General features: G+C 44.0%; 62 protein-coding genes, 1 tRNA gene, 1 other RNA gene and 1 riboswitch (2 of these 65 cut by a window edge). Of the genes, 1 reads left to right on the top strand and 63 read right to left on the bottom strand.

Annotated elements, in window-relative coordinates; translation table 11 throughout:
• From yabN to metG, 35 genes are all read right to left on the bottom strand, one after another.
• Positions 1–830: the 5' portion of a bifunctional methyltransferase/pyrophosphohydrolase YabN gene (gene yabN / locus J2Z37_RS12080; RefSeq protein ID WP_209810510.1), read on the bottom strand. It extends 640 nt beyond the left edge of the window; only the first 830 of its 1470 coding nucleotides appear in the window; its start codon is at positions 828–830; its stop codon lies off the left edge, out of view.
• 14 nt (positions 831–844) lie between these two features.
• Complete coding sequence (locus J2Z37_RS12075) at positions 845–2476, bottom strand: putative polysaccharide biosynthesis protein (protein WP_209810509.1); 1632 nt, start codon at positions 2474–2476, stop codon at positions 845–847.
• Positions 2477–2835: 359 nt separating this feature from the next.
• On the bottom strand, positions 2836–4110 hold the full coding sequence (locus J2Z37_RS12070) for a TRAP transporter large permease (protein ID WP_209810508.1): 1275 nt from the start codon (positions 4108–4110) through the stop codon (positions 2836–2838).
• On the bottom strand, positions 4107–4607 hold the full coding sequence (locus J2Z37_RS12065) for a TRAP transporter small permease (protein ID WP_209810507.1): 501 nt from the start codon (positions 4605–4607) through the stop codon (positions 4107–4109). Before J2Z37_RS12065 ends, J2Z37_RS12070 begins: the two co-directional genes overlap by 4 nt.
• A 261-nt stretch (positions 4608–4868) precedes the next feature.
• The gene (locus J2Z37_RS12060; protein ID WP_209810506.1) at positions 4869–6143 is read right to left on the bottom strand and encodes a TRAP transporter large permease; all 1275 of its coding nucleotides are present in this window, start codon (positions 6141–6143) and stop codon (positions 4869–4871) included.
• A complete protein-coding gene (locus J2Z37_RS12055) occupies positions 6140–6640 on the bottom strand; it encodes a TRAP transporter small permease (RefSeq protein WP_209810505.1) in 501 nt (166 codons plus the stop codon). Before J2Z37_RS12055 ends, J2Z37_RS12060 begins: the two co-directional genes overlap by 4 nt.
• Before the next feature lie 118 nt (positions 6641–6758).
• Complete coding sequence (locus J2Z37_RS12050) at positions 6759–7817, bottom strand: TRAP transporter substrate-binding protein (RefSeq protein WP_209810504.1); 1059 nt, start codon at positions 7815–7817, stop codon at positions 6759–6761.
• Between the two features lie 303 nt (positions 7818–8120).
• Positions 8121–8660, bottom strand: coding sequence for a stage V sporulation protein T (gene spoVT / locus J2Z37_RS12045; protein WP_209810503.1), 540 nt, complete (start codon positions 8658–8660; stop codon positions 8121–8123).
• Positions 8661–8862: 202 nt separating this feature from the next.
• Positions 8863–9912 carry a peptidylprolyl isomerase gene (locus tag J2Z37_RS12040; protein ID WP_209810502.1) on the bottom strand — a complete coding sequence of 350 codons (1050 nt, stop codon included), beginning with the start codon at positions 9910–9912 and terminating at the stop codon, positions 8863–8865.
• Positions 9899–13447, bottom strand: a complete 3549-nt coding sequence (mfd, locus tag J2Z37_RS12035) for a transcription-repair coupling factor (protein WP_245203756.1) — start codon at positions 13445–13447, stop codon at positions 9899–9901. Before mfd ends, J2Z37_RS12040 begins: the two co-directional genes overlap by 14 nt.
• Positions 13448–13551: 104 nt before the next feature.
• Positions 13552–13773 carry an anti-sigma-F factor Fin gene (locus tag J2Z37_RS12030; protein ID WP_209810501.1) on the bottom strand — a complete coding sequence of 74 codons (222 nt, stop codon included), beginning with the start codon at positions 13771–13773 and terminating at the stop codon, positions 13552–13554.
• A 64-nt stretch (positions 13774–13837) separates the two neighbouring features.
• Positions 13838–14395, bottom strand: a complete 558-nt coding sequence (pth, locus tag J2Z37_RS12025) for an aminoacyl-tRNA hydrolase (protein WP_209810500.1) — start codon at positions 14393–14395, stop codon at positions 13838–13840.
• Positions 14396–14414: 19 nt separating this feature from the next.
• Positions 14415–15053, bottom strand: a complete 639-nt coding sequence (locus J2Z37_RS12020; RefSeq protein WP_209810499.1) for a 50S ribosomal protein L25/general stress protein Ctc — start codon at positions 15051–15053, stop codon at positions 14415–14417.
• A gap of 70 nt (positions 15054–15123) precedes the next feature.
• The gene (locus J2Z37_RS12015) at positions 15124–16074 is read right to left on the bottom strand and encodes a ribose-phosphate diphosphokinase (protein WP_209810498.1); all 951 of its coding nucleotides are present in this window, start codon (positions 16072–16074) and stop codon (positions 15124–15126) included.
• A gap of 20 nt (positions 16075–16094) precedes the next feature.
• Entirely contained in the window at positions 16095–17471 is a 1377-nt protein-coding gene (gene glmU, locus J2Z37_RS12010; protein ID WP_209810497.1) for a bifunctional UDP-N-acetylglucosamine diphosphorylase/glucosamine-1-phosphate N-acetyltransferase GlmU, read from the bottom strand.
• A gap of 131 nt (positions 17472–17602) precedes the next feature.
• Positions 17603–18244: a hypothetical protein gene (locus tag J2Z37_RS12005; RefSeq protein ID WP_209810496.1), complete on the bottom strand. Its 642-nt coding sequence runs from the start codon at positions 18242–18244 to the stop codon at positions 17603–17605.
• Between the two features lie 2 nt (positions 18245–18246).
• A complete protein-coding gene (locus tag J2Z37_RS12000) occupies positions 18247–18606 on the bottom strand; it encodes a FixH family protein (RefSeq protein ID WP_209810495.1) in 360 nt (119 codons plus the stop codon).
• 13 nt (positions 18607–18619) lie between these two features.
• Positions 18620–19273: an ABC transporter ATP-binding protein gene (locus J2Z37_RS11995; RefSeq protein WP_209810494.1), complete on the bottom strand. Its 654-nt coding sequence runs from the start codon at positions 19271–19273 to the stop codon at positions 18620–18622.
• A complete protein-coding gene (locus tag J2Z37_RS11990) occupies positions 19270–20067 on the bottom strand; it encodes an ABC transporter permease (RefSeq protein WP_209810493.1) in 798 nt (265 codons plus the stop codon). Before J2Z37_RS11990 ends, J2Z37_RS11995 begins: the two co-directional genes overlap by 4 nt.
• Positions 20064–21380: a nitrous oxide reductase family maturation protein NosD gene (nosD, locus tag J2Z37_RS11985; RefSeq protein ID WP_209810492.1), complete on the bottom strand. Its 1317-nt coding sequence runs from the start codon at positions 21378–21380 to the stop codon at positions 20064–20066. The genes J2Z37_RS11990 and nosD overlap by 4 nt, the downstream gene beginning before the upstream one ends.
• Complete coding sequence (locus J2Z37_RS11980) at positions 21377–21940, bottom strand: hypothetical protein (RefSeq protein WP_209810491.1); 564 nt, start codon at positions 21938–21940, stop codon at positions 21377–21379. The genes nosD and J2Z37_RS11980 overlap by 4 nt, the downstream gene beginning before the upstream one ends.
• A 59-nt stretch (positions 21941–21999) precedes the next feature.
• Complete coding sequence (gene nosZ / locus J2Z37_RS11975) at positions 22000–23874, bottom strand: Sec-dependent nitrous-oxide reductase (protein ID WP_209810490.1); 1875 nt, start codon at positions 23872–23874, stop codon at positions 22000–22002.
• Between the two features lie 21 nt (positions 23875–23895).
• Positions 23896–24327, bottom strand: coding sequence for a c-type cytochrome (locus J2Z37_RS11970; protein ID WP_209810489.1), 432 nt, complete (start codon positions 24325–24327; stop codon positions 23896–23898).
• Positions 24328–24686: 359 nt separating this feature from the next.
• Positions 24687–24980 carry a septation regulator SpoVG gene (gene spoVG / locus J2Z37_RS11965; RefSeq protein ID WP_209810488.1) on the bottom strand — a complete coding sequence of 98 codons (294 nt, stop codon included), beginning with the start codon at positions 24978–24980 and terminating at the stop codon, positions 24687–24689.
• A 96-nt stretch (positions 24981–25076) separates the two neighbouring features.
• Positions 25077–25454, bottom strand: a complete 378-nt coding sequence (locus J2Z37_RS11960) for a RidA family protein (protein ID WP_209810487.1) — start codon at positions 25452–25454, stop codon at positions 25077–25079.
• Between the two features lie 81 nt (positions 25455–25535).
• Entirely contained in the window at positions 25536–26363 is an 828-nt protein-coding gene (gene purR / locus J2Z37_RS11955) for a pur operon repressor (protein ID WP_209810486.1), read from the bottom strand.
• 39 nt (positions 26364–26402) lie between these two features.
• Positions 26403–27299 carry a 4-(cytidine 5'-diphospho)-2-C-methyl-D-erythritol kinase gene (gene ispE / locus J2Z37_RS11950; RefSeq protein ID WP_209810485.1) on the bottom strand — a complete coding sequence of 299 codons (897 nt, stop codon included), beginning with the start codon at positions 27297–27299 and terminating at the stop codon, positions 26403–26405.
• A gap of 106 nt (positions 27300–27405) precedes the next feature.
• Positions 27406–27588 carry a small, acid-soluble spore protein, alpha/beta type gene (locus J2Z37_RS11945; RefSeq protein WP_209810484.1) on the bottom strand — a complete coding sequence of 61 codons (183 nt, stop codon included), beginning with the start codon at positions 27586–27588 and terminating at the stop codon, positions 27406–27408.
• 83 nt (positions 27589–27671) lie between these two features.
• Positions 27672–27947 (bottom strand): biofilm formation stimulator Veg, encoded by a 276-nt coding sequence (veg, locus tag J2Z37_RS11940; RefSeq protein ID WP_209810483.1) that lies wholly within the window; start codon positions 27945–27947, stop codon positions 27672–27674.
• Between the two features lie 158 nt (positions 27948–28105).
• Positions 28106–29002 (bottom strand): sporulation peptidase YabG, encoded by an 897-nt coding sequence (gene yabG, locus J2Z37_RS11935; RefSeq protein WP_209810482.1) that lies wholly within the window; start codon positions 29000–29002, stop codon positions 28106–28108.
• Positions 29003–29043: 41 nt separating this feature from the next.
• Positions 29044–29922 carry a 16S rRNA (adenine(1518)-N(6)/adenine(1519)-N(6))-dimethyltransferase RsmA gene (gene rsmA / locus J2Z37_RS11930; protein ID WP_209810481.1) on the bottom strand — a complete coding sequence of 293 codons (879 nt, stop codon included), beginning with the start codon at positions 29920–29922 and terminating at the stop codon, positions 29044–29046.
• Positions 29919–30470, bottom strand: coding sequence for a ribonuclease M5 (rnmV, locus tag J2Z37_RS11925; protein ID WP_245203755.1), 552 nt, complete (start codon positions 30468–30470; stop codon positions 29919–29921). Before rnmV ends, rsmA begins: the two co-directional genes overlap by 4 nt.
• 79 nt (positions 30471–30549) lie before the next feature.
• On the bottom strand, positions 30550–31569 hold the full coding sequence (locus tag J2Z37_RS11920; protein WP_209810480.1) for a resuscitation-promoting factor: 1020 nt from the start codon (positions 31567–31569) through the stop codon (positions 30550–30552).
• A 136-nt stretch (positions 31570–31705) separates the two neighbouring features.
• The gene (locus J2Z37_RS11915) at positions 31706–32476 is read right to left on the bottom strand and encodes a TatD family hydrolase (RefSeq protein WP_245203754.1); all 771 of its coding nucleotides are present in this window, start codon (positions 32474–32476) and stop codon (positions 31706–31708) included.
• Between the two features lie 249 nt (positions 32477–32725).
• Positions 32726–34708, bottom strand: coding sequence for a methionine--tRNA ligase (gene metG / locus J2Z37_RS11910; RefSeq protein WP_209810478.1), 1983 nt, complete (start codon positions 34706–34708; stop codon positions 32726–32728).
• Positions 34709–35147: 439 nt separating this feature from the next.
• On the opposite strand from metG, the gene J2Z37_RS11905 reads away from it, so the two are divergent.
• The gene (locus tag J2Z37_RS11905) at positions 35148–35408 is read left to right on the top strand and encodes an AbrB/MazE/SpoVT family DNA-binding domain-containing protein (RefSeq protein WP_209810477.1); all 261 of its coding nucleotides are present in this window, start codon (positions 35148–35150) and stop codon (positions 35406–35408) included.
• Positions 35409–35450: 42 nt separating this feature from the next.
• Here J2Z37_RS11905 and rsmI read toward each other — a convergent pair whose 3' ends face one another.
• The 28 genes from rsmI to J2Z37_RS11765 form a co-directional block, all read right to left on the bottom strand.
• Positions 35451–36332, bottom strand: coding sequence for a 16S rRNA (cytidine(1402)-2'-O)-methyltransferase (gene rsmI / locus J2Z37_RS11900; RefSeq protein WP_209810476.1), 882 nt, complete (start codon positions 36330–36332; stop codon positions 35451–35453).
• A gap of 1 nt (position 36333) precedes the next feature.
• Positions 36334–37089, bottom strand: coding sequence for a tRNA1(Val) (adenine(37)-N6)-methyltransferase (locus J2Z37_RS11895; RefSeq protein ID WP_209810475.1), 756 nt, complete (start codon positions 37087–37089; stop codon positions 36334–36336).
• Positions 37090–37233: 144 nt separating this feature from the next.
• On the bottom strand, positions 37234–38169 hold the full coding sequence (locus tag J2Z37_RS11890) for an ABC transporter permease (RefSeq protein ID WP_245203752.1): 936 nt from the start codon (positions 38167–38169) through the stop codon (positions 37234–37236).
• Positions 38166–38972 (bottom strand): ABC transporter ATP-binding protein, encoded by an 807-nt coding sequence (locus tag J2Z37_RS11885; protein WP_209810474.1) that lies wholly within the window; start codon positions 38970–38972, stop codon positions 38166–38168. The genes J2Z37_RS11890 and J2Z37_RS11885 overlap by 4 nt, the downstream gene beginning before the upstream one ends.
• 12 nt (positions 38973–38984) lie before the next feature.
• Positions 38985–40103 carry an ABC transporter substrate-binding protein gene (locus J2Z37_RS11880; RefSeq protein ID WP_209810473.1) on the bottom strand — a complete coding sequence of 373 codons (1119 nt, stop codon included), beginning with the start codon at positions 40101–40103 and terminating at the stop codon, positions 38985–38987.
• Between the two features lie 15 nt (positions 40104–40118).
• Positions 40119–40616, bottom strand: a complete 498-nt coding sequence (locus J2Z37_RS11875; RefSeq protein WP_209810472.1) for a TlpA family protein disulfide reductase — start codon at positions 40614–40616, stop codon at positions 40119–40121.
• Positions 40613–41284 carry a 3-oxoacid CoA-transferase subunit B gene (locus tag J2Z37_RS11870; protein WP_209810471.1) on the bottom strand — a complete coding sequence of 224 codons (672 nt, stop codon included), beginning with the start codon at positions 41282–41284 and terminating at the stop codon, positions 40613–40615. Before J2Z37_RS11870 ends, J2Z37_RS11875 begins: the two co-directional genes overlap by 4 nt.
• Positions 41281–41940 carry a CoA transferase subunit A gene (locus tag J2Z37_RS11865; protein ID WP_209810470.1) on the bottom strand — a complete coding sequence of 220 codons (660 nt, stop codon included), beginning with the start codon at positions 41938–41940 and terminating at the stop codon, positions 41281–41283. Before J2Z37_RS11865 ends, J2Z37_RS11870 begins: the two co-directional genes overlap by 4 nt.
• A 169-nt stretch (positions 41941–42109) precedes the next feature.
• Positions 42110–42218, bottom strand: a riboswitch (SAM riboswitch).
• A gap of 76 nt (positions 42219–42294) precedes the next feature.
• Positions 42295–42648, bottom strand: a complete 354-nt coding sequence (gene yabA, locus J2Z37_RS11860) for a DNA replication initiation control protein YabA (RefSeq protein WP_209810469.1) — start codon at positions 42646–42648, stop codon at positions 42295–42297.
• Positions 42649–42668: 20 nt separating this feature from the next.
• A complete protein-coding gene (locus J2Z37_RS11855) occupies positions 42669–43481 on the bottom strand; it encodes a PSP1 domain-containing protein (RefSeq protein WP_209810468.1) in 813 nt (270 codons plus the stop codon).
• 2 nt (positions 43482–43483) lie between these two features.
• Positions 43484–44506 carry a DNA polymerase III subunit delta' gene (gene holB / locus J2Z37_RS11850; protein ID WP_342453817.1) on the bottom strand — a complete coding sequence of 341 codons (1023 nt, stop codon included), beginning with the start codon at positions 44504–44506 and terminating at the stop codon, positions 43484–43486.
• A 64-nt stretch (positions 44507–44570) separates the two neighbouring features.
• Positions 44571–45203 carry a dTMP kinase gene (gene tmk / locus J2Z37_RS11845; RefSeq protein WP_209810467.1) on the bottom strand — a complete coding sequence of 211 codons (633 nt, stop codon included), beginning with the start codon at positions 45201–45203 and terminating at the stop codon, positions 44571–44573.
• The gene (locus J2Z37_RS11840) at positions 45193–46629 is read right to left on the bottom strand and encodes an aminotransferase class I/II-fold pyridoxal phosphate-dependent enzyme (RefSeq protein WP_245203751.1); all 1437 of its coding nucleotides are present in this window, start codon (positions 46627–46629) and stop codon (positions 45193–45195) included. Before J2Z37_RS11840 ends, tmk begins: the two co-directional genes overlap by 11 nt.
• A 94-nt stretch (positions 46630–46723) precedes the next feature.
• The gene (locus J2Z37_RS11835) at positions 46724–46903 is read right to left on the bottom strand and encodes a sigma factor G inhibitor Gin (RefSeq protein WP_209810466.1); all 180 of its coding nucleotides are present in this window, start codon (positions 46901–46903) and stop codon (positions 46724–46726) included.
• A 68-nt stretch (positions 46904–46971) separates the two neighbouring features.
• Positions 46972–48225, bottom strand: coding sequence for a nucleotide sugar dehydrogenase (locus tag J2Z37_RS11830; RefSeq protein ID WP_209810465.1), 1254 nt, complete (start codon positions 48223–48225; stop codon positions 46972–46974).
• Positions 48226–48333: 108 nt separating this feature from the next.
• Complete coding sequence (locus J2Z37_RS11825) at positions 48334–49122, bottom strand: glycosyltransferase family 2 protein (protein ID WP_209810464.1); 789 nt, start codon at positions 49120–49122, stop codon at positions 48334–48336.
• On the bottom strand, positions 49085–50575 hold the full coding sequence (locus tag J2Z37_RS11820) for an alkaline phosphatase family protein (RefSeq protein ID WP_209810463.1): 1491 nt from the start codon (positions 50573–50575) through the stop codon (positions 49085–49087). Before J2Z37_RS11820 ends, J2Z37_RS11825 begins: the two co-directional genes overlap by 38 nt.
• A gap of 12 nt (positions 50576–50587) precedes the next feature.
• Entirely contained in the window at positions 50588–52087 is a 1500-nt protein-coding gene (locus tag J2Z37_RS11815; RefSeq protein ID WP_209810462.1) for a glycosyltransferase family 39 protein, read from the bottom strand.
• 72 nt (positions 52088–52159) lie between these two features.
• The gene (locus J2Z37_RS11810) at positions 52160–52426 is read right to left on the bottom strand and encodes a pro-sigmaK processing inhibitor BofA family protein (RefSeq protein WP_245203750.1); all 267 of its coding nucleotides are present in this window, start codon (positions 52424–52426) and stop codon (positions 52160–52162) included.
• A gap of 18 nt (positions 52427–52444) precedes the next feature.
• Positions 52445–52708, bottom strand: a complete 264-nt coding sequence (locus J2Z37_RS11805; protein ID WP_209810461.1) for a hypothetical protein — start codon at positions 52706–52708, stop codon at positions 52445–52447.
• A gap of 23 nt (positions 52709–52731) precedes the next feature.
• On the bottom strand, positions 52732–53328 hold the full coding sequence (gene recR / locus J2Z37_RS11800; protein WP_209810460.1) for a recombination mediator RecR: 597 nt from the start codon (positions 53326–53328) through the stop codon (positions 52732–52734).
• A gap of 10 nt (positions 53329–53338) precedes the next feature.
• Positions 53339–53650, bottom strand: a complete 312-nt coding sequence (locus J2Z37_RS11795; RefSeq protein ID WP_245203768.1) for a YbaB/EbfC family nucleoid-associated protein — start codon at positions 53648–53650, stop codon at positions 53339–53341.
• A gap of 25 nt (positions 53651–53675) precedes the next feature.
• Positions 53676–55406 (bottom strand): DNA polymerase III subunit gamma/tau, encoded by a 1731-nt coding sequence (dnaX, locus tag J2Z37_RS11790; RefSeq protein WP_209810458.1) that lies wholly within the window; start codon positions 55404–55406, stop codon positions 53676–53678.
• 136 nt (positions 55407–55542) lie between these two features.
• Positions 55543–55808, bottom strand: an RNA gene (gene ffs, locus J2Z37_RS11785) — signal recognition particle sRNA large type.
• A gap of 126 nt (positions 55809–55934) precedes the next feature.
• Entirely contained in the window at positions 55935–56099 is a 165-nt protein-coding gene (locus J2Z37_RS11780; protein WP_209810457.1) for a hypothetical protein, read from the bottom strand.
• 272 nt (positions 56100–56371) lie between these two features.
• A complete protein-coding gene (locus J2Z37_RS11775; RefSeq protein WP_209810456.1) occupies positions 56372–56782 on the bottom strand; it encodes a hypothetical protein in 411 nt (136 codons plus the stop codon).
• 161 nt (positions 56783–56943) lie between these two features.
• Positions 56944–57034: transfer RNA gene (locus J2Z37_RS11770), tRNA-Ser, on the bottom strand.
• A gap of 115 nt (positions 57035–57149) precedes the next feature.
• A protein-coding gene (locus tag J2Z37_RS11765; protein ID WP_209810455.1) for a hypothetical protein crosses the window boundary here: on the bottom strand, positions 57150–57405 show its 3' portion. The gene runs 77 nt beyond the window's last position; the window shows 256 of its 333 coding nt (coding positions 78–333); its start codon lies beyond the right edge, outside the window — the gene reads right to left on this strand; the stop codon is at positions 57150–57152.

Raw genomic sequence — 57405 nt, 5'->3', positions numbered from 1 at the left:
ATAGCCTCCGCCACCTCATAAGTTTCCTCAATTAAATTTTTACGGATGGATTGGTGGGTTTGCTCTTTATCCCAAGGACATCCTTCTGGGCCACGAAGGATGGCAATAATATCCCGCAAGGTGGTAAATTGCCGGTTAAGAATCTTCTCCTCGCGAGTGGGCGGCACATAGATTAGTGCCAAGTTATGGACCTTTTTGAAATGATGATCTAGCTCGTAAAGAGGAATTTTATGGGCTGCCTCCTCCCCAGATACCCCCGCGGAATAAAGCAAGATGATTTCGTAATCGTCGGGGAACACCTCCATTAGAGAAAGCTTGGCATCCGATGCCGTAAGTTGATCATACACTTGGGTAATTAATAAATGCAGGTGTGGATTAAGATGGTCTCGCTGCAAGCTGCTTGCATCTAACAGGGAGAAGCCTTCGACAGGATCCACTCTTAAAGCGGTGAAGGCTGCATCAAGAAAACTCTGTCCACCTGTGACTTCCACGTCAACCCCCTGGGCAGGCCCTTCCTGCAATAACAACTGTGTTGTTTTTTCAGCAACCATGGGATGCCCTGGCACAACATAAAGAATCGCTGTTTCTTCGTTTGCCTTCTCAATGAGTAACTTGGTTATTTGTTCATAGACATCGTGAAAGGAGCCTTCCTTTTCATATAAATGATCAAAGCTGTGAAATAAAATCCCCTGGTCTTTTAAATCTTGAACAACAGGATGTTTTTCTGTTCTTAAATAGATGTGAGAGGCCTGTTTCAATCGGTTCCATACCCCGATTGGCATTTGCTCCAGGTTGCCTGCTCCAAGCCCGATAACTGTAATCTTTTTCATCGAATCTTCCTTTCTTATGAATCCCGAAGAAGGCCGAAGCGGTCTAAGAATGGGATCCATTTATTTAATTTTGGAATCGACTGCATATCTTTTTTGGTGATTGAACCTGTTAGCAATAAGCTCATCCCGTATATAATAACCCCAAATAAAACGGCAATCAGGGCAACAATCGAAAAATAGAGACGATAGGTGGTGACGATTCCAACCAGCATCTTCATCGTCATCGGCTGAATCAACCAAACCAGGATTCCCATGATGAATACAGATAACATAGGTTTTATAAAGAAAGCCTTAAAACGAAGTCTTACACCTGTATAATGGCAGACTGCTTGGATATTTAGAATCGCTGATACACTATAAGCTAACACCGTAGCAAGCGCCGCCCCTGTAATCCCCATTAGCGGAATAAGAATAATGTTGAGTATGACTTTGATGAAAACAGCAACAAACAAATATTTGGCCGGCAGCATGACCTGCCCCAAGCCCTGTAGGATTCCAGCCGAAGCAATGCCCAAGGTGGAGAAAATGGTAGTAAAGGCTAGCACAATTAACGTGACGGTACCCTTGTCATTTTGATAAAGCATAATATTTACAGGTTCAGCCACTACCGCTAACCCGATGGATGTGGGCAGCCCAATTAACAAGGTCAGTCTCAGTGCCAATTCCGTTCGATTTTTAATCGCCGCATCATCACGCCGCACCCTTGCCTCCGCAATCGCAGGGACAAGGGACAAGGACAAGGCTGTAGCAAAAAAGGCGCCAAAAGCAACCAACGGCTGGCCACGGTCAAAAACACCCTTCAAAATATTCGCTTCTTCCGCTGGGATCCCTCCCCTAATCAACAGATTGGCCACTGTAAACGAATCAGAAAGCTGCAGCAAAGGAAGGGCCAAAGCCCCAAAACAAATGGGAAGCGAATAGTAGACGATCGTTTTTATCAGTTGCCAGACAGTGTCTTCTTTTGTTTTGTTGGGCGATTTCACTTCTGACTTTTTATTTACCCGATTTTTTCTCCAAAAGAATAGAAGCACAAGGAAACTGGCACAGGCTCCTGTGAAAGCCCCGAATACGGCCCCAGCACCTGCCAGATATTCATTTCCGGTCGTCCGCATAAACCAATAGGCCAGAAAAATAATAGTCGTTACTCGAATGGTTTGCTCAATCACTTGGGATACCGCAGTGGGCATCATATTCTGATGTCCCTGAAAATACCCCCGCATGGCAGCCATTGGGGGGACAATTAATAATGCAAAAGACACACTTCGAATAGGCAGGATAAGCTTATCGTTCCCCATCGCCCTGGCAATCCATTCCGCACCGCCATACAGAAGCGCAAAGGAAACGCAACCGGTGATGGCTAAGGTAATCAATGAAACACGAAAAACCTTTTGCACCCCTTGTCCATCACCCAGGACCAATTTTTCCGATACAATCTTTGAAATCGCGATGGGAAAACCAGCCGTTGCAAAAGTTAGCAGGGTACCATAGAGGGGATAGACTTGCATATAGACGTAGTAACCTAGATCACCGGTAATGTTTTGATAGGGAATGCGGTAAATTAACCCAAGCATTTTGGACAGCAATGTTGCCAGCCCCAGAATGGCGGCCCCTTTTATAAAAGTGCTGCTATTTACCTCATTTGACATTCCTTTCCCCCCAATAGCAAAAACTGAGGTAATTATACCAGAGAAAATAGGTTAGACACCACTAATGAGAATTTGCTGCGGAAAACGGAGGGCAAGTCAGATCTCACGGACTCAGGAGACGCTATTTCTCTTCAAATCCCCACTTTCAGGTGGCTCGCGGACCCTAGATCCCTTATTTGCTAAATCCCACCCCATTTGACCCAAAAACAGTGAAATAACGGACGTACGGTCCGCTTAATTACAAAAACAGGGCCTTTCTTTTCAAATAGCGGATTCTCAGTCCGCCTCGCCAAAAAAAGAGCTTTCCCAGGCAGTTCGGATTCTGGCTCCGCTTACTCTGAAAAAGCTCCACAGTTTCTTTATTTAAATAAATTTGGCAGCCACATCGTCACTTGAGGAATGTAACTAATAATCAATAAGTCAACAATGAGAACAAGGATAAATGGCAAGATAGCCTTCGTTATATCTTCCAATGTAATCTCAGCAATTTGGCAGGATATAAAGAGATTGACCCCGACTGGCGGTGTACACATACCCATGGCCAGGTTTACGATCATGATCATCCCGAAATGAACCGGATCGATACCAAATTGTGCAGCAACCGGTGTGAGCAATGGCGCTAAGATAATAATAGATGCACCGGTCTCAAAGAACATTCCCACAATCAGCAATAATGCGTTTATAACCAGCAGGAATACAAAGGCATTGCTTGAGATATCCGTAAAGAAGGCAGCTACTTTTTGTGGAATCCCTTCACGGCTCAAAATCCAGCCGAACAATCCAGCATTAGCAATGATAAACATAATAATCGAAGAAGTAACCGCAGATTGACCAAGTAAAGAGAGAACGTCCTTCCATTTGATCTCTTTATAAACAAACACACCGATAATAAAAGCGTAGGCAACCGCAACTCCCGCAGCTTCCGTTGGGGTAAAGACTCCACCATAAATTCCACCGAGGATAATTACTGGCATGAACAGAGCCAAGAGCGCATCTTTAAAAGCCTTCCAGCGTCCCACCCAGCTTACTTTTTCTTCACTCTGATAGCCTCGTTTTTTAGCAATGAAATACACCGTAATCATCAAGGAAAATCCAATCAATAGCCCAGGAATAACCCCCGCCATAAACATGTCGCCAATGGAGGTTTCTGTGGTAACCCCATACAGGATCATCGGAATACTAGGCGGAATAATAACTCCTAATTCTCCGGACACGGCCTGAACGGCTCCACCGAAATTACGATGATACCCTCTTTTCACCATGGCCGGAATAAGTATGGAACCTAAGGCAGCAACTGTAGCGGCACTGGATCCGGAAATGGCGGCGAAAAACATGGAAGTAACAACAGCAACTAGACCAAGTCCCCCGGTAATATGTCCGGTAAGGGCGTTAGCAAAGGCAACCAGTCTTCTCGAAATCCCCCCAATTTCCATCAAGGTACCTGCTAAAATGAAAAACGGAATCGCCATCAATGGAAAGGAATCAATCGAAGTAAATTCACGCTGGGCCATAATAATGAGGGGAATTCCTCCACCCCACCAAACAGCAAGGGCAGAAGCCAATCCCATAGCTATAGCGATCGGTACACCTAGTATCAAGAAGCCGCCTAAAGAAATAAATAATATCGTACTCACGCGGCTTCACCCTCTTTCACTGCTTCTTTGGCTAGTACTAATTCGATAATGACTGCAACCGCATTCATGGTTAACAAAATTGCACCAATAGGTATACTTGCATACGGAATGGACATTGGGATTTGCATTCCAGCGGAGAGCTGCGTGCCAACCTTCCCCATCATTTCGATCCCTTTCATAAAAAGGATGGCAAAAAGAATAATGCTTATTACATTAATTGCAACCTTTAGAGCCCTTCTAGGTTTCCAAGACAAACGCTCGGAAATAAATTCTACTGCAATTAATTGCTGTTTGCGCAGGGCCAATGCGGCACCAACAAATACACTATAAGACATTAGATAACGTGCCAGTTCCTCCGACCAAGGAAGGGGAATGCCAAAGATGTAACGGGAAAGCACTTGGGAAATGATGACTATGGACATAACTGCTAATACAATACCAAGAAGAATAGTTAACCATTTATTAAAGCTGTCAATCAAACGTAATAAAGCTGCCATTTTCTCTCCCCCATTAGATGATAAATTCCCTTTATTTCATTTTGTATATCTTTTGGAAATAATGATAATAAATGAAAATGGAAAAATGCGGTTTTCAGGACGAATGGTTTGTATTTGAGGATGAATAACAGGCAGATGATGTCGAATGGTGGTGGTAGGAAATAGGATTCGTGAAAGATAGGGGACTTGATGTGAAACATAAAGAGCTTTCCCAGAGATCGGAGGTAGGCCCCCTTACGCTGAAAAAGCTCCGCAGCTTCCTTATTTAAATAGATGTGGCAGCCACATCGTTACTTGAGGAATGTAACTGATGATCATTAGATCGACAATGAGAACAAGGATAAACGGCAAGATAGCCTTTGTTATATCCTCCAATGTAATCTCAGCGATCTGACAGGATATGAAGAGATTGACCCCGACTGGCGGTGTACACATTCCCATGGCCAAGTTAATAATCATAATCATCCCGAAATGAACTGGATCAATGCCAAATTGTGCAGCAACTGGTGTAAGCAATGGTGCCAAAATAATAATAGAAGCACCGGTTTCAAAGAACATTCCTACAACCAGCAATAAAACATTAATAACAAGCAGGAATACAAAGGCATTACTTGAGATGTCCGTGAAAAAGGCAGCTATTTTTTGCGGGACCCCTTCACGGCTCAAAATCCAGCCGAACAATCCAGCATTAGCAATGATAAACATAATAATCGAAGAAGTAACCGCAGATTGACCAAGTAAGGAGAGAACATCCTTCCACTTGATCTCCTTATAAATAAACACACCGATGATAAAAGCGTAGGCAACGGCGACTCCTGCAGCTTCCGTTGGAGTAAAGACTCCACCATAAATTCCACCGAGGATAATTACTGGCATAAATAAGGCTAAAAGCGCATCTTTAAAGGCTTTCCAGCGGCCAGCCCAGCTTACTTTTTCTTCACTTTGGTAGCCACGTTTTTTAGCAATAAAATAAACGGTAATCATTAAAGATAATCCAATGAGGAGCCCAGGAATAACCCCCGCCATAAACATGTCGCCAATGGAGGTTTCTGTGGTAACCCCATACAGGATCATCGGAATACTAGGCGGGATAATAACTCCTAATTCCCCAGACACGGCCTGAATAGCGCCTCCAAAATTACGATGATACCCTCTTTTCACCATGGCCGGAATAAGAATCGAACCTAAGGCAGCAACCGTTGCGGCACTGGATCCTGAGATCGCGGCGAAAAACATGGAGGTTACTACGGCAACTAAACCAAGTCCCCCGGTAATATGTCCGGTAAGGGCGTTAGCAAAAGCAACCAGTCTTCTCGAAATCCCCCCAATTTCCATCAAGGTACCTGCTAAAATGAAAAACGGAATCGCCATCAATGGAAAGGAATCAATCGAAGTAAATTCTCGTTGGGCCATAATAATGAGGGGAATTCCTCCACCCCACCAAACAGCAAGGGCAGAAGCCAATCCCATGGCTACCGCAATTGGCACACCAAGGATCAAGAAGCCGCCTAAGGAAATAAATAATATCGTACTCACGCGACTTCACCCTCTTTCACTTCTTCTTTGGCTAGTACTAATTCGATAATAACTGCAATCGCATTGATCGTTAATAAAATCGCGCCAATGGGTATGCTTGCGTATGGAATAGACATTGAAATTTGCATTGCAGCAGACAACTGTGAGGAAACCTTGTCCATCATTTCAAAACCTTGAATAAAGAGAATGGCAAAAAGAAAAATCCCAATTATGTTTATTACAATTTTCAAGATCCTTCTAGGGTTAAAAGAAAGGCGCTCGGAAATAAATTCTACTGCGATTAACTGCTGGTTTCGAAGAGCTAATGCTGCACCAACAAATATGCTGTACGACATCAGATAGCGTGCAAGTTCCTCAGACCAAGGGAGGGGAAATCCGAAAATATAACGGGAAAGTACTTGGATGATGATGACAATAGACATAACCCCTAATACAACCCCAAGGAGTATCATTAAACATTTATTAAAGAAATCAATTATACGTAATAGTCCTGCCATTTTCTCACCCCTTTATAGATATCAAGATAGGGTAGTAAATCGATGATGATTTGAAAAATCTCCTCAGAATAACCATCGTAACTCTGAGGAGAAGTTATCAAACGTTTCGATCGTTTACTTACTTTGTTTCACGGATCCGCTTAAGAATGTCACCGTACTCTGATTCGTACTTTTTATAAACGTTTTCTGAAGCAGCCACGAATGCTTCACGATCAAATTCTTCCGTAGGGAGAATTTCCATTCCGCCTTCTTTAGCTGTTTCGATGAACTTTTCATTCATATCGAAAATAAATTGACGTTCAAAATCACGAGCGGCTTCTGCAGCAGATTGTAGTGCTTTTTGCTGATCTGGAGTTAGACTCTCAAATTTAGCTGTGTTAATAACAAAAGGCGCTGCTTGATAGAAGTGTTCAGAAAGTGTCATATATTTTTGAACTTCAAAAAATTTATTTGGTACAATTACAGATAGAGGGTTTTCCTCTCCATCAACAACTCCTTGCTGCATGGATGTAAACAGCTCAGTGAAGGCCATCGGGGTAGGATTTGCGCCATAATCCTTAAAGGTATCTAAATGAATTTTATTTTCCTGTGTACGGATCTTAATTCCTTTAAGATCTGCTGGAGTTTTGATTGGTCTAGTGTTATTCGTTATATTACGGAAACCATTCTCTGCCCAAACCAGAATCTTTGCACCTGTCGATTCTAATTCCTTGCTGATGGATTGACCGATTTCTCCATCAAGCACTTTGTAGGCATGCTCACGATCGTTAAATAGGAACGGAAAATCTAATGCATTAGATGATGGGGCAAAGTTCCCTAGAGGACCAGCTCCTGTAATTGTCGCATCCAAGGTTCCTAATTGAACCGCTTCGATCATTTCACGTTCTCCACCCAACTCACCATTGGCATGGATTTCAATTTTTACTGTTCCGTTTGTTTCTTTCTCCACTTGCTCCTTCATTTTTAGCAAGAATTGTTGATAGTGGGAAGTCTCTGTATCAGGTGCTGCACTTCCTACTGCAATAGTAACAACATCGCCTTCTGCACTGCTGTTGGAATTAGCTGCTTCCGCAGGTTGATCGGAAGAACCAGAGGATTCCGTTGCGTTCCCTCCACACCCCACTAAACTGCCCATAGATAAGACTGCAACTAAAAAATAGGATAATTTCTTTTTCATTCTCTTTCCCCCTATAGTGGTTGTCATTTTCTTTCTCTTGATAACGCTTCCATTAATTTATTTACAAACTAATTTATCATTATTATATATAAATTTCCCACTTGAATCAACCATTTTTTTATTCACTATTTTCATTAAAAAGTAGCCAAAATAGCCACTTCTGTTTACTCTACTTAGTATAAATATTCTATATATTATTAATTATTAATTTGTTGCTTCGTAAAATAAATTTCCCCAATAAAAACACAAAGAGCTTTCTCAAGCCCTATTTGGCTGAAAAAGCTCTTTTACGTCTTCATCTTCCTATTGTTCCATTTGTTTAGCCAAAAAGCCTGCAGCTGTTTCGGCCATTTTCGTCTCCAGATCCGCCATCTTGACGGAATCTTCCTTGCTGCAGAGTATGACCGAACCAATCGGATCACCACCAGCAACAATCGGTGCCACGACAATGGAAGAATAATGCTCTTTTAGATCGCGACATACATCATATTCGCCTGGCCCTTGAACCATGGTTTTTCTTTCTTCCATACAAGTTTCAATCATATTGCCAATTGGCTTGTCCATATATTCTTTTTTACTTGCACCAGAGACTGCAATGACAGAATCTCGGTCAGAGATTAATGTAATATGCCCAATGCTCTCATAAAGGGAGTCAGCATATTCCTTAGCGAAATCACCAAGTTCTCCAATTGGCGAATACTTCTTAAGGATTACTTCTCCATCTCTGTCAACAAAAATTTCCAACGGGTCACCTTCACGAATTCTAAGCGTGCGACGAATTTCTTTAGGGATGACAACCCGGCCAAGATCGTCAATTCGGCGTACAATTCCAGTTGCTTTCATGTTCTAGTTGCCTCACTTTCACTTGAAGTTTTTCTTTACTGGAACTCCATCATTAGCGTTGATACCCTACTCTTCTTTACGTCTGCCTTGGTTTGGGAAGGCTTGTTTCCTGGTGTGGGTTTAGTATATATCTCCTCAAAGGATAATATTCACTTTTCATTCCAAGAAAAGAAAAGGAAGATGGGTCGCCCCATCTTCCTGGTTATTTCTTCGGATTCTCTGGTAAATGTACTTCTTTTACCATTTTTTCCACATTGTTTTTCATGAACTCATCATATTTCGTATTGATCAATTGGCTGCGAAGCGCTTCCTTCACATCATCAAAACTACGCTCTGAACGCTTCTCTACCTTCATGACATGGTAGCCATAATCGGTCTTCACCGGGTCACTAATTTCATTCAATGGGAGCTCCAAAGCTGCCTTTTTAAATTCAGGAACCCACATATTTACGTCAGCATCCTCATACAGCCCGCCATTATCCTTGCTGCCTGGGTCTTCCGATTTTTCTTTGGCTAACTTGGCAAAGTCTTCACCTTTGCGCAAACGATCAGCAATCTCATCAGCCAGCTTTTTGGCTTCTTCCGGTGTACGATTTTCAAACATAATAAGAATATGTCGGACAGAAGCAGTTTTTAATTGCCCTGCCTTTTTCATGTCGTCATATTGCTTTTTCAAATCGTCATCGGAGACCTGCGAGCCAAGGTATGCCTCTACTTTTTTATAACGAATAAAGAATTCCTGAAGTTCTTCTTTCGTCACTCCTTGGTCTTTCATTTGCTGTTCGACCTTTTTCTCATCCCCTCCATAGACCATTTTGTATTGATCTAGGATGCGGCCCGTAATATCTTCTCCGCCTTTTTTATAATCACCGCTCTCTGGAGCTTTCTCGGCCATTTTCAATTCACCCACATAGCTGTCTACAAAAAGCTTCAAAGCTTCTGGGTCCTTTTCATTAATTGCTAAACCAGCCTGCGGGTTGACAAAAGCTTGGATTTCCAGATAATCCTTGAACTGACCGGCAGTCAAGGTTCCACCTTCATAGTTCGCAACCGTCTCATCTGGCTTCATCCCAAGATCAACTTTCACAATTGGTAATGGATTCTCCCCACTATTGCCAGGCTGTGTCTCATTTTGCGATGTTTCCTCTTTCGCTTTTGCCTTCTCTTCGTCTCCTGATTGACAGGCTGTTAAAACGGACGTTGCAAGGGCAAAAGAGAGGAGTATTACACTCCATTTTTTAATTGGCAACATTATTTAATTCTCCCTTCGTTCGTTTCACTTGCTCGAACCCTGAAAGAAAACGATCCACTAACTCGATTGCATTCTCAGGAGTTAACCCATTTAGCTTAACAGTAATCGATATCGATTGTCCAGTTGAAAGGAGAATTCGCCGTTCAAAGCGGCTTGCCCACTCGAATAATTTGGTTCCATCAATAGCACTGTTTTGATCTTCATGTAAGGTAATAACCATCTGCATGCCCTTCTGCGAAATACTTGTAATTCGGTGCATAAGGGAGTAGACCCGCAAGCGAGCGACTCGCAGCAGATTTTGCACAGGCATCGGCGGCTCACCAAATCGATCCACCAACTCATCCTGCAAATCCGCCACATCTTCCATGGTCTGCACGGCTGCAAATTTCTTATATAATTCAATCTTCTGCCGGCCGTCCTGAATATACTCAGAAGGAATAAAAGCATCTAACTGGATATCAATTTCTGGCTGAATCGTTTCCTCTTCCTTCGGACCGCCTTTTAATTCTTTTATCGCATCTTTCAACATTTGACTGTATAGATCAAATCCGACTGAAGCAATAAATCCATGCTGCTCAGCACCCAATAAGTTCCCTGCACCACGAATGGATAAATCACGCATGGCAATTTTAAACCCAGAACCGAGCTCTGTAAATTCCTTAATCGCCTGTAATCTTTTTTCGGCTACTTCGGTCAATACTTTATCTCGCTGATACGTAAAATAAGCATAGGCCATTCGGTTGGAACGTCCTACACGACCACGCAATTGATAGAGTTGAGACAGCCCCATCCGATCGGCATTATAAACAATTAGCGTATTGACGTTTGGAATATCTACGCCCGTTTCTATGATCGTCGTACTAACTAGAACATCTGTATTTCCTTCAAGGAAATCAAGCATCACTTGTTCTAATTCCGTTTCTTTCATTTGACCATGGGCTACACCAACCTTTGCCTCAGGAACCAGGAAGGAAATTTGCTCTGCCATCTGCTCAATCCCCTGGACTTGATTGAAAAGGAAATATACCTGACCTCCACGAGACATTTCCCGTTCAATCGCTTCTCTTACCAACCCTGCACTATACTCCATGACATAGGTCTGCACGGGGAACCGATTTTCTGGCGGAGTCTCAATAACCGACAGATCGCGCACACCCAGCATCGACATGTGCAAAGTTCTAGGGATCGGGGTCGCCGTCAGCGTCAGTACATCCACATTGGTTTTTAACCGCTTTAACTTTTCCTTATGGGTAACACCGAAGCGCTGCTCCTCATCTACGATCAACAAACCGAGATCCTTGAAAACCACATCTTTCGATAACAAACGGTGGGTTCCAATAATTATATCCAACGTTCCATTTTTCAGCGATTTCAGTGCCTCTGTCTGCTCTTTTCGAGAGCGAAAACGAGAAATGACTCCGATTTCAATTGGATACCCTTCAAATCTCTCACGAAATGTCTCATAATGCTGTTGGGCTAAAATCGTTGTAGGAACTAGAATAGCAACTTGTTTACCGTCCATCACTGCTTTGAAAGCTGCGCGAATCGCCACCTCTGTTTTCCCGTATCCCACATCTCCGCACAACAAGCGGTCCATAGGCTGAGGCCTCTCCATGTCGTGCTTGATTTCGTCGATCGCCCGAAGCTGATCTTGTGTTTCTTCATAAGGAAAAAGTGCCTCAAATTCTCTCATTTCTGGCGTGTCTGGACTAAATTGATAACCTTTCGTCGCTTCACGTTGCGCGTATAGCTTGATCAGGTCTGCCGCAATATCCTGAATGGACGATTTAGCCTTACTTTTTACCTTCTTCCAATCCGTTCCGCCTAATTTATAAATCTTCGGCTCTTTATCTTCGTTGCCCACATATTTTTGAACCTGGTCAATCTGTTCAATTGGAACATATAGCTTATCATTGCCCGCATATTTCAGATGCAGATAATCTTTATGATTGCCATTGATGACAAGGGTTTCTATTCCCAGGTACCTTCCGATTCCATGGTTCACATGGACAACATAATCGCCAACTTTCAGTTCATTATAATTTTTAATCCGTTCTGCGTTACTTAAATTGGTCCGCGTTTTCCTGGCTTTTCTTTGTTTCTGTGAGAACACCTCAGACTCGGTCACAACCACTAAATGGTTCATCGGCATTTCAAAACCAGCCTGCAAATTCCCGATAGAAATGACAGGTCGCTGGCTGCCCATGCTTGGCGGTGAATGGAGGATTAAGTCTGCTTCAATCTCGTAATCATGAAAGACTTTTTCCAAGCGTTTCGCCCGCTCTTCATCGGCGGCCAGAAACAATACCTGATGATGCTGTTTTTTCCAGCGTTCCAGCTCTGTTTTCAAGACATTCATTTGCCCATGAAAATTCTGCATGGTTTTGCAACTGATACCTACGATGTTTTGCGGAGCAGTCCGTGGGACTTGACGGAGAAATAGGGCAAGATACATAATCTTATTTTTCCTGCTGTTTACTACATCCTCATAAGGGAAGGAAATCGCAATCTCGTGAGCGAACTCCCCTTCCGCCAACAGCGCTGTTTTCCATTCTGCTTCCTCTTTATCCAACTGCTCAACGGCCTCAAGAACACGTGTCGGTTCATCCATGACAATAACCGTTTCATCCGGCATGTAATCTAGTAAACTTTGATAGTTTGAATACATGAGGGAAATATACTTATAGAGACCCTGAAAGCGGTTTCCATGACGGAGTTGTTCGATCTCCCAACCCATCTTCTCGACGATTTTCTCTTTTACAGCCTGATCTTTCACTTTTTGCAGTGTCTCGCCCATCTTTTGCTGCAAACGTTCTGCAGTCTGCTGTAAGATTTCCACGCTGCCAAAGATTTCATTCGTTGGCGGGATTACAATGGATTCACACGACCTTATGGAACGCTGATTGGTCTGGTCGAAATAGCGAATCGAATCAATCATGACATCAAACAGTTCGATTCGAATCGGAAAGTCAGACGAAATCGGATAGACATCTAGGATGCCGCCCCGCATACTCATTTGTCCTTTTCCTTCCACCATCTCCACTCGTTCATAACCGGTCGAAACTAGGTTTTGCAACAATTGCTCAAGTGAAACCTCTTGCCCTACTTGTAAGAAAATTTGCGATTCTTTCCAAATTTGTTGCGGCAGCAAAATCCTTCTTAACCCGGCATAAGGAGTGACCAAAATGCGTCGTTTTTTCTCGCTAATTTTATTTAATACTTCGATTCGATTGGCCAATGTTTCTGGACTAGCGATGGCCATTTCAGATATAATCAATTCGTTTGCTGGAAAAAGCAATACCTGCTCTTCCCCAAGGACATCCACTAAGTCTTCAAAAATTTTCTGTGCCTGAAACATATTGTGAGTGACAACAAGCAAAGGTTTATTTAGCGATTCAAATAGCGCACCAATCATAAATTGTCTGGCTGACCCGCTTAAGCCTGTTACCATCTGTTCTCTCAAGCCTTGGTCAAATCCGCTTAAAACGGTTTGAAAATCAGGGTTATGAATAAATTTATCAATGATTCCTTTCAAATTGAGCCTCCTCTCCGAGCCTCCTATGCCCCACTTAGTAGATGCAAAGATCTTTCATACAAGTGCAAAAATAAGCCTCAGCATGCGCAGCCAAGGCTCTACTGTCATTGTAATGGATTTCCCAACTCTGGATTCCGGTCAATTGCTTCACTGCAGTATTCACAGGTAACATTTGCTACTACGTCTCCATTCGCTTCATAGCTTATTATATGGTTTCGTTCCTCAGGGGTCAAGGAATGGAACCCCAGCTGCGCTTCTGAAACATGGGCTGAATCAAACACCCCAAGCGTTGTTTTACAGTAAGGACAGATATATTTTATTGACATCATTATGCCTCCTAGAGGGAGTATATTCCTTCTAGTATTATTCCCCTGGCAAACGAAAACATACTCAGTTAAACTTATTCATCACTTGTTCAAAAGGTTCACTCAACCACTGTTTCGCCGCCGCGGTCGAGTTCTCAATGGCCGTCTTGATGTCGCCTTCTTCTTCTGCGCGAAAGTTCTCTAGGACAAAGTCAACTACCTTTTGCCCTGGCAACGGGCGTCCGATTCCCACGCGAATCCGCTGGAACTCTTCTGTCCCTAAATGCTGAATGATCGATTTGATGCCGTTATGACCACCAGCACTGCCTTTCAGCCGAAGCCGGATTTTCCCTACGGGCGTATCCAAATCATCGTAAATAACCAATAGTTCATCTTTTTCAGCTTTGAAAAAGTTAACTGCTTGTATCACCGATTCACCTGATAGGTTCATATAGGTAAGCGGCTTTAATAGAATAACTTTTTCTCCGCCGATTCGCGTTTCCCCACACAGTCCCTTAAACTTTAACTGACTTGGTTCTATCTGCAAGGACCGGGCAAGCTCATCAATGACCATAAACCCGGCATTATGCCGGGTTTTTTCATACTGCTTTCCAGGATTTCCAAGTCCAACAATTAATTTCAATCGTTTCTCCACCTAATCTTTATTTAGCTTCATCCATTCCAGGGCCGTTCTTTGCATCAACGACTTCAGGCTCCTGAATGGTATCTTCCGGAGTTTCCTCGACAGGTTGTAATCGAGGTGCGGCAACGCTAACAATCACCTCATCCAATTCATGCTGTACTTCGACTCCTTCTGGGATTTCTAAGTCAGAAACACATAAGGATTCCCCAATAGAAAGCTCTGAAACATAGAGCGGAATGAAGTCAGGGATATGGGACGGCAAACAACGAATTTCAATTTCTCGTGTTTGGAATTGCAGCACTCCACCTTGCTTCACCCCATTCGCTTCTCCAATCAAAGTAATGGGGATAGAAGTTTCAATGGGTTCATTCATGTTCACTCGTTTGAAATCCACATGTAAAAGACGATCTTTGAAATGATCTTTTTGCATTTCATAGATCATCACATTTGCCGGCTGTCCATTCGCCAATTGAAGCTGGATCACACTGCTCTTCCCTTGGGTTCGCAAGACTTGAAGAAGTTCAGATTGATCGATACTAATTAATTCGTTGTTTCCCTCGCCGCCGTAAACAATACCAGGAATCTTGCCCTGATTTCTCAACTGGGTCTTTGTTGATTTCTTATTATTACGTTTTTCCACCTTTAAAGTTGCAGACATAAAAAAATCACCCTCCTAAAAAGTATTCAGCAATATATTGCCCTTTTTAGGAAGGTTCAAACCGGATAGTTTAATCAAATAGTTTACTTACGGATAATTCTTCATGGACGCGAATAATCGCCTCTCCAATAATAGGTGCTACAGAGAGCATCTTGACGTTCGGAAGCACCTTCTCCGGAGCTAAGGCAATGCTGTTGGTAACCACCAACTCTTGAATCTTTGATTTCGCGATTCTTTCGATTGCCGGACCGGAAAGAACAGGATGTGTGCAGCAAGCATAGACACCTTTTGCTCCGCTCTCTACAAGCGCGTTTGCAGCAAGGGTAATTGTACCTGCTGTATCAATAATGTCATCAATTAAAATCGCTGTCTTCCCTTCAATATTCCCAACGATATTCATGATTTCCGCGACATTTGGCTCAGGTCTGCGTTTATCAATAATCGCAATGGGCGCCTGCAAGCGTTCTGCCAATTTTCTCGCACGAGTTACACCCCCATGATCGGGAGAAACCACGACGATATCTTCCAGCTCTTTTTCTTCAAAATATTTTGCCAGAATAGGAACCCCTAATAAATGGTCAACTGGAATATCGAAGAAACCTTGAATTTGTGTCGCATGCAGGTCCATTGTAATGATTCGGTGTGCACCAGCTGTCTCCAACAAATTAGCGACTAATTTTGCAGTAATCGGATCTCTCGCTCTAGCCTTCCGGTCTTGTCGCGCATAGCCGTAATAAGGAATCACACAATTGATGCTTTTGGCAGAGGCACGTTTCAAGGCATCAATCATAATTAAAAGTTCCATTAAGTTTTGATTCACAGGTGCACTTGTTGATTGGATAACAAACACGTCTGCACCGCGAACACTTTCATTTAACTTGATTTGAATCTCTCCGTCACTGAAGCGTACAACTTCGGAATTCCCTAAGGGTAATCCGATATGATCAGCTATTTCCTTTGCCAGTTGCGGATTTGAGTTACATGTAAAGACCTTCAGCTTTGGATCACGATAATTAGCCATTTTTTTATTTAACCTCCACCTTATTTTTCCTTGCGCAACAATTTGGCAGCATATCCTTCTTTATTTATCTGGCGTTCTCTGGCAATTGCCATTGATTGTTCAGGGACATCCTGATTAATGGTCGAACCCGCCGCTACATAAGCACCGTCCCCAATCTGAACAGGGGCAATTAAATTAGCATTACACCCAATAAAGGCATGGTCGCCAATAAGGGTTCGATGTTTTTTCACGCCATCATAATTCACGGTGATCGTACCACAACCGACATTTACATGTTGTCCTACCGTTGCATCACCCAAATAAGATAAGTGAGATACCTTGGAACCATTCCCCAATTTGGTATTCTTTAATTCAACAAAGTCCCCCACTTTGGTGTGTTCTCCAATATCCGATCCCGGGCGTACATAGGCAAATGGACCGACCGATGCCGCATTGCGTATCGTACTTTGGTGAACAACGGTGTACTGGATATGGACTTCATTTTCCACGGTGGTGTCCGTAAGATCCGCCTGGGGTCCAACCACACAATCATCACCAATCACGGTTTCTCCGCGAAGATAGGTGCCGGGTTCAATAATGGAATCCCTGCCAATCACAACATCCGCTTCAATATAAGTAGTAGCAGGATCAATCAAGGTCACACCGTTTCTCATATGACCCTCATTGATTTTTCTGCGCATCACTTGCTCCGCATAAGAAAGCTGCACCCTATCATTGACACCCATACCTTCTTCAGAATCATCTGTTTGATAGGCTGAGATGATTTCATTTTGTTTTGTTAGTATTTCAATAACATCTGGAAGATAGTACTCTCCCTGCACATTATCATTGCGAACCTCGGCTAAGGCAGCAAAAAGTTTCTGGTTATCAAAGCAAAAAATCCCTGTACTGATTTCCCTGATTTCCCGTTCTTCTGCTGTCGCATCCTTATGTTCTACAATGCGCTCTACGTGACTCTGCTGATTACGGACAATTCGTCCATATCCTGTTGCATCATCCAAAACCGTCGTCAGTACGGTTGCAGCCGCATTCACTTGAAGATGATGCTGCATCAGCCCTTTAAGGGTTTCTTCTTTAATTAAAGGTGTATCGCCAGTCACAACAATCGTCGTTCCTACCTTATCCTTTAATAGATTCTTACACATGAGTACGGCATGTGCTGTTCCCAACTGCTGTTCCTGAAAGGCATAGTTGATGTCTGATCCCAACTGTTGTTTCACTGCATCTGCCCCATGGCCGACAACGACAGCTATTTCGTCAACAGAAATGCTCTTCAACTTATCGACAATATGCTGCACCATTGGTTTCCCGCACACTTTATGTAATACCTTATACAGTTTGGACTTCATCCGAGTACCTTGTCCGGCAGCCAAAACCACGGCAAATTTTTGATTCATGGTAGCCCTCCAAATGATTTTGGTCTCTACATTCCAAATGGGGCATCTTTGTTCTTGACAAAAATACCCCATAATGACTATATCTCAATCATATTTTGATTTCAAGATCATTCCGCGAACTGCCAAAAATCCTACCTTTTATCTAGTTGAATATCTAATGTGGAGATTTGAGAGACCAAGAGCTCTTCATATTTCTTTTCTGCAAGCATTTGAATTTCTTTCGATTCTGCTTTCGGGTTCGCTTGTTTCACCCGCTCTACCATATCCTGCTGAACCCTCCCGGCAAGGAGAATCCGTTCATATTGCAGCTCTTGCTGTTTCCAAAATTCTATTTCTCCGTACTTCGCAATCATATCCTTTGCAACTAGATGCTGCGCGTAATAGGCTTTTATCTTTTCAATCTCCTTCTGGATCTCCTCTTCCTTAACTGTATATCCTTTTTCCTTTGCCAATAAAGCAGCCGCCCGCAAACGAATAATTTGCGTCAAAAGTGTATTTTGGTTTTCAACTGCTTGCTCCTGCTGATCCCAAAAACGATTGGCTTCCTTTAATTCTTCTCCTTGATACCTTTGTTGATCAGCTTCACGGTATAAAGCAATTTGAAGTAAATTAATTAATCGGTAAAAGGATAGATCCTCCTTGGTAATCCCTTCTCCATTTACTGTGGCGACCGCAGTTTCACTTCCTTCTACCTTTGAACAAGCGGTTGTAATGACCGTTATCCCAAGCATCAGCACCAGCAGACCGATACTCATTTTTTTCAACCGATACATTCTCACTCCTCCTTAAAGGAAAGGTTTTGCGTTTGTTCCATCGCTTGCTTTCCATCCGTTAATTCAATATATGCGACCCAATCCCCACCCATAGGCAACGCGGCTTGCCCAATATACTGTCCATTGCCTTGATCTTCAAAGGTAACATCCACTTCCCCATGGTCCATCTTTTCCATTTCTAACGTCGCTTTCACCTGCAACCCTTCGACAGGCTGACTGTTTTCATTGATTTCAATCGTCAACGGAAGCTGCTGTTGATAGGTATAATCTGTTTTCATCACTATTTCCCAATGCGGTGTGGAACTACATCCAGCTGTTAACGCCAAAGACAAGAAGAGAATCATCCCCATGATTTTTTTCATATGTTCACCCACCCTACCAGGAATAGACTTGCAGAAATTCCGCTAAGCTATATTTTTGCAGTCTTCCTTCTTCCAAGAAGGCAACATGGCTGCAAATCTGAATAATTTCATCGATATGGTGTGAGGAAAAAAGAATCGTTTTCCCCTTTAATCGCTTGATAACGGATAGGACCTCTTTTCTTCCTACGGGATCTAGCCCACTTGTCGGCTCATCTAAGATCAGGATATCGGACCTATAATAGAGCATCATCGCTAGTCCTAAGCGCTGCAGCATTCCCTTCGAATAGCCTGCAACCCGTTGCCCCCGATGCTCCCACAAATCAACCAACCTCAAGGATTCTTCCATCCTTTGTTGATTGACTTCCTGTTCGAGGGATGCAAAGAAATGAAAGTTCTCCTCCCCCGTCAAATGCGGATAAAGATGAAACTTCTCTGGTAAATAAGCCAGAGCTGACTTCCAACCTTCTTTTCGATTACTAATCCCCTTTATTAAGATCTCCCCATTTTTGTACGGGAGAAGACCAAGAATGGAATGAATCAATGTTGATTTTCCCGCACCATTGCGTCCAACGAGGGCACATAACTCTCCCTGGCCAATATGCAGATTGACCTCATGCAGGATCTCTTTTTTTTGATAGGACTGAGATAATCCCCTAATTTCAATCACACTCTCCCCCCCTTTTGGTGAAGGCTGTTTGCTAGTAAAAAGGTCGAAAGAACCCACAGGACTACATCGATTAAAAAGAAGACTACTGGTGGCAGCCAGACCATCTTTTCCATTAACCGTGACATATGCTCAAGTGGAAACATTCCGATCGATGTTTCTAAATAAAAACGCAGTGTATGCAGCGGATTCAAAAAATAAACAAGAGAAAACCACTTCATGTTCTGGACTGTTACATAAGGAAGATAATATAAAGCAATGAGATCAAATAAAAAGATAAACAGGAACCAGACAAAGATGTTTGCCCCAATCAATTGCATTCGATTGCTAAGAATACTTCCAAGAAACAATCCCAGTTGATTAAAAATCAAAATTAAAACCGCCAAAACAACAAAGAAGACGAGATAGTGGCCAAGATGAAAAGTAAAGAAAAACTTCATCGGTATGGCCAGGATAAAATACCAACCCATAAATATGCTTAAAGTGACACATTGAACGGCCGCTGATTTTTTCCATAAAAAGCTTCGATAAGACTCCTTCTTGGTAAGCAGGAAGTACAGGGTTTTCTGCTCCTTTTCCTGCATAATCGAGAAGGATGCAAGAAAAAGCGTCAACAATGGAATAACATATACATTGACATCATAGAGCGACAGAAGGAATACTTCGAATCCTTGGTCAGATGGAAAGGATGTAGCCTGCAACAATACGGAGATAGAGATCAGGATCAACATCATTAACGACAGCCATATCCCTTTTCCTCGCGACTGTTCTTTCCACTCCTTCCAGATATACATCATGTTTTTTTCCTCCTTTTGCTGTGATACCAAATCCCCCCCATACCCAAGACGGCAATCCCCCACAGCCATGAAAATGAGGGTTTTTCACTGTTATCTAGAAGCGGGTTGGCATCATTTACCATAACCTCTTGCTGGTTTAAGAACTTGCCCAGCGTTTCGTAAATATCGATGGCCGGACTGTTTAAAAAGAGATAGACCAGTTCATTTTTTTCGATCAATTTATTTAAGGTGGATTCATAGACAAGAGGAGAATCCCCAATTCCGTTTTGATCTAGGTCGGCAAGCGGAAATTCCTGTCCCCAGTAATTCCCCTTCTGATTCTCACTCCAACGATTGTTGGATAACCCGCCAATCGTTATGACAGGGGAGGTGTTTTTGACAAATCGGTTCCGGGCAAAGACCTGCTCCATGGAACTGGCCCAGAGCTCTATGCCAATCTGGTTATGAAAAATCATATTCGCTTCAATATGATTTCGCTGCGACTGGTCGATGACCATCCCCCTGCCATTTTGAAAAAATTGATTGCCGGTGACCTGGGTGTCATCACAGGATTGAAGCAATACGCCAAATGCTCTGGATCCCTGGTTTAAAGAAAACTGATTGTCTTCGAGAATTGTGCCGCGGGAATGCATGATGGCAGCCCCGCCAATGTTCGAATGAAACTTATTTTTTGTGAGGCGGTTCCGGTCCGAATACATGTAATGCAGGCCATAGCGTGTTTGCGTAATGTCATTGCCGGTTACCTCATTTTCATTGGAATAATCAAAGAAAATGCCATCTCTTGTATCTGAAATTTGATTCTCCTGAATTTGGTTTTTATTGGAATAATACACCATAATCCCATTGCCTTGTCCGGCAATCTCTCCACTTCCACGGCCAGTAACTGTGACCCGGCGTACTACATTATCATGGGCCTGACTTAAATAAACACCATGATACGAATCTGTAATTCGGATATCCTCCACGATATTCTGATTCGACCTAATTTTAATCGCGGCATATTCTTCTGAAGAATTTCGGTTAAAGCTGCTGTTACGAACCGACATATTTTCTAGATGCACACCTGGTGCTTCAATTGTAATGACATTTCCGGTGCCATCCCCGTTGATGAACGTTTGATCTGGACCAGCCCCTTTCAAGTGGATCGCCTTGCGAATGACAAGATTTCCTTCAAAGGACATGGCTCCCACTTCGAGGGTTGCCCCCTCTGGAGTATGATCGATCTGATCCTGTAAAGATTCATCAGCCTCCACGAAGGGAGACCATAAAATACACACCAGGAGCCATCCAATCAAGAGGATGAGCTTTTTCATTTTTTTCTTTCCCTCCATAGTGTCATTACAAGCAATAGAAAAGAAGCTCCCATTAAAAATGCTCCTGTTGCAAAATAGCTATGGGTAACAAAATTGGCTAGAGTATTTTCTCCCAGTATTGGGGGAACAAAAGGGTCAATTTGAATAGGAGCTTTCGGATCCAGATTGGTGCCAAATGTGGTGAGCCATCGGTTAATATCGTAAAGACCCAAAACTCCTCCAACTGAAAACAGAGCAACAAGCAACAACAGTAATCTCGTTCTCTTCACGAGAGCCACAATAAGAATAAGCAATGCCATCCCACCAACGAGATAAGGAAGATAGCTTAATTCTGGGAAGGTTTGTTCGCTAAATTCTTGCATGCCGATATAATGATTCAAACCATTAATAATATCAATCCGACCGTCCATCTTATAGGGATAGACAATAATATCTAATCCCTCGGGATATTGTGGAGCGATAAATTTCATCCCCCACCAAGGGAAGAAGATTGAAACACCTAACAAGACGGCGGAAATACATGACAGAATGACAGAAGAAACGGACATTTTTCGAGACATATTTTTTCCTTCTTCCACATTATTTGAGGAGAGGGGAAGCCCCCCTCCATTTCAATCCGTTATTTTTTCGGTTTAACCAAGAAATACCCCGTCATTTCTTGATGCAGCGCAGAACAAAAGTTTGTGCAGTAAAGTGGATAAGTTCCGGCTTTGTCGGCTACAAATTCCAACGTGTTGGTTTGCCCTGGCTGTACTTCCATGTTCAGATTGTAGCTATTAATTGCAAAACCATGGGTAATGTCCTGATCCAAATCGATATTGGTAAGATGGATGAATACCTTATCCCCTTCATTGACCTCAATGACATCTGGCCGCTCGGCTTTTGCATCAAAGATAAATTTCGAGCGCAGCGCCACACCATAGACATGAACCTCATTTCCTTTCCGTTCAATGCGGGTATCCTCTTGCTTCCAGACAGAATCCGGACGGTTTTCCTCTTTCGGATAAATCTTTAGCGGATTAAGCTTATCGGCTTTAATCATTTGCGCATAATGCGGTTCAGGGTTTACCGGTGCCGATTGAATCACTTCCATCTTGTCTCCGCTTAAATCAATTAACTGCATCGACTCTGGATGAGAAGGTCCAACAGAGAGATAACTATCTTTGGCGATTTTATTTAACGCAATAATGTACTTACCATCTGGTGAAACCGTATCACCTTCAGCAGCAACGGAGTGTCCAGGAGAATATTGGACAGGAACACGGTCGAGCGTCTCTCCTGTATTTGGATCCCACTTCACGATCTCCGAAGAAATAAACATCGTGGTATATGCCATGCCTTTATCATCAAATTGGGTGTGCAAAGGTCCAAGGGCATTCTCAGGGTTCACTTCACGTTCCATCACAGATTCATATTTGAGAATCGGGATGCCATTGCGGTCTCCAGCGAAGTCTTTGTTTTTAATCGCCTCAAATGCCTTTTCAAAAGAAAATACGGTCATCGATGGCGCTAATTTTCCTGAAGCAATAAACCGTGTTCCATCTGGTGTCACGTCCACTCCATGCGGAGATTTGGCGACAGGAACCAGGTAAATACCGCCTTTTTGCTTTTCTGGAAAGATCATTTTTTGACCTGTTATATTTTCATACTTCCCATCAGCAACCATCTTCTCGAGCTCTTTCCAATTGAATAAAATAATGTAATCACGGTCAGCCTGGGAAGCATTGATTTCCAAGTTGGTTGTTGCTTCTTCCGTGTTATAGGTGGTCATTACGGCCCAATCTTTGGACATTTTCTTCCCTGCATCCGATAAGTCATAGGACCAAGGTGGAAGGGCTACTTGATAAGCAATGTTGAGTTTTTCAGTTTTTTCATCAAAGGTAACGGCGGACATAACGCCTCGATATTTCTGACTGTAATCATCTAATGATGCATACTCTCTTCCAATCGGGACGGCAAATCGCGTTGGTAAAAACATATACTCTGTATTCTCAGTTACAAACGCTGCACAGTGTGGTCCACTTGTATTAGGTACATTAATAATATCTTTGGTCGTAAAAGTCTTCAGATCCATCACTGCAGCACGGCTATTCCCTACATCTGTGGCAAATAGCCATTTCCCATCGTAATCCCCGTTGGTTTCGGAGAATGCGGGATGGTGCAAATCTCCCCAGGTATAATCACCCATTAATTCTTTGGAGTGTTTGTCAAAACCATAACCGGTTGCAGAATCTGGTGAGAAAACCGGGACGGTTCGGATATGCCTCATTGAAGGAACCCCGTAGATAAACATCTGTCCAGAGTGTCCGCCTGAGGCGAATAAGTAGTATTCATCAAGTTTTCCAAACGGAACATACACCTTTTCCGCATTGCTTTTATTGGTTGAATCTTCTGCTGAGCTTTGTGATCCGATATTCGTGAAATCGGCGAAAAACACCGTTGCGGCGAGAAACCCAGCCAACACACCGGAAACGGCAGATACTAACTTTTTCATACTAAAACCTCCCCCAAGGCTTTATTTTTCTGATGCTATCTTTAAAGCATCCAAAATAGCTTTCATTTCATCATCTGTCAGCGGATTTCCCCCAATGACTCCGGACATGACAGCGGATGTTGGCTTTTTCAAAAACTCTTCAATAGGTACACCATGTTTGTCAGGTACATTCGTATAAGCCTTTGACAAATCAGGACCTGTGGCTCCTCCCTGTACCCCTAAGGATGAAACCGCGTGGCAGGCTGAACAACCCCTTTGTACGAAGATTTCCCCTTCCCCACTAGATGCAGACGCGGGTTGGGCACTGACCACTTCTTTTTGTTCGGAATCTGACGCTGCGGGTGAACTCTTGCCAGCTGCCGTCGATTGCTGGTCACCTGTTTGGTAGAATAGATACCCTCCACCTAACGCAACGGCGAAGCTGACGAAAAAGATGATAAGATTCTTGCCCATCTGAACCTCCCCTTTTCTTCATGATCATGAACCGTTTGGATTGAGAAGAATGCTTAAGCAAGGTCAGTATAGAATCTGGAGGGATTCTTTATGTGTGACGTAGCTCACACTTCACAAAGCGATCACAACATTCGCAAACTTTTGTGACGATTACTAAAGGGGCTGCACAATGAGCTGATGAGGGTGGGTTACAGGGGGGCCAGTGTAATTCGGACAGAGTAGGGTGGAATCCGGGGATTTCAGTCCGAATCCTGGGCTTATTCGGACCGAGTATGGTGGAATCAGAGAGTTTCAGTCCGAATCCAGGTTTAAGGGCAAAAAAAGAACCTCAATACTGAGGTTCTTCACACGAGTAGGACTTAAGCCCCCTCGACCATTTGCTCTTCTTGGTCTTCTTCAAGACCAGCACGGTCATATTCTGCTAGTACAGCTGCCTGAATCTTCTCCCGTGTCGAAGAAGAGATCGGATGGGCGATATCGCGAAACTCCCCATCTGGAGTACGCTTGCTGGGCATGGCCACAAACATCCCATTATTTCCATCGATTACACGAATATCATGAACAACGAATTCATTGTCAATAGTAATCGAACAAATGGCTTTCATCCGTCCATCCGTGTTGACGCGGCGGAGTCTAACATCTGTCACTTCCATCAAGTAACACCACCTTTTCCCAATATATGTGCTTGTTACACTTTATTCGTCAAGGGTGGGGGGAAATCCTTCTACAGTTTTTTAAAAATTATTAAATTATTTATTAATATAGGCAATAACTTCGACTTCGATCGCTACGTCCTTTGGAAGCCTTGCAACTTCTACGCAAGAACGGGCTGGTGGGTTCGTTGGGAAGTAAGTACCATATACTTCATTTATACGAGCAAAATCATCCATATTTTTAATAAAGACGGTTGTTTTAACCACTTGATCCAAGCCAGTACCTGCGGCTTCCAATACTGCTTTAAGGTTAGCAAATACCTGGTGGGTCTGCTCTTCAACGGTCCCCTGTAGAAGCGTTCCATCTGGACGCAATGGGATTTGACCTGAGGTGTAAAGAAAATCCCCCACTTTAACGGCCTGTGAATAAGGCCCTATTGCCTGTGGCGCGTTTGTTGTGCTAATAATCTCCATTTCTTTTATCCCCCTTCATCTTTGAATTTATGAAGTATGTCTATCTCTTACCTTTACAGAACATATAGTCTTTTAGGACTCTTAGATTTTTGATAAGAAATTGCCTAACTCCAATTTAATTTCTTTATCCTTTAAGTCCAGCTGTGTAATTTTTCCTAAGGAAATATAATCATCAACCAGACGTTCTTCGACATCTGATGTTTCTACCAAGACTCCAATGCCGACAACCTCTGCTTTAAATTCTTTCAATAAATCGATCATCCCCCTGGCTGTACCGCCCGCCTTCATGAAGTCATCAATAATCAATACTTTGGACTGCTCTGGAAGGACTCTTCTGGCCAAGGACATCGTTTGAATTCGCTTACTTGATCCCGATACATAATTAATACTTACTACAGATCCCTCTGTCACCTTCGTGTCACGACGAACGATCACGACCGGAACATTTAAATAATTCGCCGTTGCGTGGGCAAGGGGAATTCCTTTTGTTTCGACGGTCATTACATAATCTATATCTCTTTCCGCAAAAAGGGTTGCCATAATCCGACCGATCCGATTAAGCGTTTCCGGCTCTCCCAAAATGTCAGACATATAGAGGTACCCACCTGGAAGTAAGCGATCAGACTGCTCCAATTTCGTGCAAATTTCCTCAACGATTCCAACTGCTGCCTGTTTTTTTAACAGGGGAATGTACCGCACACCCCCCGCTGCACCAGCGACTGTCTTCAGCATTCCTACACCCTTATGCTCAAACAGTTCTTTAATAATGGATAGATCCTCACTGATTGAAGACTTCGCCGAACCATATTCCTCTGCAAACGTGGTCAAGGGGATTAAACGATATGGGTGCTCCAACAAATGCTGAGTCATATCAACTAAGCGAGCACTCCTTCTCAACTTCTTTTCCATGGGCATCCTCCAATTACCGAATATTATATTATAAACTTATCACTTTTGTACGGTTTTTGGCAAGCCCACGTGATATTTATCCCCCAAGACACGTACGGCAAATACATCCTTGCAAAATCCTTTCAGTCCATTATATATTCGGTGAACCCTCGATTCTTTATCCACCAAACAAAACACAGTGGGACCACTACCTGACATAAGAGCCGCATCCGCGCCAAATCGTAGCATCTGTTCTTTTAATCGCCGCACTTCAGGGTGCAAGGACAAAGTCACCGTTTCCAAATGATTGCCAAGTGACTGATGGATTTTGCGATAATCATGCTCCAGAATCGCCTCCACCATTTGACAGGACATGGGGGGATATTCCTTCACTTTCGCCATATCCACCTTGCCATAAACTTCCGCGGTGGATACCCCGATTGGTGGCTTGGCCAAAATCACCCAGGACGGCGGGAGGGAAGGAAGCGGCTGAATTTTCTCTCCTCTTCCTTTTGCCAAGGCGGTCCCCCCATAGACACAGAATGCGACATCCGAACCAATCTCTGACCCGAGCTCTGCCATTTCTTCTGTTGACAATCCAAGATCCCAGAGACCGTTCAAGCCTCGGATCGTTGCAGCTGCATCACTGCTGCCACCAGCGAGACCGGCTGCAACGGGTATATTTTTATGAATGAAAAAATGAACCCCTTTATGAATACCCAGCCGTCTCTTTATTAACTGGGCCATTTGGTAAACATGATTCTTTTCCCCTAAGGGGACAAAACAAGCTGAACTGTCCAGGGTTATCTTATCATCCTCACGGGGATAGATATCGATTCGATCGGCAAGGTCGATCGTCGTCATGACCATCTCTACTTCATGGTAGCCGTCATCCCTTTTTCCTAAAACATCTAATGTTAAATTTATTTTTGCTGGCGCTTTGACAGAAATTCTCACCTATTTCACCCGCTCATCCACTCTCAATAATCCATTCCATTTTAGCATTTGTTTCCACGTGTATGCAAAAAAAACTGGAGACAATCGTCTCCAGTTAGGGAATGGCCTATTTATTCGTTTGGTTGGCTAGAGTCTGCTCTGCAATTTCGATGGCTCGCTTTACCAGGTTTCCGGCGTCACGAGTCGTGATTCCACCCCAACCATCCTTTTGCACCGTATCATAGATGCCAAGGTCCTTCGCGAGTTCCATTTTAAATTGCTCTGACATGATTCCCCGTCTACGACTCATAATGGCCTCCTTCAAAAATTTGTCATCCCCCTGTTTGGTAGTATGCTCTGTTCGGAAAATAAAAAACAGCAGAACCTAATGTTCTACTGTTCAAGGCTTATTCGAATCTGTTCCTGCTCAGATGGACAAACTGTTAACATGACGGTTTCTGTCAAAATATCGGCATAACTGTAGGAAACTCGTTCAAAAGAATGACGTTCCTCATCTAGCTTGACAATAAAAACGGATGGATAGGTCTGCTCCAAAATCCCTGATCTCTCGACAGTTTTCCGGCGCCCTCCATTCGCTTTCAAAAGAATTCGCTCACCAAGGTGAGCATCCAACGTGCGTTTAATATCAATTAACGCATTTTTCGCCATAGTGTACGACCACCTCACTTATGTATGATTATATCACCCCACACTTATTATGTCAAACAAATTGATAATTATAGCAACTGGACAAAGGAATTGTCAATGAATATTGTTTTACAGGATTCTACAAAAAAATCGCTTCCCATGAAGAGAAGCGAAAAATGTCACATTTCGTTCGTCTTTAATTGTTCTGTCTTTGGCAATCCCAGCCTAAACAGTCCAAATGTTTCAATTCCCCCTAATCCATCCATCCCCGTAATGGTGTTCTTTGCTACTTCAAATACATTTACCGTTTCTCGAACCGAGGTAAAAGCAACTTTTTCCGCAATATATACAGGGTCTAGGGTGTGGATGTTGATCCGCTTCGGTGAACTAGCGAAATTAGCTCCAGCCTCAATCAGGCTTTCGAAATTGGATTGACAAGCTCCCGCAAAAATAATGAGGCGATCTTTATTCCGTTCATACCTTCTGGCTTCCTGAACGGCTTGCACGAAGTAACGAGAGTGACGATAAGAATCTAGGGAGGTGATATTGCCGCTCTGTTTCCTGTAGGCATCATGGCCCGTTAAAACCAGGATATCCGGTTGGTATTTGACAAGCAGTTTATATACATGCAAAGGCATTTCTGTTTCCGCAAGATGAAGGCCTGTGACCTTGATTCCCAGCTCTTGATACATCGAAATACATCGTTCCAAATATTTTCCATCCCCATCTAGATGTAGCACTTTTCCGGGAATCTCAAAAGACAAGGTGCTGGATTCGTCATCATCTCTTCCTGTATATCCAGCCTGCTGCCATATGTTTTTCTCCCGCATAAGGCGTCTTTCCTGATGAATCAGCTTTAAAGATTCCCGACTTTTAATTTCGCTCTTTTTTAGCTCCCGCTCCAATGTCTCACGGTCAATTTTGACCAGATCGTCAAGCGAGGCATCGGCCATCAAACGCACCTCAAGCCCCTGTAGAACAGCGGTCTGTTTGATCCTATTGACCGATACCACCGCAAAAAGAATATCGTTTCCGTACGACTTCCTCGTGACGATATCGCCTACTTTTATGGTCATAAAAACACCCTCCTCCAAGGTCAATATATGATCCCTGGGTATTAAGGGTGTAGTTGCTCTTTAGAAATTCGGTTGCTTAAACGTGCGAACTCTTCTAACCCCAGTGTTTCCCCTCTTCTTGCCGGGGCAATCCCGGTTTCTTCAAGGATCTGCAAAAGGGTCTCTCTTTGTTCCCGCCCGAATATGGAGGTCTGTAAATTATTAAAGATGGTTTTTCTCCTCTGTGCGAAGCTCGCTTTGATCACCTTGAACAGCATCTTCTGATCTACTACTTCAACTGGTGGTTTATCCCATACGCGGAGTTTTAACACGGCAGAATCTACATTCGGCTGAGGAATAAACACACTATGCGGTACAATCATTGCAATTTCCGGCTTTGCATAAAACTGTGTCATCGCGCTAAGTGCGCCGTATTCTTTGCCTCCTGGTGCAGCAGAGATGCGATCAGCCACTTCTTTTTGCATCATCACCACGATATTCTCAAGCGGCAGATGTTCCTCCAGAAGGCGCATTAAAATAGGGCTTGTCACATAGTAAGGAAGATTTGCTACGACACTGATTTTCTCATAGCCGGCAAACTGTTCTTTAATCAACTTTTGAAGATTGACCTTCAAAATATCCCCGTGAATGACTTCCACATGGGGATAAGGTTCTAGCGTATCCTTTAGGATGGGCAACAACCGTTGATCTAGCTCAACCGCAACAACCTTCCCAGCAGCTCGCGCCAAATGTTCGGTGAGGGCTCCAATCCCTGGGCCAATTTCCAGGACAGCCTTGGTTGAATCCAGTTCCGCTGCCTTTACAATGTTTTGCAAGATATTAATGTCAATCAAAAAGTTCTGCCCTAAACTCTTTTTAAAACTAAACCCGTATTTCTGCAGAATCTCCTTGGTTCTGGTAGGCGTAGCTATATCCTTCATGAACGATCTTCACCTCCAACTTGCTCAAGAGCAAGGAGAAATTCCCTTTTCGAAACTTGAAACATATTTAATCGCTTAAGAATTTGTTTTCCGTTAGCATAACCAATTCCCAAAATTTCACCCAGCTTCTCTCGCCGTTCACTTGCTCCATTTCCAGCAATGAGCCCAGCTTCCAGTAGATCCTCAAATCCAATGGCTTCTTCGGTTGGGTATTCAATCTCTGTCCGAACTTCCGCAAGGGCTTTTCGAATGACTTCATCGGTAGCGTTCTCCACCCCTAAATTACGCTTTCCTCTTCCTTCATCCCGAGTGATAAACGCGTGCTTGCATCCGGGTACAGCTTGACTTACGATGCGGCGAATCCGTTCCCCTTGAAAATCTGGATCGGTGAAAATAATGACTCCGCGCTTTTCTTGTGCTAACTTCACCTTTTTTATCACATGCGGGGGCACCGCGGAACCGCCTGTTTCAATGGTGTCCGCCTCTACGGCCCGCTTGATCGCTACCGTATCTGATTTGCCTTCTACGACTATCACTTCTTTGATCATAATTCCTCCTATGTTGGCATGCCTTCTCCTGTACGCGCAAAAAGCTGTGTTTCCTCCCTGGAAACACAGCATCCTACTATTAAGGCTTTGTCGGACCAATCACATAAACCTTGGAAGCCTTCTTGCGGCCAAAGTGAACAGCGTCCTGATCTTCACTAAAGTAGATATCAATTTTATTTCCTTTAATTGCACTGCCCGTATCCTCCGCCCTGCGGTATCCATACCCTTCGATATAAACCCAGTTCCCCATCGGGATGACATTCGGATCCACGGCAATGGAACGGCCTGCTGTCGCTACTCGGCCAGAAGCAGTAATCGCATTCTCTGGATCACCATTTGGCCCATATGCGGTTAGGGTCACGTTCTCTAATACTTTTCGTGCGGTGAAATCGGCTCCACTACGGGAAACTGTCACGAGTGCACCCACCCGAACGACTCGGTCTTGTGCTGGCGCAACCACCTTTGTCTCGGTGAGTTCCTTGGAAACCTCTTCTCCATTCTCATATACCACCTGATAACGTAGAAGAGCCTTCCCGTTCTTTCCTTCCTGGACTACCTTCTTTGATCCTTTGGTAAGCAAATAATCGGTCCGCTTCACCTCGTTAAAGGGAATCGACTTTTCCTTCTCCACCATCTTCTTTTCTATTCTATTCACCTTAATTTTTCCATTTGCCGATACTTCTTCATTTTCCGCAGGAAATACCTTATCCCACTTGCCCAACGAAACTTTTTGTTCGGCTAGAATCTCCCCGACCGTTTTTTTGTTCGTAACGACCGTCTGCGCTTTGTTTGCAATGGTAAGTGTCACTTGCCATTGATCGGTATAAGCAATATGTATGCCTTTTCTAATTTTCTCTTCTGTGGAAGGTGAAAGCTTGTCGTGCGCATCTAAATCAATGGACTGCTCATCTAAGAATTCTCCTACCGTTTTCGCCTTCGTCAAGATCGATTTAACTTCCCCATTAACAACAAACTGTACTTCTTTTGGCTGGCTTGCCTGATAAAACCAGACGCCCATCCCGGTGATGAAAAGTATGGATAGGATTCCAACAAGGTAAAGAAACTTCCGTGAAAAAAGAAAAGCTCTCTCTTGATCCATAGTCCTTTGGTCCTCCTCTTCAGTTGTGTTCATTTTATGGGACAACCCCTTGTTCTGTCAAACCAATTCGTTCTTGTTGATTCGACTAAAATGAACAACATAGCCCTAGTCTATGTCGAAAAGGAGGCAGGTAGAACTACTCTAGTCCAAAAAATTTCATCGCATTTTGGTAAGTTGATTCCGCCAATTCTTCTGCGTCCATGCCCCGCAGTTCGGCTATTGCCTCTGCAACATAGCGAACATATCCGCTCTCATTTCGCTTCCCCCGAAAAGGCTCTGGCGTTAGATACGGGCAGTCGGTTTCAATTAGCAGGCGGTCCAGAGGAATTTGTTTCACGATTTCCTTTGGTTTTTTTGCATTTTTAAAAGTGACAGGCCCGCCAAAGGAGATCATAAAATTCATTTCCATGCATTCCTTTGCCATTTCTAGACTGCCGGAAAAACAATGCATGATTCCGCCCACTTCCGAAGCGTTTTCCTCACGTAATATACTGACAATATCTTGATGGGCTTCTCGGTCATGGATAATAATGGGCAGTTTCAATTCTTTCGCTAGCGAAATTTGTCGACGGAAAATTTCTTGCTGCACCTCTTTTGGAGAGGTATCCCAATAATAATCCAGGCCAATTTCGCCGATGGCAACCACCTTTTCATGCTTGCTTAATTCCCTTAGCCAATCGAAATCCTCTTCAAGCATATCCTTGGCATCCTGTGGATGCCAGCCAACTGCCGTGTATATAAAATCGTATCTCTCAGCCAATTCTATCGAAGTAGGGATGGTCTCCCGGTTAAATCCAATATTAACAATCTTGGATACCCCGTTTTCTATCGCCCGTCTTATCACTTCGTCTTGATCATCTAAAAATTGCTCAGCATTAAGATGCGCATGTGTATCGAATAACTTCAAAACAAGCATCCCCCTTTGAACAAAAAATAGTGCTGCTTCCACCTGGACAGCACTATTCTTATTTTTTCCGCATAGGAAAGTTGAAGTTTAATATAAACGAGACTTTCCTATCGGCATGTCAACCTCTATTTCCATCTGTACTACGTCGAATTCACTCCATGCCCAGATGGGATTGTAGTCCCCGTAGGGGGAAAGCTTCCTCTAATGATGGATACCTCTTCTTCGAATTGGCTTCAATGGAAGCTTTACTTATTTTACCTTTGCTCCATTTGGCATTTCATCAGATACCATAATGACCTTCAGCATGTCCCCTTCAGAGGCCGATAACAGCATCCCATTAGACATTTCTCCACGAAGTTTAATCGGTTTCAGATTGGTTACACAAATCAGCTTTTTACCGATTAGCTCCTCTGGATTATAATATTTGGCAATTCCAGATAACACTTGTCGTTGCTCGTAGCCCAGATCGAGTTGGAATTTGAGCAGCTTATCCGCTTTTGGAATCCTTTCACAGTTGATAACCTGCGCTACGCGAAGTTCTACCTTGGCGAAATCCTCGATTCCAATTTCCTCAGTTTCTGGTTTATCTGGTACGACTATTTCCGCTTCTTTTTTCGACTTGTTTTCTTCTGCTTGCTTTCTTGCAGCAGCTGTAAACTCATCAATCGCCGCAATCTCCGCTTCTAATTCTAGTCTTGGGAAGAGCATCTCATCCTTTACAACGCGAACGCCGGATGGAAGGCCTCCCCATTCCTTGGCAGAATCCCAGGAAAGCACTTGATTATTGCCAGCGATACCCAAACGGGACCAAATCTTTTCCGGTGCCTTAGTCAAGAACGGTTGCAGCAATATGGAAGTGATCCGAATACTTTCAGCCAGGTTGTACAGGACAGTTCCTAACCTTTCCCGATTTTCTTCCGATTTCGCTAGGTTCCAAGGCATCGTTTCATCAATGTATTTATTGGTTTTTCCAACCAATTCCCAGAGATGTGTCAAAGCGTTGCCAAAACGCATTTCGTCCAAATGCTGTTCAACAAGGACCACGGTTTTGCCAGCTAGTTCCTGTAGAGCGGCGTCATATTCCCCTGGTGCAGTTGGCGCAGGGATGTTGCCGTCAAAATATTTTTCAATCATAGCCGTTGTGCGACTGACTAGGTTTCCTAAATCGTTGGCTAAGTCAAAGTTTAAGCGCTGGATAAAGGCTTCTGGTGTGAACACCCCGTCTTGTCCAAAGGCAATTTCTCTTAAAAGGAAGTAGCGGATGGAATCAGAACCATATCGATCAATTAAAAACTTGGGATCAATCACATTTCCTTTTGATTTCGACATTTTTCCGTCTGGCATGAGCAACCAGCCATGTCCAAAAACTTTCTTCGGCAGTTCCTCGCCAAGCGCCATCAAGATAATCGGCCAATAAATCGTATGGAAGCGAAGAATATCCTTTCCAATCAGGTGAACATCGGCAGGCCAGTACTTTTGGTACTTTTCATCATCATCTGATAGATAACCTAAGGCAGTAATGTAATTTGCCAGGGCGTCAATCCAAACATAAATCACATGTTCTGGATCGCTTGGAACCTTGATCCCCCAGTCAAAGGTTGTGCGAGACACACAAAGATCCTCGAGTCCCGGCTTCAAAAAGTTGTTCACCATCTCATTGCGTCTGGATTCCGGCTGAATAAACTCCGGATTTTCTTCTATATATTGCAAAAGCCGATCCTGGTATTTGGACATCCGGAAGAAGTAGCTTTTTTCCTTCACCAGATTGACTTCCCGATCACAATCAGGACAGACAAGTTTATCGCCTTTTTTTGCTTGCCGTTCTGTCCAAAAAGCTTCACATGGAACACAATAGTACCCCTCGTATTCACCAAGATAAATGTCACCCTGATCGACGAGCTTTTGAAAGATTTTCTGAACAATGACCTTATGTCTGTCCTGCGTTGTGCGAATGAAATCGTCATAAGAAATGTCTAGCTTCGCCCATAAATCTTGAATCCAATCCACAATCGGATCGATAAATTGCAAAGGGGTCAGGCCTTCTTCAGCCGCGCGTCGTTGAAGCTTTTGCCCGTGCTCATCTGTTCCTGTTAAGTAGTAGACATCATACCCTCTAAGCCGCTTATAGCGGGCCATTGCGTCCGCAGCAATAGTAGTATAGGCATTTCCAATATGTAGTTTATTGCTGGGATAATAAATAGGGGTGGTAATATAAAATGTTTTGTTCGCCACGGATCTCTTCCTCTCAATCGACCTTTTTTAACCTATTATCTCATTGTTGCCCAAAATATACAAAAGATAACTAGAGGATGTCAAGGATTGCAGGCAAGGTTATCGTTTCTAACAACATTCATGCATTTTTTGTCGAAACAGCTGATAAAAAGCCACATCTAATTCCCAGTAAAAAAATGCCATTTCCCCAATTTAAATTTATACTTTTCTATACCTGATTGTACGTGAAGATGGGGAAAATGCTGCTATAATAAGGTTTACTTCGCCTACCAATTAGAAATTCTTATTTTAAAATATCCATTTTATTGAAAAAAATGGTTGACTACATTTGGAAGTGTTGGTACTATGTTTATAAATAATATTTGTCGAATTTTGACGGAACGAACGTTGATTAAAACGTAGATAAAGAATGGGATATAAATTGGAGAGGGGCATTTTCATGTTAAAATCGACTGGGATTGTAAGGAAGGTAGACGAGCTTGGACGCGTTGTCATTCCGATTGAGCTACGCAGAACACTCGGAATTGGCGAGAAGGACGCACTTGAGATTTACGTGGACGGAGAGCGCATCATCTTAAAGAAATATGAACCAGCATGCATTTTCTGCGGGAGTGCAGAAGGCGTTTCCCATTTCAAGGGGAAAGTTGTATGTATGGATTGTATCTCACAAATGCCCGTCCCTGCCAAATCGATATTTTAAATAAGAAAACCGTCTGAGCGTTTACTGAGACGGTTTTTTTGTTTATTGATGATGGTATAAGTTGTAGATATCCCTTTTTTGAACCTGGCGATCCTCTGCCGTCTTTTTGATTGCTTCTTTCGAGGATAGCCCCTCCCTTATGTAGGTTTCGACATGCGTGATCACATCAAGGTTCATCCACCAGACTTCTTTTTCTTGCCCACTGGAGGGCTCTGTAGAACCTTCCACAATGACAGTGAATTCCCCTCGAATTTGCTCTTGATCCTCTAAATAATCGATAACTTCGGTAATGGTTCCGCGGATAAATTCTTCGTATTTCTTAGTTAGTTCCCGAGCGAGTACAATCTGCCGATCCCCTAGTTCTTCTTTTAAAGTAGGCAACATTTTGACGATCCGATGTGGCGCTTCATAGAAAAGCAAGGTTTCGGGATAGCCCTTGATTCGTTCTAATTCTTTTCTGAGCAGCTTTTTTTCCCGCGGCAAAAATCCGAGAAAGATAAACTGCGCAGTTGGCAAACCAGAAGCAATCAAAGCCGATAACGCAGCATTCGCTCCAGGGATCGGAATCACCGGAATCTGCAAGCTTGTGGCCTCCCGCACTAACTCATACCCTGGATCAGAAATGGCTGGCATCCCCGCGTCGCTGACTAACGCAATCTTTTTCCCTTCCTGAAGCCACTCGATAATCCCTTTTAAACTAGCCTCTTTGTTATGCTCATGATGGCTTATTAATTTGGCCTCAATCTCGAAGTGCGTAAGGAGCTTTCGTGTCTGTCTTGTATCTTCTGCCGCAATAATATCAACCATTTTTAAAGTATCCAGTGCCCTTACTGTTATATCTTGCAAATTCCCAATCGGGGTGGCCACCAAATAGAGCTCACCTTGCTCCTGCTGACTCCCGGAAAAGCTAGACTGAACAAACACCCTATTCCCCTCCCTTCTTGCTTCCAAAATAAACTTCCATTAATTCTTGGCTATAGGTCCCATCTGCGTCATAGACCAGGAGGGGAGGAAGCACCTTTAATTCAGGTTTCCCCTCTTTTATTCCTTCCACCAGCACCATATTGGCTTCAGCATTTGCTCTCGGATGAACAAAGCGCACCCTTTTTGGTTCTATTCGATATTTCTGCATCAGAAAAACTAATTCGCTAAATCGCGAAGGTCTATGGACAAGAGCTACTTTCCCCCCGAATTTGGTTAGGCTAGCGCTGACTCGTATCACATCCTCCAAGGTACAGTAGATTTCATGACGGGCGATCGCAAAGTGTTCGTTAACATTCCTTTCCCCAGTTTGTCCAATCATATAAGGAGGATTACATGTAACGACATCATATACACCATGCCCAAAATGGGGTGGGGCATCTTTCAAATCACCAAGATGGATTTCAATCTGTTCATTTAAATCGTTGAGTAGCACGTTCCGCTTAGCCATATCGAAAACCCTTGGCTGGATTTCTAAGGCATCCATTTTCGCCTTTGATCTCGTAGACATGAGCAAAGGGATAACCCCGTTACCTGTACAAAGATCCATAATCCGCCCCTTTTGGATCGGTAGGGATACGAATTGCGCTAACAAAACAGCATCCATAGAAAAAGAGAACACTTCTTTGCTTTGAATAATTTTTAAATGATGTTTTAACAAATCATCGATTCTTTCCGATGGTTGTAATGTGACTTCCACGCGTGCTGCACGACCTTTCCTTGCACCTTATTCCTATATATTACCCTAATGGTGGGGGTGTTGATAAGAAGGGAAAAGGGGGAAACAAAATTAAGCGGACCGTACCCCACCAAAAAAGGGACCCACCCAAGGTCCCTATATTCTTTATCTCTGCTTCCAGCGCAAGCAGTACCGCTCAATACGCTGCAGCAATGTCATTAAAATGGTGACGTAGAAGCCAATCACAATGATACCGACTACGACTCGGGAATAATCTCCAAAATCGGTAAAGTATTTCACGTAATATCCCAAACCAGCTGTTCCTCCAATTAATTCGGCAGCGGTTAAGAGGATAAAGGCAAATACAAGCCCCACAGTTGCCCCTGAGAAAATCCCTGGCAACGCGCCGGGAAATAATACTCTTCGGAACAGGGTCCAAGGGGATAATTGCAATGTTCGAGCTGAATCGATCAGGCGATGTTCGATCTGTCCTACGCCATTGATCGTGTTAATGAGAATTGGCCAGAAAGCCCCGAGAAAAATAACGAAAACCGACGACATAAAGAATGATGGCAAAATCGTAATCGCATAAGGGATATATACAATCGGAGGGATCGGACTGGCGATATTGGCTAGTGATTTGACTAATCCCTGTACCCTCTGATTTGAACCGGCAAGTAATCCAATAAACACCCCTAGAATAAGCGCGAATCCAAACCCCGTAATTAAAAGTTTAGTAGATGCTGCTATGTGTCCAAGCAACTCGACTCGGTCCGTCCATAAATTACCAAAAACGGTGCCTGGAGAAGGAAAGATAAAGGCATCGACCACACGCCACTTGGCTGTCATGGCCTCCCAGACAATTAAAACAACTGCGAAAACCGATGACACATCCGCTAATGCCTGTTTTTTCTGGTTCTTCTCCGGATTTTTGCTAAGCAATAGATAGCTCACTAGAAGCACCGCAATAACGGCCAGTACAAATATAAACAAAGAACCTGTCGGAGTTTCTTCGGAATTCGGGAAGAACTGCACGAAAATGGCAGCCAGTGCCCACAATACCAAAGAAACGACGGCACGTATTCCGATTCTAAAACTCATAATGAACTCACCTTCTCTTCCCATGCCTGTGTTTCTTCCCCATGTAAAAGGGTAAGAAGATGTGCCCGCAAATCCATGTATCTTGGTGACATAAATAAACTTTGACGAGAGCGCGGACGCGGAATAGAAACTGTGATGGTTTCTGAAACCCGTCCTGGATTTGGCGAAAACACAACGATCCGATCAGACAAAAGAATAGCTTCGTCAATATCATGGGTAACCATGACAATCGTCTTTTTCTTCTGCTGCTTACTCCACAAATCGACTAAGCAGTCCTGAAGGTTTGCCCTTACAGCTGCATCCACAGCACCAAAGGGTTCATCCATCAGAAACACCGGAGAATCCAAGGCGAACATTCTGGCCAGAGCAACCCGTTGTTGCATACCTCCGGAAAGTTGGGAAGGATATTTTTGATCTGCCTTATCTAATCCGACTAATTCTAGCAATTCCTTCGCTTTTTGTTTTAACTCCTGCTTTGGAACACCTTTGTTCACCTGTTCCAAAGCAAGTATGACGTTTTCTTGTGCAGTCATCCAAGGAAAGAGAGAGTAGCTTTGAAAAACTACTCCCCGATCCACCCCAGGTCCTGTGATTTCATTCTGTTCATATTCAATCTTTCCTGTTGTCGGGTGGAAAAGTCCGGCAAGCATATTGAGAACGGTACTTTTCCCACAACCGCTAGGCCCGATGAAGCAGACGATTTCACCTTCCTGAATGGTTAAATTAACACCTTGTACAGCAAGATGGGATTCCCTCGATCCTTTATATGTGTATGACACGTCCTGTATAGATAGAGTTCCCATGATAAAATCCCCCTAAGAATTTTGTTTCTTAAACAATTCTAAAGTCTTTTGGTAGAAAGCATCATCAGGATTTTTCTCCACTAAGGCATTCAATGCTTCCTCGTATAAAGCAGTATTGATATTTTTATCGATATTTTCTTCTGACTGAACGTAATCAATCTTCTTCATGCCTTCCCAATACTCTTCAACCCCATGCTTGTTCGGGTCAGCTGAAATTAATAGATCTCCGCCGTATGCATCTGCTTCAATGATTTTACGATCTGTTTTCACGTATTTCGCAATATGTTCAATGGTTTCTTCTTTATTTTCGTTGTAGAATTTCTCTGCGCGAAGTAGGGCTCTAAAGAAAGCTTTGTAGTCATCTTTTCTTTCTTTTAGATTTTCACTAAGCGCGACTTGACGGCAGCAAGGATGTCCTGGGAAATAATCATCCGTATATTTCACAACTTTTAACCCTTGTTCTTTCGCCATTTCCATGAATGGAGCCCATACGATCCCCGCATCGACGGCGCCTTTTTTCACTGATTGCAACACTTCTGCAGGGGAACCAAGTTCAACGATTTCTACATCCTTTTCAAGATCGATGCCGGCATCTACAAGACCTTTTCTCCATACGGCATCCCCATTGGAAAGTTTCACAGTCGCTACCTTTTTCCCTTTAAAGCCTTGTATATCTTGAAACTCATTTTCTAATTCAGGCTTAGCAATAATCCCATTTCCTTTTCCACCTGCACCGCCGATAATTGTTAAATCAGATGCACCTTTATCGATAAAGCTAAGTGGAGCTGCGGTTCCAAATGCTCCTACATCAAGCTTTCCAGCCTTAATGGCGTTAAGACCTTCACCAGAGTTTCCAAACGGAATTAACTCTGTGTTTAATCCCTCTTCTTTAAAATATCCCTCTTCCTGTGCTACGAAAAACAGCGTATCAATCGTTGCTGGCAGGTAACCGATTTTGAAATCTTGACCGGTTGTTGCAGCGGCCTCTGTTGCGCTGCTATCCCCAGTCGCTTCCGCTTTCGGCTGACCAGCAGCTGCCGGTTCAGAGGAAGAGCTGCACCCTGCAGCAACCACTAAACTTAGTACGCCTATACTAGCAATCCCCTTTTTTAACCAACTTCCCTTTTTCATCAAACAGCCTCCTCATTATTTCTCTATATTTTTTTCTATTTCACTTCTAAGTGCTTCCTCCGTTCCCGCGCCAACCATTCGTTTCAGAATCTTTCCTTCCGGACTAATCAGGTATAGCACAGGGAGTTCTCTTACTTGGTAGGAGTCTGCCACTTCTCCGAGTTTATCTAATGCAATCTTGTATTCTATCTGGTGATCCTCTACGAAGGCTTTTACATCTTTCATAATATCTTGAAAGCTAAGGTTCACTCCGATCACAGCAACCTGGTCTGGATACTCCGTTTGCAGTTTTTGTAAAATCGGCATTTCCGTCTTACAAGGACCACACCAGGAATTCCAAAAGCTGAGCAAAACCAATTTCCCTTCGTACTGCTGTAGACTTACCTCTTCGCCATTTAAATCCTTTAGGGTAAAAGCAGGGGCTTGTTGCTGCTCTGCATCATCTTTCGCTGCGACGCTGCATCCGCCGAGCACGAGGACGGTCAGTAGAAGGACCAGCCACCTTAATCTCATACCGCGCTTTTTGCCTCTTCTCTCTGCAGCTCGGCTGCAATTTGATAATCGGCTGCTGTTTTCTGTCTTACCTCATCAAGCGTTGCCCCTGGTTGCAATTCTGTTAGCCATAAACCATCTGGTCTCACTTCAAAGACGGCCAATTCCGTTACAATCATGCTCACACGTCCCTGAGCTGTAAGAGGAAGGGTACAATCTTTAAGAATCTTTGCTTCCCCTTTTTTCGTTGTATGCTCCATCGCTACGACCACACGCTTGGCACCTGCCACAAGATCCATCGCCCCGCCAATTCCAGGTGTGAACTTGCCAGGAATGCTCCAGCTTGCTAAATTACCATGCTGATCGACTTCCAAGGCACCCAATACAGTAATATCTACATGTCCTCCGCGAATGATTGCAAAAGATAAAGCTGTATCGAAGAATACTCCGCCTGGAAGGATTGTTACTGGATTTCCACCGGCATTAAAGAGATCTGGATCCACATGTTCTTCATCAGGAGAAGGTCCCATGCCGATCATTCCGTTTTCTGATTGGAGATATACCTGCACGTCTTCCGGTATGTAGTTCGCCACCAGGGTCGGTAAGCCAATCCCCAAATTTACCAAGTCACCATTTTTCAACTCCTTAGCAACTCTGCTAGCAATCAGGCCACGAATATCTGAACTCATAGGACAGCACTCCTTTCTTTTTGTACCAAATATTTCACGAAAACCCCTGGCGTATGAACCACATCTGGCTCAATCTCACCAATCTCCACAATTTCCTCTGCTTCAGCGATAACCAGGTCAGCGGCCATAGCCATGAGCGGGTTCCAGTTCTTTGTCGACTTTTTATGAAATAAGTTCCCTGCCTTATCGGCGATGCTTGCTTGAAGCAAGGCGATGTCTGCCCGAAGCGGCAGCTCAAGCAAGAAACGTTTGCCGTTCACTGTGATGACTTCCTTTCCCTCCTCGACAACCGTACCAACTCCGGTCGGCGTAAGGAATCCTCCCAAACCACTTCCACCGGCCCGGACCCGTTCGGCCAAAGTTCCTTGAGGAACGATCTCCACTTCAATTTCTTTCGCAGCTAGTAAGCGCTGGGTTTCCGGATTCGTACCAATATGGGAAGTGATCACTTTTTTCACTTGGCGATTGTGAATCAGTTTCCCGATTCCTTGATTCTCGTAGCATGTATCATTTGAAATAATCGTTAAATCTTTTACGTTATGTTGTACTAATGCGTCAATTAAAGTTTCCGGCGCATTCAAGAAACCTCCGACCATGATGGTTGCCCCGTTCGGGATCTTAGATATAATGTCTTTGGCCTCCACAATTGGTTTCATTGATCTCACACTCCATTTTTGCGCTTTTTTATTTATTACTTACCTTCCCCATAGGTTAACTCGGGATTATTCAGATAATGATTACGATTCTGACTCGATTCCTATTTTTGGGAAAATAAAAAACTTCTTCAATAAGAAGAAGTTTTATGCATATACAACATATCCCTTCGTCTTATCTTTCAGAACCTTGTTCTGCAGGAATTAGCACCTTTCAATCAAAAATGATTGACGGTTGCTGGGTTTCATAGGGCCAGTCCCTCCACCTCTCTAGATAAGCGACGAACAATATTTAATTTGTTAATGTTTTCTTGAGATAAATGGTACCACCTAAGCCTAGGTTTCGTCAACAAAAATTTATTTGTGCAGGAAGGCTAAGCAAAACAGACAGTCGCCTTCCTTCCGTAAACTTCCAAAATGTAAATTACAAATATGAAAACCTTCCTGATAAATCCGGGCCAAGTTGTCATAGCCTTCACCGATGGCCGCCTTGTTGGATTCCTCGGTTCTGTGTTCTGTATCCTTATCAGACTGAACTTCATTTCGTAATTGCTCCACTTGTAAACGCAGATGCTGATTCTCTATGGTGAGGTTCTTGTTTTCCTCCAGCAATTCCACTATTCTTTCTTTCAGACCACTGACTTCCTTGCACAATTTACCGATTTGATCCTCAATACTGGCTGCTTGTTGAAAAATTTTTCCTTGATCCATCTCCTCACCCACTCCGAATCCTAATTCACCTTCTCCATCTCCACAATTTCATCTAAGGAGAACTCCATCATACGCCCTGCTTCAGGTAAGTCGACCTGTACCAGACGTTCCAAAATATTAAGACCAACCACTCGCCCATTTCCCATCGGAGTATGAACCTGCCTTCCGATATCAGGCAGTTCATCTTTGGCGCTTTCGTAATTATCATTCTCATATTTCAGACAGCACATGAGCCGGCCGCATAATCCAGAAATCTTGACCGGATTCAACGACAGATTCTGATCCTTTGCCATCTTGATTGAGACCGGTTCAAAATCTCCAAGAAAGGTTGAACAGCACAGGATCCTTCCACAAGGCCCTATCCCACCGAGCATCTTAGCCTCATCGCGCACCCCAATCTGTCGAAGTTCAATCCGTGTGCGGAATACAGCTGCCAAATCCTTCACAAGCTCACGAAAATCCACTCTACCTTCGGCGGTGAAGTAAAAGATAATTTTATTCCGATCAAAAGTATATTCCACATCAACGAGCTTCATTTCCAACTGGTGTTCGGCAATCTTTTCCTGGCATAGCTTCAGTGCTTCAGTAGCCATACTTTTATTAACCTTTACCTGTTCCGTGTCCTCTTCTGTAGCCAATCGAATCACTTTCTTCAGAGGAAACACCACGTCGTTTTCCGTAACCTGCTTGCGTCCAATGACCATTTGCCCGTATTCAATCCCACGTGCCGTTTCCACGATGACATATCCCATTTTCTCCACGGGAAGATCACTAGGATCAAAATAATATATTTTTCCCGCTTTCTTAAAGCGTACACCTACGACTTCAACCAAATTCACACCTCCTGCAACTCAATAATCATTCTTTCCAGTGTCAATTGGGGATTGGCGTGACGGGCCAACCGATCCTTCGTTCCCATCACGATCTGTATAGCTCTAAGAAGCCAAGTTTTGCTGCATCTTAAAGCTTGGCGTCCCATCGCCTCCAATTGATCCAGATTGAGTATGTCTTGCTTTCGATCCATATGAAAGAACAAGATATCCCGCAACCAATATATATAGAGATCAAGCAGGTTCGAAATCCCTTGAGTCCCTTGATCATTCTTAACTATCTTCTCCTGTAAACCTACTAGAGCATGAGAACCCTTTTCTAGTACGTCTTCATTTAATTGTAACACTTGATTTCGAAATTGCGCAAACCATTCTGCCTGGCATAATTCCCTTGCTTGTCCTAAATCAGCCGTAATTTGACAGGCATTGCGTACAAGCGGCTCATATAGGCCTTCACTTTTCAGCAGACCTACCCTTTTTTCAAAAGGAAGTTCAGCAAAGTGCATTACCTGACATCTTGACAGAATGGTGGGAAGCATCTGGTGCGGATTTTCTGTTAAAAGGATCGCCGTGACCTCAGATCCTGGCTCTTCCAGAAATTTAAGCAGACTGTTCGCAGCTTGCACAGTCATTTTATCCGCATGATCCAGGATATAAACCTTCCTTTTGGATTCTACGGCTCGCAGAGAAAATTCCTTTTGCAGACCACGAATTTGATCAATTTTAATACTCGCCCCATCTGGTTCCACGAGGTGAAAATCGGGATGATTCCCTGAATTGATGCGCAAACAGTGATGGCATTGATCACAGCTATCCCCATCCTGCCTTAAACAGAGCAAGGACTTCCCCAATTGCATGGCAACCCTTCGCTTTCCAACTCCGCGCCCTCCGGCGAACAAATACGCATGGGCAACTCTATCATTTTTTATGCTTTGCCTAAGTATGGTTGCAATCCGTTGTTGATCAGAACATTCCTGCCAGCTCATGTTTTTCACCTGCAATCCTTTTTCGAAAATAGGTGTTTCCACCCTTTCATCTTACACTAGTTTGAGCGGAAAATCGCCTAGGGATTTTTCTAGTGGGAGTGCGAGATCACGTAAACAGCCGTTCCTTAATCGAGCTCATAGCCGCCTGAAACACATCCTCCACCGGCTGCGCGGCATCAATCAAAACAATTCGCTCAGGAAACCGCTCTAGCAGTTGCCTATATCCCTCACGAACGCGCTGATGAAAGTCAAGCTGCTCTAAATCCAGCCTGTTGACCTCACGGGCCCTATTCGCACGGATACGTGCCAATCCCACCTCTGGGGGAATATCAAAATACAAGGTCAAGGACGGCATACAAGCACCAATGGCAAACTGATTCAACGTCAAGATTTCCTCCATTCCAAGTCCACGAGCATAACCCTGGTATGCTAAGCTACTGTCTAAAAAGCGGTCACACAAGACCAACTTCCCCTCTTCCAAAGCGGGCATCACCTTTTCTACCAAGTGTTGTCGTCTCGCCGCGGCATAGAGCAAGGCCTCTGTTCTTTCGTCCATTTGGCGATGGCTCCGGTCAAGGATGACTGCACGGATCTTCTCGGCGATTTCCACTCCACCTGGCTCCCTCGTTTGAAGAACGGCATGACCCTTTTTCTCCAGATCATCTTTTAACCTTTCAATAATCGTAGTTTTTCCCGCACCTTCTCCGCCTTCAACAGTAATAAACAACCTATTCTTCATCGCTACCTCCCACAACTAAAACGGTCTGTAAGGTGGGATCCGAAATCCCATGCATCCGACAGCCTTGTTCTTTCAATTCTATCAAATAATCGATCGTTTCCCTGTCGATCCTCTCTCCAGGATTGACAACCGGAATCCCCGGTGGATAGGGGGCAATCATTTCTGCAGCAATTTTCCCTTCCGCCTGATAAAAAGGGATAGTGACCCTAGGACCGCGGTGAAACACCTCATGAGGGGTGAGGACGACCTGCTGGGAAAAGTGGACTTTATGAGCCCTCAAGGTATCATCCACAGGCAGCCCGCGATCCAGCGAAGATATTACTTCCAAGGTCCTCTTAATATCCTCTTCCTTTGTTTCAGCCGACAGGGCCAGAAGGACAAGACGTTCATCCGCCATTTCCGGATAAATTCCTCCCACTTCCAAATGCTCCTTCAGCCTAAATCCTGAACAAAGCGAAGCTCTAGTTTGCAAAGTCACCTTCAACGGGTCTAAAAAATCATAAACCCCTTCCCTCCCAACAGCAGACAGCCAAGGGATGCCTATATCCCGAACCCCCTGCCGCAAGCGCTTAGCCAGCAACAAACCCTCTCGAAACAATTCCTCTCCCCTCAGAGCCAGTTCATATCTTGCCCGGTCTAAAGAGGCCAGCAGAGGGTAAGAAGGGCTGCTCGATTGCACCATCGTTAAGACTTGGCGTAATCGTGTACGTTCGATTAAATCCCCCTGGATGTGCAGCATCGAAGACATCGTCATCGATGAAAGCATTTTATGTGTGGACTGCACAGCAGCATCTGCCCCACACTGCATCGCCGAAGGTGGGAGCCCTTCGGAAAATCCAAAGTGTGCCCCATGTGCTTCATCGACAAGCAGCGGCATCCCAGCCGAATGGCAGCATTCAGAGTAAGCCCGTAGGTCAAATCCCATCCCATAATAATTTGGATTACATAGAAATACCGCTTTTGCCTTTGGGTATTCCTTGATTTTCCGCTGTAATTCAACAAGCGATACACCAATTGCCTGCCCTGTCGCCAAATCCATTTCCGGCTTCAAGTAAATTGGCCTTGCTTGTGCCAAAATTAATCCATGGATAATCGATTTATGAACATTCCTTTGTACCAGAACAAGCTCTCCTGGTCGACATACGGTTAATAATAAAGCGAGGTTTCCGACCGTGCTCCCGCCAATTAAAAAAAAGCTCTCCTCCGCGCCAAACACTTCAGCAGCCAAACGCTGAGCCTCAAGGATTGCCTCTTCTGGATGATGTAGATCATCAAGACCTGGCAACTCGGTCACATCATAAGGCAAAATAGAAGAAAGAAAGGATCCCTGTCCTCTTCCTTTATGCCCCGGTACGTGGAATCTGACCGTGTTTTTTTCAGCATAACGAGACATGGCCTGTTCAATCGGAATTTGCTTTTGATCCATCTTTTCAACTCCCTGCCCATCCTTTGAACCAAATTATACGTTCTCTCCCGCAAAATAAAAAGCCTTGCTGTTATTCAGCAAGACTATCAACCGATCAGGCTTCCATTTTCCATATCTGTTTCATTCTCTCTACAAAAAAAGGATACTTATCATCCAACACATCCGTTTGCACCATTTCCTGCTCGCAACTTTGGCAAATAAATGCCTTCCAGATTGCGATTCCTTCCACCTGTTTTTGCCCACAAACGATACAGCATTTTTCGCTTGATTCCATGATCCACCAACATCCTAACCTGTTTTCCATCATTATTAACCAACTTGGGAATCATTTATACTCTTTGTTCAGATTTTTCTACCAACTGATACATATTCAAAACCTAAACCTTTCATCAAGACTGTCGGATAGAGATTCCACCCGTCAATCACAAGGGGATCCCGCATCATTTTCTTCACCCTTGTTAGATCCAATTCCCGAAATTCCTGCAGCTCAGCCATAATCGTCAGGGCATCGGCCCCCTCAAGCGTTTCCCACGGTGAATCGAAATAGAACAATTGATCCGAAAAGCGTTCCTCAATTCCCTCTTGTTTCAACGCCTCCCACTGAACAGGGGCATAAAGGTGAAGATTCATTCCCTCCTGCAATAATTGCGTTAACGTTGGTAAAGCTGTATCTGGATGAATGCCCCAAACTGCAATCGTTCTACCGAAAAGTGGAACAATCTTTTCACGCACTTGATTCACCATCCACTTTGGCTGTCCTTCGTTCATCTTTCGTACAGCTTGGAAAAGTGGGGTTTCTACGTTTTGATCCGATGCCTGAAGAATCAAAGCCTGTATGTCATGGGCCAGACTAGGATCGGTAACCCCCATTCCCGCCCCCATAAAGCCCTGTCCAATCCGCGGATCCAGCCCAATCGCTTGAGCAACCGTATCCACTTCTGCTCCAAGACGCTCGCAAAGCTGTGCAAGCTGATAGATAAAGGAAAGCTTTGTCGCAAAAAAGGAGGTTTCCGCATACTTAATCATCTCAGCGTTGCGCCTGCTCGTCACAAGGACGGGGAGCCTATCCGCAGCCAAAAGCCTTCTTAACGAGTGCAGTGTAGGATGGCAATCCTCCCCCCCTAGTACAGTCCGAGAGGGTTGCTGAAAATCTGCCAAAGCGGACCCTTGGCGTAAAAATTCTGGCGAGGAAATGACTTCGATAGCATGGCCGCGATCGACCAGCCACTGTTGAACTTCATCTCCTGTTCCAACAGGAACCGTACTTTTTAAAACGACGCCTGTTCCAGCCGTAAGATAAGGGACTATCGACTTGACTACCTGCCATAGCTTGTCTGTCTCCACATAAATAAAAACAAAAGAGAGCTGCGCCAAATGGGAGAGCTCTCCTGTAACGATAAGAAGTCCATTTTGGATCATCTCTTTCCATCCCAGCAGCAAGGCCTCCTCAGTAGAAGGTAGATTCCCTTCCAGCAGTCCCTTCCGCCGCTCTGGCGAAGTTTCTACATATACCACCTGGTATCCACGGCTGGCAAATCCCACTGCAACAGCTAACCCAGCCTCCCCTTCTACGATGACCCCTAACATCGGCTTCATAACGTTTTATTAACCTCCTGGTAAGAAAAGCTTCAATCAGAAAGGGATTTTCCAATCCAATATTCCCCTCTGATGGTTAGTTGCACTTACCCTAGCATTAACGGGCAGTTATCCCCCACTTCCCCTACCCTCGTTTCGAAAAATGGAAGTGGGGGTCTTACTGCCCGTTAATGCCGGGTAAAGCTGTTTCCTGTTCCCCGCTGACACAGGCCTGGACATTTCCTTAAAGATCGCGGGAATGACATGCTTCAGATAAGCACCAAACTTGATAAAGGATCTACCTGTTGTCCTCACCTGATAGGATATCGGCACCTCCATCATGCGGTACCCCTTCCGGACAATATTCAGCGTCATTACCTGAGCATAATTATAATCATGAATGATTTCCAGATCATTTAAAACAGGACGACTAAATACCCTCATTCCGGATTGCCCGTCGTATATCCATCTTCTTAACAAAATGGACTGAAGCGCTGTAAAAAAATAATTTCCGAATCGCCTGTGAAGCTTCATCCCTTTTACTTTTCCCATGAAACGGGAACCCATCACATAATCTGCCTGACCTTCTAAAATGGGTTCTATTAGGTTTGGTATTTCCTCTGCGGGGTATTCATTGTCTGCATCAATCATGACCGCCACATCGGCACCCCACTCATAAGCTCGCTTCAGTCCTGTACGCACCGCTGCCCCAAGACCGCAATTTCCAGGCATCGTTAAAATATGATCAGCACCCGCCTCCAGTGCCACCTGTACGGTGCGATCAGTTGATCCGTCATTGACGACCAACACCGATACCTCCAGATCCTTACGGAAAAAACGGGGGACCTTGTGAATCACTTGACCGATCGCCTCTTCCTCATTATGCGCTGGGATCACAACGATGCACTTTTTCTTCATGCTGGTCCACCTCATTTCTTATAGCCTCCCTCAGGACAGGCCCCCTTGATTTATTTGGATAAGGGGCACCCAGCAGGTAAGCCATCGTCGGTGCAACGGAAACGAGCGAATGCTTCTCCGTTACTTTCACCCCTTGGCGAATCATCGGACCATGTAGTATGAACGGAACAAATCGCTCTCCTTCATCCAAATGCCCGTGCCCCCCAATTCCATCGGATTGGCCATGGTCTGCCGCAACAATGAATGCGGTGTTTTCCATATAGCCCTCTGCTTTCAACCAGTGATAAAAATCCGCGACATGTGCATCGGCTTCCTCGATTTTTTCCCGATATTCCGGATAAAGAGCCCCCCTGCTGTGCCCCGTCTGATCCGTACTAATCAGCTGGACAATGAAAAGATCGGGGTTCTTCTCAGTCATGATCTCTTTTGCACGTTTCATAATCATACTGTCAACCACATCGTTTTTGGCCACTGCCGTGTAGGTATCAACGTCTCCCCCTAAGGAATCCACCAGATGGGCAACACCGAGTAAACGGCCGAGCTTTCCGATCTTACGCAAGCTGTCAAAGATACTTTCACAGCGAATCCCTAACCTGTACACCATGTTGCTCGTAATCCTATGCTCTCTTGGATACGTTCCCGTATACATCGAGGAAAAACAGACAACTGTCCGAGCTGGATAGACGGTTTCCATCTCCGAATATTCCGTTCCGTTCTCCCGCAGCCAATCGATAAAAGGAGTATTCGCCTCAGCCAAACGGTCTTTGCGGCAACCGTCAATGACCACCATAATCACCCGGTCAGCAAGTGCCTTTTTAGGTGTTTCATCCTGCGTGTAGGTAGGAATCTCTTCTGGCTTCCAGTTAAACAGAAGGTGATGAATCCCTTTACTGTAGACCCAAACAGCCAAAGAGAAAAGAAGGGTAGTCATCCATAAAACCCCTTCACCAACCTGAACCTGCTGGAAATTCCCCTGCAGCAAGGCAAGCACGGTAAGAAATTTGGGAATCTGCTCCTGGGCATTGCCACTTGTCGAATCACTATTTTTTAAGACCAGCTTCCAAAAGCGGGTAAAATTCCAAAGGGTTGTCCCAATCCGCAAATGATAATAGATGGTCCCCCAGAAAATAACGGTAAAGAAAAAATAGAGTCCCAACGAAAATAATAGCAACGAAAGACTCGGGGCATTAAAAAGCAGGAGTGCAGCTGCAAAAGGAAACCAAAGAAATTTTCGCAAATGCAAAGGGAAATCATAGCAAAAATAAATCGCAAGCAAGGGCAATACAGATCCCAAACTAAGCAGGAAGGCCGGCCAAAAATTGCTCTCTCCTAAGCTTTTTATGGAGAATAACAAAAACACCCCCACCACAAAAACCGGGGTAAAAGGCCTCCCTTCGTTCAGGATATTCCAACACCTTGCCGCTGTTTTTTCAAACTTTGATGCTTTTTTCATCAGGAACCCGCCTTATTTGTTCATTTTCAAGTATTGCAATAAACTTGGCTTTGCTTGATAGAGTGTAATCCGATGATAAACCGGATCAAACAGGGGATTTCCTGTAAACTCTGCAACCCTCTCAAGATGAGGGAGTATTTCCTCCTGTTGTGGGCCAAAGCCATGTAAAACATGATCTGTTAGTAAAAGAGGTTTGGATGGATCGACTCCATATACCAATACCTTGTTAGTGAAGTAACGAAACGATTTTAACCGAACTGCATCCCATTCTGGTTGATAATAATGGATCACACGCTCTTCTTCCCAAGTGAAAATCACACTGTTGTTCGCTGGATAGTGATAGTCTAGGTAATCAATCAACTGAATCACCGGCGGAGTTGTTTGCCGATATTCGACACCCCTCCCCCATCCTATCGTACCAAATAAAAGTAGAATCACCAAAAGAATAGGTACCGTTAGTTTTCTCCATCTTTTGGACAGGATCAAAGGAGAAAACGCCATCAATAAAAACGGAATAAGAGGAAGAATATGTCTTGGCTTGTCCACGTTTTGACCGAACAGGACCCATAAGGCATAAGGGGCACTGGCTAGAAAGAAAAAGAAGAAAACCGTTCGATTGTTTCGGTATTGCCACACTCCAAGTAAAGCCCACAGCAAAATCCCAAACCATATCCATCGTTCTTCCATTCCTTGAGCAAGCCACCCTAAACCCCCGGAATAGAAAAGATGCTGACCAATGATGATTCGCACCCGATCAAGGAAAGATATTTGCGCATCCAGAACCGTGCCGCCCCATTCGGTAAAATGACCTTCCGTGAAAGCCATGCCCATTCGCAGGTAAGGGACTACTCCTCCTTCATGAAGGGCTGTTGGAATAACCCATAGTAAAATCGATAAACAGCCTGTCCCAATTAAACAAAGATAGCCCCTCATCGATCGCGGCAGGACTATAAAGAGATAAAGGAGGAAGGAAAAGAACGGAAAATAAGAGAGCCGAATCCCCATCGCCAACCCAAAAAGGATAATTGCCAACCCTGCAAATATCCACTGGGCCTTTTCCCCTTTTTGTGCTTTCCAAGCAAGGACAACAAAGGCAGCAGAGCCTACTATACCCAGCACCCCAGGCAGATCAGACATCGGCTGCAAGGAATAGACCCAAAGCAAAGGATTAAGGGCAACTAGTCCTGCAGCACCCCATCCCGTCACCCGGTCCCAGATCCTGCTTGCGATCAAGTAGACGGGAATAATCAGCGCTGCTCCACTGCAGATACTAAGGAAAGACAGGGACTTTACGGGATCGTGTATGATTTGATTAAGCCCATGCCCTAACACCATGAGTACGGGATAGCCCGGAAAATGGGGTTGCATAGCGAAAACATCAAAATTTTCCACCCCAAAGGCGAAATCAACCGCATCAAAACTGTCCGCAAATCTCCCCATAAATGGGAGGCGGACAGTGATCGTCAGGATGGTTAGAAAAATAAGAGAAAAAAACGTATGGCTTGGCTTCATAATACCTACCGACTATTTTGATAATGATTTTCATTATTATATGTCCAAGTTTAAATTTTGTCAAATGGAGGGTTACACCAGAAAGGCTTTTATAATCGTTAACGAGACAAGACCCGGAAGGCCGAGGAAACCGGACATCGCCGCTGTTACCGGATTAATCGGAATCGTAAAATCATAATAGGTTCCAAACGAATTAAACACAAAAAGCAAAATGGCGCCAAGGGCAATTTTAAACAGCCCATAACCCACCCAACGCAAAGGACGCCAGGCTGACTGACCAATGAGTACCGTGATCATAACTAACCCTAACCCTACAACAAGCCAAATCCATGCTCCCAACTGACAATCCCTCCCGGATTAAAATAAGGCATGCAATTTGCGTTTCTTTGCTGTATTTAATAGAAACATGTACCTGCGTTCCATGATCTCAATCATGTCGTATTTACGGCTTCCTTCATCAAGATGGGTGGTGACATAGCGCCATTGTTCCATCGCAAGTTTTACCCCATGAAGAAGCTGTTGTCTCTCTTCCCTAATACGTTCTTGAACCACCCTTTTTTGCTTTCGTTCAGCAAACATTTTTTTCACCTCCATAACAATACAACCTATGCTTGTCTCCATAAAAAAAGAACCCCTTAGGGTTCCTAGATTTCCCGCCGCCCTTCCAAGGCTTTGGTCAAGGTGACTTCGTCGGCATATTCCAAATCTCCGCCAACCGGCAGTCCGTGGGCAATTCGGGTGACCTTAATGCCAATTGGTTTGACTAGACGGGAGATGTACATGGCTGTCGCTTCTCCCTCAATATTGGGGTTTGTTGCCAAGATGATTTCTGTAACCTGTTCATCATTTAACCGTTTTATCAACTCTGGCAAGCGGATATCCTCTGGTCCAATGCCATCCATTGGAGAGATCGCTCCATGCAGAACGTGATACTGCCCATGGAATTCCCTTGTTCTCTCCATGGCGATTAAGTCCTTCGGGTCTTGAACAACGCAAATACATGATTTATCGCGCGTTTTATCACTGCAAATATAGCAAGGATCCACATCGGTGATATTTTGACAATGAGAACAATAGAGCAGCTTCCGCTTGGCGTTTACGAGCGCCTTCGCTATCTCTACTACATCTTCTTCTTTCATATTTAACACATGAAAGGCTAAACGAGTAGCCGTCTTCGGGCCAATTCCCGGAAGCCTGGTAAAACCCTCAATTAATTTCGCAATCGGTTCCGGATAATACACTTAAGCCACCTTAGAATAATCCCGGAATATTCATACCGCCGGTAAACTTACCCATTTCCTTCGCAGTCATTTCATCTATTTTTTTCAGGGCATCGTTCACAGCTGTCAAAACAAGATCCTGCAGCATTTCCACATCATCCGGGTCAACTGCTTCTGGCTTAATCATTACCTCCTGGATTTCCTTATGTCCATTAGCAACAATGGTCACTACTCCGCCACCGGCAGTCCCTTCTACCGTTTTAAGTTTTAGCTCTTCCTGAGCCTTCATCATTTGATCTTGCATCTTTTTCATCTGTTTCATCATGCCGTTCATATTTCCCATTCCGCCACGCATCTTGTTTCCTCCTTTAATCTTTTATGTCAATAAGCTGCCGACCGACCAATTTAATGGCTTCATCCACAAACAAATCGGTTGATTCCTGTGGTTGCTGTTCAGCTTGCTCCAGCCCATTTGGCTGTCCTGTTTGGGGACTTTGGGGACCTATTTCTTCCCATTGATTTTCCATTAAGGTAAGTAATTCATAGGGTTTACCCAGCACATCTGCCGCTATTTCTTCAATTAGTTGCCGATGCATCGGCTTCTCTGTTGTTTCTCGGTGTATCGCACTCTTGAAGCTCACTACAAGACTACCGTTGCCTGCGGCAACAGGTGTCCCGTCTAGCAGCCAAGCGTGTACCTGAATCTTTCTTTTCTTAACTTTGTTAAGTACTTCGGACCACTTCTGCAATACATTCTGCAGCTCCTGTGGGCTGGAAGAAGCAGCTGCTTCTTTGATCCGTTGTTCAGAAATTTTAACCGTAGACGGCATGCCGGAGCGTTTGGGTGTTTCCCTACGCGTTGGAGCCTCTGCTGGCGTCGATGTGGCAGTGGCAGTTGGCATGGCAACAGATGCCACACCTGCAGACTGAAGTTGGCTAATCTTTCTCTCTAATTGGCCAATACGCTGCACCAATCCTTCGATTTCCGGAAGATCCGTCTTCACGCTAGGGGCAGCAAGCCCTTCCACTAATCGAATAAATCCAAGTTCAAGCAATATCTTCGGATGATTGGACCACTTCATCTCTCCGGATACCTTATTCAGTTCTTCAATAATGTGATAAAGCTGTTCCGCCGAATACCGCTTGGCCAGTACAACAAACACATCGTCACCCATTGTTCGGTGCTCTAATTCCTCTAGCTGCGGGGCTGTTTTGTATAATAACAAATCCCTGTAAAACATCAAGACATCATCCAAAAACTGCTCTAGATTTTTTCCTTCCGCCATAACTTGCTGGATCAGTTCAAGGATCGACGCAATGTCTTTACTATACACTTGTTCTGCTAACCGATTCAATAATTGCTGGGAAACAACGCCAGTGATAACCACGACATCATCCACGTCAATTTGATCCCCTGAATAGGAATACACTTGGTCAAATAGACTTAACGCATCCCTCATTCCGCCTGCAGATATTCTGGAAATTAAGGAAAGCGCCAAATCGGAAACCTGGATCCCCTTCGAATCGGCAACATAACGTAATTTCCCTATCATGGATTTGGCAGAGATACTGCGGAAATCAAAACGTTGACAACGGGAGATAATCGTAGCTGGCAAACGATGCGGTTCTGTCGTAGCAAGGATAAAAATAACGTGCTCTGGCGGCTCTTCCAATGTCTTCAAAAGAGCATTAAAGGCTTCTGTTGTAAGCATATGGACTTCGTCAATAATATACACCTTAAAGCGAACTTCTGTGGGGGCATACTTTACCTTGTCACGAATATCCCTAATTTCTTCCACTCCACGGTTTGAAGCCGCATCAATCTCCATTACGTCGACAACGGAACCTGCCGTTATCCCTATGCAGGCTGAACATTCATTACAGGGCTCAGCAGCAGGACCATGCAGACAATTGACAGCCTTCGCAAAAATCTTCGCGACACTTGTCTTCCCCGTTCCCCGCGGACCGTTAAATAAATACGCATGGGAAAAACGTTGTTCTTTGATGGCGTTTTGCAAGGTACGAGTGATCGGCTCTTGCCCCACGACATCGTGAAAAGATTGTGGGCGAAACACACGATATAAAGCACGGTAGCCCATTCGGAACACTCCAAATCTCCTGAATTCAATACTTCCATTATACTATACCCTCGAACATAATACCAATTGGCGAATGAGGGTTACATGATAAAAGAGGGAGCCCCACGAATAGGACTCCCTCTTTAAAAAATTAATGTCGTGCACCCAACTTCGATACGACCAACCAAGCGTTACTCGTGTAGTTTGCTCGAACCAGGCCACCCTACGGCACATGAAAAATTCCACTTATGGCTGCTTCCTTCCGGACCTGACCAGATTCATGGGTTTCCATTGCGTAGGACCCAGTTGTCAACACCACTTGCACGAGGACAGACCTTACATGATCGCACCTCAGATGGGAATTCAACCCCGCTAAGGCGGATTGCGGGTTATAGGGCACCGCCATCTCCCCGTCTAGCACGACAAAGTTATACGCATTTTTCAGTGGCAACCACAAGATGTGACTGCCTACATAGCATACCATACACATGAGCAATTATTCAAGCGTTACGCCTAAGGTAATTTACCCCTACCCTTCCAAGGGCAATTCTAGAAGAGTTGGGAGATATAATGATATACCGTGATCAAGCCTTTTATCGCGAAGTAAGCAATGGTGACAAAAGTAATCGCCTTAATGGTTCTCTTTGCCTGCAACAATTGTGCTTCAAGGATAATTTTACGGATTCTTTCATCATCATGGTTAGGATCGGTCATAGTTATTCCTTCTTTCGGCTATTTCATAATCCCATTTTTGACCATGCCGCCCAATGTTAAACCTAAGTGAAGCTTGCAGCTATACTCCATTATACTTCGCAATTATGAAAAAATTACAAAAGGGCGTTCCTAGCAGGAACGCCAAGGAAAATTACCCTCTCACACCCAAAGAAGGAAGGATTAACTAATTTCATTATACCATTCTCTTGGTGATTATAAATGGTAAATATTCCCCATTACCAAAAATCTTACGTCAAAAACTGACTTTTATCTTACGTCGTAATCTTCTCCATCAACCGCTTTGGACTGTAATTAAAATTCACCAAGTAAGGATTCCTCGATTCATCGTACAAAATTAAGAAAGGTTCCTTCGTCGGAAGCAGAATCATAAACACTTCATAGACCTCAAGATCCACCCATTGATTTTTGATTTGGACTGGCTTCTCCAAGGGGAGACGAATCATCTTCCCCTGTGCAGGTTTAGAATCCAACGGCTTAGCTAACCCACTAATGGACTCCAGGCTCTTAATAATCTCTTCCTGCATCGCTGCATTATTGGAAATTCGCTGAACCACTTCCCCTTTTGCAATATCAAACACTTCAATATCAGCCAGCGCCGCCGACGCATATTGAAATGGCAATAACAGGACTAGAGCAAGAAACAGCAAAAGCTTTCTTCGCATAGTAATCACCTCACCGTTAAGTTTCCCCATATGAAACAGATTCTATCATTGGGAAGGCGGGAGGATTTTGGAAAGGGGGAAAGGAGGAGGTGAGAATCCAGGCCGAACGCAAAAATAAAACCCTCCACCGGCAAAGTGAAGGGTAAAAATTTTAATATGTATGGCGGAGGCGAGAGGATTTGAACCCCCGCGACGCGTGAACGCCCTAGCTGATTTCGAGTCAGCCCCCTTCAGCCTCTTGGGTACGCCTCCATTGATAATCCCAATTGGGGACAAGAAATATAGTATCACATCTGGAATGTTCTAATCAAGCACCTAATGTAACCTGATTTTCCTCACTGTGCCTGAGGAGGCATATACAGTTAAGTTAATAAAGATGACCCAGTTCGTGCACGGTCCCTAGAAAAGAAACAAATATTTCAATCTGCCTACGTTCAAACTTTGTATTGGGTGGTAAAGGCCCCCCACCAGCAATATATTCAATAACCACATCTTTTCCAAAGGCATTGTTCTTAACCTGTTTAACCCCGCAACCATCACAATTCATGCTTACACCATAATCTATTATTTCCCCGTTACGCTTTTTAAGATCGTTTTCCACAATTTTATGTATGTTCTCGGAG

Source organism: Ammoniphilus resinae (assembly GCF_017873965.1).
Classification (GTDB): Bacteria; Bacillota; Bacilli; order Aneurinibacillales; family RAOX-1; genus Ammoniphilus_A; species Ammoniphilus_A resinae.
This window is presented reverse-complemented; position numbering and strand designations above follow the sequence as displayed.

Excerpts from the sequence above, each read along its gene's own strand:
- J2Z37_RS12015 (WP_209810498.1), bottom strand. The coding sequence starts at position 16,074 with ATGGCTAATTATCGTGATCCAAAGCTGAAGGTCTTTACATGTAACTCA.
- J2Z37_RS12030 (WP_209810501.1), bottom strand. The coding sequence starts at position 13,773 with ATGTCAATAAAATATATCTGTCCTTACTGTAAAACAACGCTTGGGGTG.
- J2Z37_RS11780 (WP_209810457.1), bottom strand. The coding sequence starts at position 56,099 with ATGACCGATCCTAACCATGATGATGAAAGAATCCGTAAAATTATCCTT.
- veg (WP_209810483.1), bottom strand. The coding sequence starts at position 27,947 with ATGGCGAAAAATGCGTTAATTGATATTAAACGCACGTTGGATGCTCAC.
- yabA (WP_209810469.1), bottom strand. The coding sequence starts at position 42,648 with ATGGATCAAGGAAAAATTTTTCAACAAGCAGCCAGTATTGAGGATCAA.
- J2Z37_RS11865 (WP_209810470.1), bottom strand. The coding sequence starts at position 41,940 with ATGAAACCAATTGTGGAGGCCAAAGACATTATATCTAAGATCCCGAAC.
- dnaX (WP_209810458.1), bottom strand. The coding sequence starts at position 55,406 with ATGGGCTACCGTGCTTTATATCGTGTGTTTCGCCCACAATCTTTTCAC.
- J2Z37_RS11875 (WP_209810472.1), bottom strand. The coding sequence starts at position 40,616 with ATGAGATTAAGGTGGCTGGTCCTTCTACTGACCGTCCTCGTGCTCGGC.
- J2Z37_RS11960 (WP_209810487.1), bottom strand. The coding sequence starts at position 25,454 with ATGGAGATTATTAGCACAACAAACGCGCCACAGGCAATAGGGCCTTAT.
- J2Z37_RS11805 (WP_209810461.1), bottom strand. The coding sequence starts at position 52,708 with ATGGAGACAAGCATAGGTTGTATTGTTATGGAGGTGAAAAAAATGTTT.
- J2Z37_RS11920 (WP_209810480.1), bottom strand. The coding sequence starts at position 31,569 with ATGGATCAAGAGAGAGCTTTTCTTTTTTCACGGAAGTTTCTTTACCTT.
- J2Z37_RS11880 (WP_209810473.1), bottom strand. The coding sequence starts at position 40,103 with ATGAAAAAGGGAAGTTGGTTAAAAAAGGGGATTGCTAGTATAGGCGTA.
- J2Z37_RS11945 (WP_209810484.1), bottom strand. The coding sequence starts at position 27,588 with ATGAGTCGTAGACGGGGAATCATGTCAGAGCAATTTAAAATGGAACTC.
- tmk (WP_209810467.1), bottom strand. The coding sequence starts at position 45,203 with ATGAAGAATAGGTTGTTTATTACTGTTGAAGGCGGAGAAGGTGCGGGA.
- J2Z37_RS11990 (WP_209810493.1), bottom strand. The coding sequence starts at position 20,067 with ATGATGTATATCTGGAAGGAGTGGAAAGAACAGTCGCGAGGAAAAGGG.
- spoVT (WP_209810503.1), bottom strand. The coding sequence starts at position 8,660 with ATGAAAGCAACTGGAATTGTACGCCGAATTGACGATCTTGGCCGGGTT.
- yabG (WP_209810482.1), bottom strand. The coding sequence starts at position 29,002 with ATGACCATAAAAGTAGGCGATATCGTCACGAGGAAGTCGTACGGAAAC.
- nosD (WP_209810492.1), bottom strand. The coding sequence starts at position 21,380 with ATGAAAAAGCTCATCCTCTTGATTGGATGGCTCCTGGTGTGTATTTTA.
- J2Z37_RS11835 (WP_209810466.1), bottom strand. The coding sequence starts at position 46,903 with ATGGAATCAAGCGAAAAATGCTGTATCGTTTGTGGGCAAAAACAGGTG.
- J2Z37_RS12075 (WP_209810509.1), bottom strand. The coding sequence starts at position 2,476 with ATGTCAAATGAGGTAAATAGCAGCACTTTTATAAAAGGGGCCGCCATT.
- J2Z37_RS11890 (WP_245203752.1), bottom strand. The coding sequence starts at position 38,169 with ATGAGTTTTAGAATCGGAATACGTGCCGTCGTTTCTTTGGTATTGTGG.
- J2Z37_RS11830 (WP_209810465.1), bottom strand. The coding sequence starts at position 48,225 with ATGAAGCCGATGTTAGGGGTCATCGTAGAAGGGGAGGCTGGGTTAGCT.
- J2Z37_RS11840 (WP_245203751.1), bottom strand. The coding sequence starts at position 46,629 with ATGGATCAAAAGCAAATTCCGATTGAACAGGCCATGTCTCGTTATGCT.
- J2Z37_RS12050 (WP_209810504.1), bottom strand. The coding sequence starts at position 7,817 with ATGAAAAAGAAATTATCCTATTTTTTAGTTGCAGTCTTATCTATGGGC.
- J2Z37_RS12020 (WP_209810499.1), bottom strand. The coding sequence starts at position 15,053 with ATGTCTGCAACTTTAAAGGTGGAAAAACGTAATAATAAGAAATCAACA.
- J2Z37_RS11775 (WP_209810456.1), bottom strand. The coding sequence starts at position 56,782 with ATGCGAAGAAAGCTTTTGCTGTTTCTTGCTCTAGTCCTGTTATTGCCA.
- J2Z37_RS12065 (WP_209810507.1), bottom strand. The coding sequence starts at position 4,607 with ATGGCAGCTTTATTACGTTTGATTGACAGCTTTAATAAATGGTTAACT.
- J2Z37_RS11825 (WP_209810464.1), bottom strand. The coding sequence starts at position 49,122 with ATGAAGAAAAAGTGCATCGTTGTGATCCCAGCGCATAATGAGGAAGAG.
- rnmV (WP_245203755.1), bottom strand. The coding sequence starts at position 30,470 with ATGATCAAAGAAGTGATAGTCGTAGAAGGCAAATCAGATACGGTAGCG.
- spoVG (WP_209810488.1), bottom strand. The coding sequence starts at position 24,980 with ATGGAAGTGACAGATGTTAGACTCCGCCGCGTCAACACGGATGGACGG.
- J2Z37_RS11885 (WP_209810474.1), bottom strand. The coding sequence starts at position 38,972 with ATGGGAACTCTATCTATACAGGACGTGTCATACACATATAAAGGATCG.
- glmU (WP_209810497.1), bottom strand. The coding sequence starts at position 17,471 with ATGAATCAAAAATTTGCCGTGGTTTTGGCTGCCGGACAAGGTACTCGG.
- J2Z37_RS11870 (WP_209810471.1), bottom strand. The coding sequence starts at position 41,284 with ATGAGTTCAGATATTCGTGGCCTGATTGCTAGCAGAGTTGCTAAGGAG.
- purR (WP_209810486.1), bottom strand. The coding sequence starts at position 26,363 with ATGGAAAAGAAGTTGAGAAGGAGTGCTCGCTTAGTTGATATGACTCAG.
- J2Z37_RS12055 (WP_209810505.1), bottom strand. The coding sequence starts at position 6,640 with ATGGCAGGACTATTACGTATAATTGATTTCTTTAATAAATGTTTAATG.
- J2Z37_RS11815 (WP_209810462.1), bottom strand. The coding sequence starts at position 52,087 with ATGAAGCCAAGCCATACGTTTTTTTCTCTTATTTTTCTAACCATCCTG.
- J2Z37_RS11795 (WP_245203768.1), bottom strand. The coding sequence starts at position 53,650 with ATGGGAAATATGAACGGCATGATGAAACAGATGAAAAAGATGCAAGAT.
- nosZ (WP_209810490.1), bottom strand. The coding sequence starts at position 23,874 with ATGAAAAAGTTAGTATCTGCCGTTTCCGGTGTGTTGGCTGGGTTTCTC.
- J2Z37_RS11905 (WP_209810477.1), top strand. The coding sequence starts at position 35,148 with ATGTTAAAATCGACTGGGATTGTAAGGAAGGTAGACGAGCTTGGACGC.
- J2Z37_RS12040 (WP_209810502.1), bottom strand. The coding sequence starts at position 9,912 with ATGTTGCCAATTAAAAAATGGAGTGTAATACTCCTCTCTTTTGCCCTT.
- J2Z37_RS11820 (WP_209810463.1), bottom strand. The coding sequence starts at position 50,575 with ATGAAAAAAGCATCAAAGTTTGAAAAAACAGCGGCAAGGTGTTGGAAT.
- J2Z37_RS11980 (WP_209810491.1), bottom strand. The coding sequence starts at position 21,940 with ATGTCTCGAAAAATGTCCGTTTCTTCTGTCATTCTGTCATGTATTTCC.
- rsmA (WP_209810481.1), bottom strand. The coding sequence starts at position 29,922 with ATGAAGGATATAGCTACGCCTACCAGAACCAAGGAGATTCTGCAGAAA.
- J2Z37_RS12005 (WP_209810496.1), bottom strand. The coding sequence starts at position 18,244 with ATGTATCGGTTGAAAAAAATGAGTATCGGTCTGCTGGTGCTGATGCTT.
- J2Z37_RS11970 (WP_209810489.1), bottom strand. The coding sequence starts at position 24,327 with ATGGGCAAGAATCTTATCATCTTTTTCGTCAGCTTCGCCGTTGCGTTA.
- J2Z37_RS12000 (WP_209810495.1), bottom strand. The coding sequence starts at position 18,606 with ATGAAAAAAATCATGGGGATGATTCTCTTCTTGTCTTTGGCGTTAACA.